Here is a 56038-nt window from a genome sequence, read left to right on the forward strand (position 1 = left end):
GGCTGTCGTTCTCGCCCAGCGTGGCGGTCATGGTGATGCTCGGCCGCTCGGGCGCGGCGGCGAGATGGGTGATCAGCGACGTCGCGGCGAAATGGCGGCCATTGCCAGCGCCTTGGGCCAGCGGGCGAATACCTTGCGCGGCAAATTCCTGTGCCATGCCATCGTCCAGCGCCTGCAGCGGTGCGGCCTGCAGCGGGGCAAAGCTGGGCCATAGTGCCAGGGCGGCGGCGGCCAGCGTTGCGCAGGTGGCGGCGCCATGCAGCCAGCGGCGGCTGCCGATATCCTGCGCCAGGTCGTGCACATGCAGCCAGCGTGCCGCGGCGCGTTCCATACGCAGGCAGGCCGCCAGCCAGCGCCGTGCCACGGGATGGTGGGATTGGCGCCAGTCGGGCAGGGGTGCGGCCGGCGGCGCGGGGGGCGTTGGGGCGATGATCGGCGTGCGCCGCGTGCCAAAGCCGCCAGCGCGCGCGAATCCGCCGCCACCCATGCCGGTGCCAAAGCTGCCGAATGTCTCGCGTGGGCCGTGCACGCCCGGATGATCCCTTCGTAAAACCCCTTTGTCCTCCCTGCCGCATGACGGTTAACGCCCCGTAAAGTGGGACGCCGGGTCTTGCGGATGGCGCGCGAAGGCCGCAATCTGCGGTAACGAACGGGGAAATCGATCGATGCCGGACACTGCCCTTGCGGTTGGCGCCTTTCCGATTGGGGAAGATGGCCATACGCACGAAACTGCCTGCCTCAATTGCGCCACGCCGCTGGTCGGCAGCCACTGCCACGCCTGTGGCCAGGCGGCGCACGTGCACCGCACGCTGGGCGCTTTTTTCCACGATCTTCTCCACGGCGTTTTCCACTTCGAAGGGCGCATCTGGCACACGCTGCCGCTGCTGGCGTGGCAGCCGGGCGAACTCACCCGCCGCTATGCCGACGGGCAGCGCGTGCGCTTTGTTTCGCCTCTGGCGCTGTTCCTGTTCAGCGTGTTCCTGATGTTTGCCGTGTTCCACCAGGTCAGCGGGGAATGGCACTGGAATCCCGCTGTGGGCACCGATGGCAAGAGCCTGGCGCAGGGCAAGGCAGAGGCACAGCGCACCCTTTCCCGGCTGGAGGCGCAGCGGGCCGATCTGGTGCGCCAGCACCGCAGCACCGAAAGCATCGACGAACAGATCGATTCGCAAAAGACCGCGCTGGACTTGATCGCCAGCGTCAGCGGGCCGGACAGCACGGGCGCCGGCCCGCGCGTGACCAGCGATATCCCGCAGCTCGCCCACGTGATCGCTGCGTTCCGCGCCAATCCCGGCCTCGCGTTCTACAAGCTGCAATCCTATGCCTACAAATACAGCTGGGTGCTGATCCCGATCTCGGTGCCCATGCTGTGGCTGCTGTTTCCGTTCAGCCGGCGGTTCCAGCTGTACGACCACACCGTTTTCGTCACGTATTCGCTTTCGTTCATGACTCTGCTGCTGGTGGTGCTGATGCTGGCCGATTGGCTGGGGCTGCCGGGCGTTGCCGTGGTAGCGACCGTCGTGCCGCCGTTGCACATCTATCGCCAAGTGCGCGGCGCCTATGGGTGTGGCCGGTGGGGAGCGTTGTGGCGCACGGCGGCGCTGCTGGTCTTTGCGTTGCTCGCGCTGCTGCTGTTCGCGGCGGTGATTCTGGCGCAGACCGGCGCGGAATGATCCGCTTGTTCCACGTGGAACGCGCCATGCCGCTGCCGAGGTGATGATTGGTGTCGATCCTGTTTCTTGCCGATCTCGATACGGAAGAGCTGGGCCGCTGGGCCGATGCGCTGCGCGCCAGCCTGCCTGGCGAGGCGATACTCACCTGGACGGGCGACGCCGCCTCTGCCCCGGCAACGGAGGTCCTGGCCGGCGTGACGGTGGCCATCGTCGCCAATCCACCGCCCGGCCGCCTCGCGCGCCTGCCCGCGCTGCGCCTGGTGCAAAGCGCCTGGGCCGGGGTGGATGGGTTGCTCGCCGATCCTGCGCTGCCGCCCGTGCCCCTGGCGCGGCTGGTCGATCCGCAACTGGCGGCCGACATGGCCGAGGCGGTGCTTGGCCATGTCATGGCTTTGCACCGCCAGATGCCGGCCTATCGCGCGCAGCAGGCCCGTGGCGCCTGGCAGCCGCTGGCCCAGCCGCGCATGGCAGAGCGTCGCGTGGGCGTGCTGGGCATGGGTGAAATGGGCCGGGCAAGCGCTGCCTTGCTCGCCCGAACCGGGTTTGACGTCATCGGCTGGAGCCGCCGCCCGCGCGCCCCGTTGCCGGGCGTCGCCATGGCCAGCGGCGCGCAAGGGCTGGCGAACGTGCTGGGCGCGGCTCAGATTCTCGTCAACCTGCTGCCGCTGACGGCGCAAACGCATGGGCTGCTGGGGGCCGGGGCCTTTGCCCGCATGCCGCGCGGCGCCGGCCTGGTGAACGCGGGGCGGGGCGGCCACGTGGTGGTGCCCGATCTGCTCGCCGCGCTCGATGCCGGGCAGATCGGCCATGCCGTGCTCGATGTCTTCACCACCGAACCGCTGCCGGCCAGCGATCCGCTGTGGCGGCGGGATGACGTCACGATCACGCCGCATGTTGCGGCACCCACCGATCCGCATTCGGCGGCACGCGCCATTGCCGCCAATATCGCGCGATGGCGCGCCGGAGAGCCGCTGGTCGGGCTGGTGGATCGCAGCACGGGATACTGAACGGGTGGTTCAACAGCCCATCTCGTCATCCCGGAACAAGTCCGGATGACGGAAGAGCAGGCACAAAAAAGGCGGGAGAGGCATCCCTCTCCCGCCCCTTTCGTTTGTCACGCCATCAGGCTTCGTCGGCGTTGGGCTCGCTGGCTGCGTCGCTCGCCTTGCGCTTGCCGGCCTTCTTCTTGACCAGCTTGGGCGCGGCCGGGGTCAATTCAAAGCTCAGCGCATCGTCCTTCAGGCTGACATGCACTTCCCCGCCATTGGCCAGCTTGCCGAACAGCAGCTCCTCGGCCAGCGGCTTCTTGACCTTTTCCTGGATCAGGCGCGCCATCGGCCGCGCGCCATAGAGCCGGTCATAGCCGCGCGTGGCCAGCCAGGCGCGGGCATCGCCGTCGAACTGGATGTGCACGTTCTGCTCGGCCAGCTGGAGTTCCAGCTGCAGCACGAACTTGTCCACCACGCGGCTGACAACTTCGGGCGGCAGGTAGCCGAACGGCACGATGGCATCCAGGCGGTTGCGGAATTCCGGCGTGAACAGGTTCTTTACCGCTTCGTCGCCCGCGTCCTGCTTGGACACGTCGCCGAACCCTATGCCCTGCTTGGCCATGTCCGATGCGCCGGCATTGGTGGTCATGATCAGGACCACATTGCGGAAATCCACCGTCTTGCCGTGGTGATCGGTCAGGCGCCCGTTGTCCATCACCTGCAGCAGGATGTTGAACAGATCGGGGTGAGCCTTCTCGATTTCATCCAGCAGCAGCACGCAATGCGGTTGCTGGTCGATGGCATCGGTCAGCAGACCGCCCTGGTCGAACCCGACATAGCCCGGAGGGGCACCGATCAGGCGGCTGACCGAATGGCGCTCCATATATTCCGACATGTCGAAGCGCTGCAGCGGAATGCCCATGATCTGGGCGAGGCTGCGCGCCACTTCGGTCTTGCCCACGCCGGTCGGGCCGGAGAACAGGAACGAACCGATCGGCTTGTCCGGGTCGCGCAGGCCGGCGCGGCTCAGCTTCATGGCGCTCGACAGCACTTCGATCGCCTTGTCCTGGCCAAACACCAGGCGCTTCAAGTCACGCTCCAGATGCTCCAGCACCTTCTTGTCGTCGCTGCTCACCGACTTGGGCGGGATGCGCGCCATCGTCGCGATCACGGCCTCGATCTCGCGCGCGGTGATGGTCTTCTTGCGCTTGGACGGCGGCACCAGCATCTGCATCGCACCCACTTCGTCGATCACGTCGATCGCCTTGTCGGGCAGCTTGCGGTCGTTGATATAGCGCGCGGAAAGCTCCACCGCGGTCTTGATCGCCTCGGGCGTGTACTTGACCTTGTGATGCTCCTCGAACGCCGTGCGCAGGCCCTTGAGGATCTTGATCGTGTCTTCCACGGTGGGTTCGTTCACGTCGATCTTCTGGAACCGGCGCAGCAGGGCGCGGTCCTTTTCGAAGTGGTTGCGGAACTCCTTGTAGGTGGTCGAACCGATGCAGCGGATCGTCCCGCCCGAAAGCGCGGGCTTCAGGAGGTTCGATGCGTCCATCGCCCCGCCGCTGGTGGCGCCGGCGCCGATCACGGTGTGGATCTCGTCGATGAACAGGATCGCGTGCGGCATCTTTTCCAGTTCGGACACGACCTGCTTGAGGCGTTCCTCGAAATCGCCGCGATAGCGCGTGCCCGCGAGCAGGCTGCCCATGTCGAGCGAATAGATCACCGCCTTGGCCAGCACCTCGGGCACTTCGCCTTCCACGATCTTGCGCGCCAGGCCTTCGGCGATGGCGGTCTTGCCCACGCCCGGATCACCCACATAAAGCGGGTTGTTCTTGGAGCGGCGGCACAGAATCTGGATCGTGCGGTCCACTTCGGGGCCGCGGCCGATCAGCGGATCGACCTTGCCCGAAAGCGCCTTGTCGTTGAGGTTGACGCAGAACTGGTCGAGCGCGGAATCCTTCTTGTTGCCGCCCTTGGCCTCGGCCTTTTCTTCCTGCTTGGGGGTCTCTTCCTCGCTCGGCTTGGCCGTGCTGGAATTGACCTGGCGGCCGCCCTTGCCGATGCCGTGGCTGATATAGCTCACGGCATCCAAGCGGCTCATGTCCTGCTGCTGCAGGAAATAGACGGCATAGGAATCGCGCTCGGAAAACAGCGCAACCAGCACGTTGGCGCCGGTCACGGTGTCCTTGCCGGAAGACTGGACATGCAGGATCGCGCGCTGGATCACGCGCTGGAACCCGGCGGTGGGCTGGGGATCGGCCTTTTCCGCGGTCTTGAGGGATTGGTATTCCTGGTCGAGGTACTGGCGTACCACGTCGCCCAGATCGCCAAGATCCACGCCGCAGGCCTGCATCACCTGCGCCGCGTCTGCATCGTCGATCAGGGCAAGCAGGAGATGTTCGAGCGTCGCGTATTCATGACTGCGCTCCGAGGCATTGGCCAGGGCGCTGTGCAACGTCTTTTCGAGGCTCTGGGCGAAACTGGGCATAGGCTCGCTTTCTGGGGCTCACTCTTGGCCATGACGGAAGTATTCCGCCACGGGATGGTTCCCTTGCGGGAGAAAAGCACGGGGTTGGTTAACCGCCGCCGAACCAGGTTGGGCGGTCGCCACGGATGCTTCAATCGATGATTTGCGCAACCGCTTGCCAAAACCGGCAAACGGACGCGTTCCTGGGGGCTGAACAGCTATATGGGGATGCCGCCCCGCAAGGTGAAGGGCGGCGGCGCTCATCGTCCAGTTTCGCCGGAAGGGGGCGGGCCGGAAGGAGGCGGGCCAGAAGGAGCAAGGGCGGGACGGGAAGTACCGAACAGCGCCTCTGCCGCTGCGCGAGTGCGCCCCGCGGTTTCACGATGGCGCGCCGTCCGGGCGATCTCGGCTTCAAGCAGGGCGATGCGCGCGCTCAACTCGTCCACCGAAAGCGAATCGAGTGGTTCGGCGGCCAGTTGCCCGGCCAGGTCGCCCTTGCGGCGCGGAAGGTCATCTGCGTCCATCGCACTGCACAATGTTGGACGGCAAACGCTTGCTGTCAACCTGTCCCATGGCTAGAGCGACGCTCTTATAGGCAAATGACGTCAAAACATGGGGCAGCAGATGCTGGAACTTCCGGTGACGATGACGGCAGTGGGGTTTGACGGGCATGGCGGGCCGGAGGTGCTCCGCCCCGAAACGCTGCCCGTGCCGCGCCCGGGCCCGGGGCAGGTGCTGGTCAAGGTGGCCTATGCCGGCGTCAACCGCCCCGATGTGATCCAGCGCCAGGGTTCCTATCCGCCGCCCCCCGGCGCCTCGCCGATCCCCGGCCTCGAAATCGCCGGCCAGGTGGTGGCGCTCGGTGAAGGCGTGACCATCCCCTTGCTCGGCCAGAATGTCTGCGCGCTGGTTTCGGGCGGTGGCTATGCGCAATATTGCCTGGCAGAGGCCGGGCATTGCCTGCCCGTGCCCGAATCCCTGCCGCTTGATCAGGCTGCGGCCCTGCCCGAAACGCTGTTCACCGTGTGGCACAACGTGTTCGAACGCGGCTGGGCCTGCGAGGGCGAGACGATCCTGGTCCACGGTGGCACCAGCGGGATCGGCAGCATGGCGATCATGCTGGGCAAGCTGTTCGGGCTCACCGTGATCGTCACCTGCGGGGGCGCGGAAAAGTGCCAGGCCGCGCTGGCGATCGGCGCCACCCACGCGATCGACTACAAGGCCAGCGATTTTGTCGAAGAAGTCAAGGCAATCACCGGCGGCCAAGGCGTCAACCTGGTGCTCGACATGGTCGCTGGCGACTATGTGGCGCGCAACCTGCAATGCCTGGCGCCCGATGGCCGCCACGTGACCATCGCGGTGCAGGGCGGGGCCAAGGCGCAGATCAACATGGCGCAAGTCATGACCCGGCGCCTCACGCTCACCGGGTCCACCCTGCGGGCACAGTCCGTCACGTTCAAGGCGCTGCTTGCCGGAGAGATCCTGGAAACGGTCTGGCCGTTGGTGGGCGAGGGCAAGCTGCGCCCGATCATGGACCAGGCCTTTCCGCTCGATCAGGCCGCTGCTGCCCACGCGCGGATGGAAGCGGGCCACCACATCGGCAAGATCGTGCTGAAAATGCCCTGATTCGGGCGCAAATACGGTGCCTGCGCGGATTGCTCTTGCCGTTTGGGCCATGCTCGCTTACATCTTCCCAGGCAAGTGGCCGCTCCGTGAAGGGGCGGCCCTTATTGTTTCCGCGCCACTCACACAGCCAATCGCGCACGAAAAAAAGAGGACCATGCCGTGAGCAACCAGCCCACGTATCCGCTGATGCCGCATGCCACTGCTTCGTGGCTTGTCGACAATACGGCACTGACGTTCGAACAGATTGCCGAGTTCTGCGGGCTGCATATCCTTGAAGTGCAGGCCATGGCCGACGATCTGGCCGGCGCCAAGTATACGGGCCGCAACCCGCTGCATTCGGGCGAACTGAGCCAGAGCGAAATCGATCGCGGGCAAGAGCATCCCGAATACCGCCTCAAGATGCAGCGCGCACCGCTGGCCGTCAGCCGCACCAAGGGCCCGCGCTATACGCCGGTGTCCAAGCGCCAGGACAAGCCCGACGGCATCGCCTGGATCCTGCGCCACCACCCGGAAATTTCCGACGCGCAGATCGGCAAGCTGATCGGCACCACGCGCACCACCATCGCCGCGATTCGCGATCGCAGCCACTGGAACATCGCCAACATCAATCCCAAGGACCCGGTGACCCTGGGCCTGTGCTCGCAGCGCGAGCTGGACATGCTGGTAAGCAAGGCGTCCAAGCGCGCCGGCGTGCCGGCCGAGGACGAAGGCGCGGTGACCGATCGCCTGGGTTCGGATCGCGACGCCCTGATCGAGGAACTGCGCGCCCAGCGCGAGGCCCAGTCCAAGGCCGCTTCGGAAGCCGCCCAGCACGCCGAAGCCATGGCCTGGCTCGAAGCGCGCCGCGCCGAAGGCATCTCCGACAGCTAAGTCCCAAGCCCTTCTTCCCCCCCTCTCGCCTGCGGGAGGGGCCGGGGAAGGGCGCGTCGGGAAAAAGGGCCGGGCCAATACGCCCTCCCCAAGCCCCTCCCGCAAGCGGGAGGGGTTTTTCATGCCCAAAGCCCGCTCAGGCGGACTGGATATAGACCCGCATCGCGTCGGCTTCGGCCTCGATCCGGTCGATCCGGTATTTCACCAGGTCGCCGATCGAGATGAAGCCCACCATGCGCCCGTCTTCCAGCACGGGCAGGTGGCGGAACCGGCGCCGGGTCATCAAGGCCAGGGCCTCCATCACCGATGTCTCTGGCGTGACGGTCACCACCGGGGCCGTCATCACCGCGCTCACCGGCAGGCGCAGCGCATCTTCGCCATGCGCCGTCAGCGCGCGAATCACGTCGCGTTCGGAAAAGATCCCGGCGACGGCACTGTCGCCGTCGTGGACCGGCAGGGCACCGATTCTGTGCCGGCTGAGAATCTCGACGGCATCGGCCACCGTGTCTTGCGAATGGACAGACCAGACTTCGCCGGAACGTCCGGCCATCAACCGTGCAATGGTCATCGGTTGTCTCCTCTTCCCCTTGGGGCAGTTGGTCCCGCCTCCACCTGCGATCATGCCACGTTCCGGTTGCGCGGCAAGGGCCTTCCTGTAGGCATGGCTGCTTGGGAGAAATGACGATGGCCAACCGGTCTCCTCTGGATGACCCATACACCGCGGCGCATGCCTGGGCGCGCTATCGCTGGTTGATGCGCTGGATGGGCCTGGCCACGCTGGTGGTCATCGTGGCGGTCGATGCCTGGCTCTATGCGGGCCTGGGCCTTGTCTCGATCCACCTTTATATCGCCACTTCGCTGGGGGTGGGGATCACGATGATGCTGATGGCCGCGCTGATGGGCCTGGTGTTCCTGTCCAGCGGCACGGGCCACGATGAAAGCATCGAGGACCGGCTCGACAGCTCGCACTGGGACGACACCTGAAAATCACCTTGCCGCGCGGCGGCCCACGCGGCAACTGGACGCATTCTGTCCAGCCCGGAGTGCCCCGATGAACCGCCGCCAAGTGCTTGCTTCCACGGGAATCGCCGCGCCGCTGGCGCTCGGCGGCGCAAGGGCGGTGGCCGCCGGCCCCCGGTCCAGCCAGCCTGTGCCCAGCGGCCAGGGCGGCCGCACCGGCCCGCGCAACCTGATCACCGATGTGGCCGGTATCACCGTGGGCTGCGCGCACGATGCCGCCGTGCGCACCGGCACCACGGTGATCCTGGCCAACAAGCTCAGCACCGCCGCGATCGACGTGCGCGGCGGCGGCCCCGGCACGCGGGAAAGCGATGCCCTGGAAAGCCACAACCTGGTCCATGCCTGCAACGCCGTGGTGCTTTCGGGCGGATCGTCGTGGGGCCTGGCGGCGGCCGATGGCGTGGCGGCGCACCTGGGCGCGCGGGGCATCGGCTATGGCGGGCTGGCCAGCCAGGGCGTGCCGGTCTCGCCGATCGTGCCGGCCGCGATTCTCTATGACCTGGGCAATGGCGGCAACAAGCGCTGGGGCACCGAGCCGCCCTATCGCGACCTGGGCATTGCCGCGCTGGCGGCCGCCGGCTCTGATTTCGCGCTGGGCACCAGCGGCGCGGGCTATGGCGCCATGGCCGGGGCGCTCAAGGGCGGGCTGGGGTCTGCCTCCACGCGCACCCACGATGGCGTCACCGTGGGCGCGATCGTCGCGGTCAATGCGCTGGGGTCCACGCTGGTGCCCGGCACGCACCATTTCTGGGCGGGTGCCTTTGAAATGGGCGATGAATTCGGCGGCCTGGGCCCGATTGCGGCGCGCGTGGGGCCCGAACAATGGGGCGGCACCAAGCTGCCCGCCCCGCGCGAAAACACCACGATCGCCTGCGTCGCCACCGACCTCGATCTGACGGCAGACGAGATGAAGCGCGTGGCGATCATGGCCCAGGACGGCCTGGCGCGGGCGACTCGCCCTGTGCACACGCCGTTCGATGGCGATGTCGTGTTCGCGCTGTGCACCGGGCGGATCGCCGTGTCGGGCCCGCGCGACCTGGCCGTGCTGACTGTGGGGGCCGTGGCCGCCGATACCCTGGCCCGCGCCATTGCGCGCGGGGTGCATGCGGCCAGCGCGCCGGCCGGCTGGGCCGTGCCCACCTGGTCTGCCCTTGCGTCCACCCAGCCGCAAAAGTGAAGGCGATGGCGCGCGCGCTGCTCACCTTGGCGGTGCCGGTGGCGCTGGTCCTGCTGGCGGTGCTGGCCGTGCCGCATGGGCCGGGCGTATTCCTGGGCATCGGCGCGCGAATCTGGGCGCTGTTTGCCTGCGCGCCGCTGACCAGCGCCTGGCTGTGGTGGCGCCAACGGGGCGTGCTGCCATGATCGCGGCGTTCCTGGCCGTGATGGCCCTGTCGCTGGCCGTTGCGCTGTGGGCGCGGCGGGGGGCGGCCCATGCCGCCGGCCCGCGCGCGTTCTTCGTGGCCGGCGGGCAACTGGGTGCGATCCTGTTCTTTTTCCTCAGCGTGGGGGAAACCTATTCGATCGCCACGATGCTGGGGTTTCCCGGCGGGGTCTATGCCGGGGGCGAAGGCTTCGTGGTGTGGTTCTTCGGCTATATCCTGCTCGCCGCGCCGGTGCTGGCGGTGCTAGGCCCGTGGATCTGGCGGGCGGGCAACCTTTATGGCGCCGTCACCATTCCCGATTTCTTCGCCGCCCACTTCGGCAGCCGCCTGCTCGAACGCGTGATTGCGGTGGGGGCGATGGCGCTGCTGCTGCCGATCGGCACGATGCAGTTTGCCGGCATCCGCCTGGTGCTGGGCGCGCTGGCGCCGGCGGCACCCATGCCGCTGTTGCTGGCCGGCGCGGGCCTTGTCACTTTTGCCTATGTCGCGCTGGCCGGCTTGCGGGCGGCGGCGTTCGTGGCAGTGCTCAAAGATGCGCTGATGCTCGGCACGATCCTGCTGGTCGGCGCTTTGGCGCTGGTGCACTGGCCGGCGCTTCAGGGGCCGGCAGGGCCGGCGCCGCAAGTGGTCGTGGCCCCGCAAGTGCCGGTGGGCTTGCCCTTTGCGCTTAGCACCATTGCGGTTCAGGCGCTGGGCTTTGCTATGATCCCGCAGAACTGGGCGTTCCTGTTCGCCGCGCGTGGCCCCCAAGCCATCGTCCGCGCCCAAGCCGCCGCGCCGCTCTACATGGTGATGTTTCCGCTGCTCATGGCCGTGGCCGTGTTCGTGCGACAGATCGGGTTGCCGCTCGACAAGCCCGATTTCGTGTTCCTGGCCGCCGCGCAGCATCTCCTGCCCGGCTGGGCCATGGGCGTGGTCATGGCGGCGGTGGTGCTGGCCGGCCTCGTCATTCTTTCCAGCGTGTGCCTGGCCATCGCCCCGCTGATCACGCGCAATCTGGTGCCCGGCCTGGATGGCGCGGCGCAGCAGGGCTGGGCCAAGGCCATCACCGCACTGTTCATCGCGCTGTCTGCCGCCGGCGCGCTGGCCCAGGTGCCGCTGCTCGCCACGCTCAACACCGTGTTCTATTTCGGCATCGTCCAGACCCTGCCCGGCTTCCTGGCGGCGCTGTGGACCGGCCGCGCCGGCGCGCGCGGCGTCATCGCCGGCATCGCCGTTGCAGCGGTGTTCATCCTTGCTGCGCGCTTTACCGGCTGGAGCCTGGGCGGGATCAATCCCGGCCTGATCGGCCTTGTCCTCAACGCCCTGGTCCTCGCGCTCTGCACTTGGGCTTGGCCGCGCCGTGATGGGCAGAGCGTGCTCGCCTTGCTGCGATAGAACGCGCGGGGGCTTCGACAGGCGCAGCCCGAACGGATTTCAGAACAAGGGGCTGAGCCATTCCCCGTTCGCCCCGTGCTTGTCGAAGGGCGCCCGCGCAACGCCCTCGATCAGGAACCGGGTGGGTTGAGGCGGTATTCCGCCACCGGCACGCCGCCGATCACGTGTTCCTGGATAATCCGTTCCAGCACCGGCGGGGTGCAGGAATGATACCAGACCCCTTCGGGATAGACCACGGCCACCGGCCCTGCCGCACACACGCGCAGGCAGCCCACCTTGCTGCGCAGCACGCCTTGCCCGCCGCCCAGCTTGAGTTCGCCCAACCGCTTCTTGAGGAAAGACCAGGCTGCGTCGCTTTCCTTGTGCGAACAGCATTTGTCCTTGTCGGAATCGGCGCAGATGAAGATGTGCCGCTGCGTGGCAAAGCCGCCCAGCTTGGCCAGCGTGCCTTCTGCCTCGGCAATGTCTTTCGCGCGCGTCTTTTCGCCCATCAGCCGCGCTTGCCGGCAATGCGGGCGATTTCGGCGGCGACCATCTTTTCCACCATCACCGGCAGGTTGCGTTCCAGCCATTGCGCCAGCATCGGGCGCAGCATGTCGCGCACCATGCCTTCCAGCGAGGTTTCGCCCGACCGCACGATCTGCGGCTGGGCGCCGGGCTGGGCCAGCATGGCCAGCGCCGCCAGCGAATCGCGCATCGATGCGGCCGCTTCCTGCGGCACCAGCGCTTCCTCGTCGTCCTCGCCGGCCGGCGCTTCGGCTTCGGCCGCCGGCTTGCGATACTCGCCCATGATCTGCGCGGCCACGTCGGTCAGGTCCAGCACGTCGGCCGGGCTGGCGGCGCGATTCATCGCGATCGCGGGATTGGCGGCAGCGCGCGGGGCTGCGGTGCCTTCGCGCCCGGCCTGGGCCTGAAGCGCGGGGGCAATGGCGGCAGCCGCCGCCGCGGCAGACATCGGCGCACGCGGGGCCTGCGCGGCTGGTGCCTCGCCCCGCGTGTCACGGGCGATCACCTTCTTGATCGATTCGAGAATTTCCTCGACCGAAGGTTCACCGGCCTGGCGCATTCTAATCCCCCAAGTTCTGCAATACGTTGCCGCAAACCGCCCGGTCAGGGCAGCGGCTGATCCGGGATTGTCGCATCCTGGGCAGGGGTGTCAACCGTGGCGGTTGCGTGCGCCGTGGGCTGCGGATCGCTGTCCCAGTCCCAGATGCGGTTGTGCACGCGTTCATAGTTCGCCTGCGGATCATAGAGCGTGCCGCCGTCCAGCCCGAGATCCTTGGCCTGGGCCTTGCCCATCGCCGAAAGCAGGGCAAAGCCGGCCACGTATTCGTTGCGCTTTGCCGTCACCAGTTGCACCTGGGCGTTGAGCAATTCCTGCTCGGCGTCGAGGATGTTGAGGATCGTGCGGTTGCCCACGGTGTTTTCCGCGCGCACGCCTTCAAGGCTCAGCGCCGCGGCATCCACTGCCGTCTGGTTGAGCGCGATCACTTCCTTGGCCGCCAGCCAGGCTGACCAGGCCGATCGCACCGTGGCGATCACCGCGCGCTCGGTGCCGATTTCCTGCTCCATCGTCGCGCCTTGCGAGGCTTGGGCCTGGCGCACGCGGGCTGCCGGGGCGCCGCCCTGGAACAGCGGGATCGAGGCGGTCAGGCCCGCCACCATGTTGCGATAGGAATTGGGCACGCCGGGCAGATAACTGCTCAGGTAATTGGTGCTGTTGGTCGATGCACTGGCCGAAACGGTGGGCAGGCGGCTGGCGCCGGCCACTTTCACGTCATAGCCGGCTGCCTTGCTGGCCTCGCGCGCGGCGATCAGGTCGGGGTTGTTGTCCAGCGCATAGTCCACCGCGTCTTCCACGCTGGCGGGCATGCCCACCAGCGGCGGCGGCGCTTCCAGCGTGCCGGGCACATGGCCGATGACCCGCACATAGGTTTCGCGGCTGGCCACCAGGTTGGCTTCGGCCGAACGCAGGCTGGCCCGCGCCAGCGCCAGGCGCGAGCGCGACTGCGCCACGTCGGTGCGGGTCACGTCGCCGATTTCGAACCGGTCGCTGGTGGCCTGAAGGTTGACTTCCAGAACCTGCACGTTGTTCTTCTGCAGACCCACGATCGCGGCGTCGCGGATCACGTCCATGTACGACGTGACCGTGCTCGTGAACACGCTCGATTCGGTGCCGCGCAGGCTGGCGCGGCCCGCATCCACCCGTGTTTCGGCGGCGCGAATGCCGTATTTTACCGCCCCGCCGCGATAGAGCGGCAGGCCGGCAGTGGCGCCCAGGCCCACCACCCGGTCGGGATAGCTCGTGGAAAAGTAAGAGCCGCCCTTGTCGACATATTCGTTGTAGCTGACGCTGCCCGAAAGCGAGGGCAGGGCCGAGGCGCGGGCGATCGGCACGTTTTCGTCGGTGGCGCGCAAGTTGTCGCGCGCCGCCTGCAGATCCGGGTTGGTCTGATAGGCCGCCGTAAGCGCGCTGCGCAGATCATCCGCCAGGGCCGGGGCACCGTGCGTGGCGAGCATTGCCGCCAGGCAGGTTCCGGCCGCTGCCGCGCGCCACCGGCTCCGCTCGGTCATGGGTTTCAGAAGCTCCAGCCCTTGGGGGCGGCAAATTCGGGCAGCACGGCAAAGTCGGCATCGCCCAGCGCGGCCAGGACCACCTGGCCGGCGGTCTTGCGGCCCAGTGCCAGCCGCGTCACGCGGCGTTCGACCAGGCCGGTCACCAGGCGGCCATCGTCGGCCACGGCGGCTTCCAGTGCCGGCGTCGTCTGCTCGATCGCACCGTCGACCAGGACCAGCGCGAACTGGCCCAGCGCGGCCAGGTCGTCGGCCGGGCTTGCCACGGTGACCACCAGGCCCAGTTCGCGCAGCAGCGCGGCCAGATAGGTGCCGGGCTTGCCCACCACCAGCGCGCGTTCACCGGCAACGGGAACCGCGGCGATCAGCATCTGCCCGTGGGTGAGCGCGGGGGCCAGCACGGTGCCATCGCCGAGCGGCACGGCGCGGTCCATATAGGCCACGGGGCGGCGATCCGCCGGCACGAAATCCTCGCGCGGCACGGCGGCAAAGGCGGCCAGCACGGCCGGATCGTTCACGCCGCTCACGCGCAGCTGGCTTTCGATCATGGCCTTGCGCTCGCGCACCATTCCCGTCTCTGCTGCCTCAGCTACTGCCACGCTCATCGGTGTTCCTCATCAAGTTCCGGGTGCGTGGGCCAGCCTTCGCAAGCGCACACGCCATGGGTCGCCAGCGTCTCTAGAATATTGCCCGCCTTGCGCCAAGCGTCTTGCATGCTGTTGATCGGCGCGTAAGGGACATTGGCAGAATGCTGTAGCAGGAGCGAAATTGCGATGGCGGAAATGGTGACGATCCGGGAAGCGGATCTGGTCGAAAGCGTGGCCGATGCGCTGCAATACATCAGCTACTTCCACCCGATGGATTACATCCGCGCTTTGGGCGACGCTTACGAGGCCGAACAAGGCCCCGCCGCCAAGGACGCCATCGCCCAGATCCTGACCAACAGCCGCATGTGCGCCGAAGGCCACCGGCCGATCTGCCAGGACACCGGCATCGTCAACGTGTTCATCGAATGGGGCCAGGATTGCCGCCTGGAATCCGACAAGTCCCTGCAGGACGTGGTCGATGAAGGCGTGCGCCGCGCCTATCTCAATGCCGACAACAAGCTGCGCGCCTCGGTCCTGGCCGATCCGGCGTTCACCCGCCGCAACACGCGCGACAACACGCCCTGCGTGCTCCACGTCGAGATGGTCAAGGGCAACACGATCACGGTCGATGTCGCGGCCAAGGGCGGTGGCAGCGAGAACAAGTCCAAGTTCAAGATGATGAATCCCAGCGATTCGATCGTGGACTGGGTGCTGGAAATGCTGCCGCAGATGGGCGCCGGCTGGTGCCCGCCGGGCATGCTGGGCATCGGCATCGGCGGCACGGCCGAACACTGCGTGCTGCTGGCCAAGAAAGCGCTGATGGAGCCGATCGACATGGCCCAGCTCAAGCTGCGCGGGCCCCAGACCGATATCGAGCGCCTGCGCATCGAAATCTTCGACAAGGTCAACGCGCTGGGCATCGGCGCGCAGGGCCTGGGCGGGCTTTCCACCATCCTCGACGTCAAGATCATGGATGCGCCGTGCCACGCCGCGGGCAAGCCGGTGGCGATGATCCCCAACTGCGCCGCCACCCGCCACGCGCATTTCACCCTCGATGGCAGCGGTCCCAGCTATCTCGAACGGCCCAAGCTCGACGAATGGCCGCAGGTGCACTGGGCGCCCGACGCAGCGGCCAAGCGCGTCAACCTCGACACGCTGACGGCGCAAGACGTCCAAAGCTGGAAGCAGGGCGATCGCCTGTTGCTCAACGGCAAGATGCTCACCGGCCGCGACGCCGCGCACAAGCGCATCCAGGACATGCTGGCCAAAGGCGAGGAACTGCCGGTCGAATTCAAGGGCCGCGTGATCTATTACGTCGGCCCGGTCGATCCGGTGCGCGACGAAGTGGTCGGCCCGGCCGGCCCGACCACCGCCACGCGCATGGACAAGTTCATGGACATGATGCTGGACCAGGGCCTGCTTGCCTGCGTAGGCAAGGCCGAACGCGGCCCGGCGGCCACGCAGTCGATCGCCAACCACAAGTCGGCCTATCTCATGGCCGTGGGTGGCGCAGCCTACCTTGTCGCCCGCGCGATCAAGGAAGCCAAGGTCGTCGGTTTCGAAGATCTGGGCATGGAAGCGATCTATGAATTCACCGTGGAAGACATGCCGGTGACGGTCGCCGTCGATAGCGAAGGGCAGAACGTGCACCAGCTCGCCCCGCTGGTGTGGAAGAAGAAGATCGCCGACGAAGGCCTGCTGCCGGCTTGAGGTTAGCAGTCTTGTGCTAGGCTTCGCACCACCCCCAAACCCCCTCCTCTAAAGAGGATGGGGCTTTGAAATCAGTACCTTGACTCCCCCTCCTCTTCAGAGGAGGGGGCCGGGGGGTGGTGGAACCCTTCAGCAACGCCAGGTTCGACCAACCGCCCACCCATCTCGACCGCCGCACTGGCTTCCGGCCCGGGCCTCGCCTACCAAACGCCATGGCCTCTCACGCGCGGACCGATCCGACTTCGACATTGCAAGACACTCCGCCCGGCATCGGTCACGTCGGGGCGCGCCAGGTCGTGCTCTCGGCCACCGCGCTGTGGCTGTGCTATTTCGTGCTGGTGTCGATCCGCTGGGCGCTGGTTGGCCCGCCGGAAACCGACCTTTCGGTGTGGATCGAATTGCTCTGGCGCCGCGCGCTGGTGACCATTGCCGGGATTGCCGTCACCGTGCTGGTCTGGCCGGTGCTGCGCCGCTGGGATCATTGCCGGCTGGGCGCGCGCGTGGCCCTGGCGCTGGTGATCATGCTGCCGGCCGCCCTGCTGCTGGCGGTGATCAACCAGCAGGCTTTCGCCCCGCTCGAAGCGCGCTGGGACAAGGAAGCGCAGGCGCAAGCGGGGCAGGCGGACCAGACCGCCGTGCGCAACGACGTGGCCCAGCGCAACACCGGCGGCAACATGCTGATCGACGTGGCGCCGCCCATGCCTTCCACGCCCGCCATGCCGCCCGCGCCGCCAGAGCCGCCCGCCACCGGCCAGGTCCCCGCCGCGCCCGCAGAGCCGCGCGCCACCGGCCAGGTCCCCGCCGCGCCCGCAGAGCCGGCCGCACCGGCACCGCCGCATGCCAACGCCGATGGCGACAGGGTCAGCGTGCGCCATCATGCCGACGGCACGACCGAGATCACGGCGCCCGGCGTCCACATCGTCACCCGCGAAGCCGCCAATGCGGCCAACACCGCCAAGGAGATCAACCAGGACGAAGGTTGGCAGGAACTGACCGACATCGCGCTCGGCCGCTATTTCCTGTTGATCGCCTGGGCGGCGCTTTACCTGGCGCTGGGCAATGCCGAGCAGCGCCGCGCGGCCGAATGGCGCGAAGGCGAATATCGCCGCGCGGCCAAGGCGGCAGAGCTGCGCAGCTTGCGCTACCAGGTCAACCCGCACTTCCTGTTCAACACGCTCAATTCGCTCTCGGCGCTGGTCATGGTGGGCCGCGCCGAAGAGGCCGAGCGGATGATCCAGACCATTTCCAGCTTCTATCGCCACAGCCTGGCCGCCGATCCCACGGCCGATGTCACCCTGGCCGACGAGATCGCGCTGCAACGCCATTACCTGGCGATCGAGGGCGTGCGCTTTCCCGAACGGCTGCGCGTGGAATTCGATGTGCCCGATGATGTGGCACAGGCCTGCGTGCCGGGCATGATTCTCCAGCCACTGGTGGAAAACTCGATCAAATATGCCGTTTCGGCCACCACCCGCCCGGTCACCATCAGCATCCGCGCGCGCATGTCGGGCGGCCTGTTGGTGCTGACCGTGGCGGATGATGGCCCTGGTCTCGATGGGCATGGAGCCGAGCCGGCCGGTATTCCCGCCGGTGGCACCGGCATCGGCCTGGCCAACGTGCGCAGCCGCCTGGCCGCCCGCTTTGGCGCGCAGGCGCGGGTGGAAAGCGCGCCCCTGCCGGCCGGCGGCTATGCTACGGTGTTGACCTTGCCAATCATTTCCAATCTCTAGAGGCCTTGATGCGCACCCTGATCGTGGACGACGAACCCCTGGCCATCGAACGCATGCAGATCCTGTGCGCGCGCATCCCCGCGTTGCAGATCGTGGGCACGGCGGCCGATGGCGCGGCGGCGCTGCGGCTGGTGGAGGCGCTCAGCCCGCAGCTCGTGCTGCTCGACATGACGATGCCCGAACTGGATGGCCTGGGCGTGGCCCGCGCGCTGGGCCGGCAAAACCCCAAGCCGATGGTGATCTTCGTCACCGCGCATGATCATTTCGCGGTCGAGGCGTTCGATTGCGATGCGGTGGACTATGTGCTCAAGCCGGTGGCGCAGGATCGCCTCGAACGGGCGGTGGAGCGTGCCGTGGCCCGCCATGCCGCCGCTTCGTCCGATCTGGCGCCGGTTCCCGCGTCCGCGCCCGCGCTGGCCCCCTCGGCCAGCCCGTCGCAGTGGATCGAGGAATTCTGGGTGCCGCACCGCAGCGAACTGGTGCGCGTGGCCGCCGGCGATATCGACCGCATCGATGCCGAGCGCGACTATGTGCGCCTGCACGTGGGCCAGCGCAGCTACCTGATGCTGCACACCATCCAGCGGCTGGAAGACCGGCTGGACCCGGCGCGCTTCATCCGCCTGCACCGCTCCACCATCGTCCGCCGTGATCGCATCCAGGGCTTGCGCCACGATGGCCTGGGCGTGTGGTCGGCCGAACTGGCCGATGGCACGTTGCAGCGCATCGGCCGCACTTATCTGGCCAAGGCCAAGGCGATGGCGGGGCGCTGATACGCAGCGCCCCGCATTGCTCAGGCCAGGCCGGTCAGCGCCTTGAGATCGGCTTCGGGCCGCGCACCATAGTGCGAGATCACCTCGGCCGCGCAGATCGCGCCCAGGGTCAGGCTTTCGCTGAGCGACAGGCCGCGCACGTGGCCGTGAAGGAAACCGGCAGCAAACAAGTCGCCCGCACCGGTCGTGTCTACCACCTTGGCGATCGGCTGGGCCGGGACATGGGCTTCATCGGTGCCATGGCGGGCATGGGCGCCCAGTTCGCCACGCGTGACCACCAGGGTGGGGACGTTGGAAAGCGCGGCCATGCCATCATGGAAATCGGCCTTGCCGGTCAGGGCGGCGAGTTCGTGTTCGTTGGCGAACAGGATGTCGATCATCCCGTCGGCGATCAGCGCGCGGAAATCGTCACCGTGACGCGAAATCACGAATGCGTCCGACAGGGTGAAGGCCACTTGCGTGCCGGCGGCGCGGGCGGCGGCAATCGCCTTGCGCATCGCGGCGCGCGGCTCTTCCGGGTCCCACAGATAGCCTTCGAGATAGAGCACGCGGGCGGCCGCGATCAGCGTTTCGTCGAGCGCTGCGGCGGGCAGGAACTGCGAGGCACCCAAGAACGTGTTCATCGTGCGCTGGCCATCGGGCGTCACGAAGATCAGGCACTGCGCCGTCGGCGGATCGCCGGCCCGCGCGACGGTGTCGAAGGCGATCTTGCCGGCGCGAATGTCGTGGGCAAAGACGCGGCCGAACTGGTCGTCGGCCACCTGGCCGATGAACGCGCACGATGCGCCAAGCGCGGCCAGGCCGGCCAGCGTGTTGGCGGCCGATCCGCCCGAGATTTCGCGGGCAGGGCCCATCGCGGCATAGAGCGCGGCGGCGCGGTCTGCATCCACCAGCGTCATGCCCCCCTTGGCCAGGCCCAGCCGGGCGATCTCGTCGTCGGTGGCGGGGGCCATAACGTCGACAATGGCATTGCCGATGGCGATGACGTCAAAACGGTGGTCGGCAGCAGTTTCGGCCATGGTCTCTTTCGCAACGAAATGGGGAAGCAGTCACCCTGCCGCCTACCCGCAGCATCGGCCGGCCGCAAGGCCGCTTGCGGCCGCTTGCATCGCCACGCCGGGCACGCCATCAACGCAGCCATGCTGCGCTCTGCCCCGATGCTCGCCCCTGCCCGATCCGGTTTCGGCGTTTCCCGCCCGTCCCGATGCGAAGGAGGCTGGCGTGGCCTGGCTCTTGCCGCCTTTGGTGCAGCGCTGGTGGCGGGCTGCAGTGGCGCCGTGCCCAGCGGCCCCAAGGCGCCTTCGCGGCTGCCACCACCCAAGCGGCCACCGGCCCATCTGCCCGCACCCCAGCCGCGCCCGGCGCCTACGATCCAGGTCGCGCCTGGCCTGCAAGGCGTGATTGGCACTGACGGCGATGCGCTCGTGCGGCAGTTCGGCCCGCCGCGGCTGGACATCAAGGAAGAAGATGCACGCAAGCTGCAATGGAGCGGCGCGACCTGCATTCTCGATGTCTACCTCTATCCGCCGCAAGGCGGGGGTCGCCCCACCGCGACGTATGTCGATGCGCGGCGCGGCGACGGGCGAGAGGTGGACCGGGCCGCCTGCATCGCTGCGCTCAAGCGGCCCTAGCTTGGCGGGCCGGTGCCGCCGGGGAGGACGGCACCGGTCAACGGCTTAGATCTGCCACCAGCGACGGCGGGCGACGGCCACGGTGCCGGTGGGATTGCCATCGACATCGGTAACCGTTTCCACGCGGGTCACGGGCGTTCCTGCCACCGTGGTTTCCGAAAGCGCTTCGGCCCGGCCTTCCGCGCGCGCGGCGCGCATTTCGGCGTCGCGTGCCACGCTTTCGCGATCGCGGCGGGCGCGCAGGCCGTCATAGCTCCACGCCACCTGGCGATGGGCAAACAGCGCCAGCAGGCCCCCGGCAATCGCCAGGTTCTTCAGCGCTTCGACCACCTGGGTGTGATCGAGCAGGTTGTGGTGGAAGAACAGGATGGTGAGCAGCGTGAAGCCGGCGAGCAGCACTGCAAAAAGCCGCGTGGCCACGCCAAACGCGAGCGCCAGGCCACCGACCAGTTCGAACAGGCCGGCCGGCAGCGCCAGATCGGGCGACAGGCCAACGCCGGCCAGGGCAACCTGGGCGCTGCTCAGGTCAAACAGCTTTCCCAAGCCAGAGATGATGAAAAGAAGCGATAGCAGGATGCGCCCTGCCAGGGCCGCGATCGTGTTCATGGGCGTACCTTTCCAAACCGTTGTCCGCCCCCGTCCTCAGACGAGGAATATGCGGCAACAATGGTGGCAAGGCCGGTTAGGTTCCGTGTTGCCCGGAATGGCCGCCTCAAAGACGCGGCAGGGTCACCCCCCGCTGGCCCATGTATTTGCCGGCGCGATCGGCATAGCTGACCTCGCACGGTTCGTTCCCTTGCAGGAACAGGAACTGGCACGCGCCCTCGTTGGCATAGATGCGCGCGGGCAGCGGCGTGGTGTTGGAAAATTCCAGCGTGACGTGGCCTTCCCAGCCCGGTTCGAGCGGCGTGACGTTCACGATGATGCCGCAGCGGGCATAGGTGGATTTGCCCAGGCAGATCACCAGCACGTCGCGCGGCACGCGGAAATATTCCACCGTGCGGGCCAGGGCGAACGAGTTGGGCGGGATCACGCACACGTCGGTCTGCCGATCGACGAACGAATTGCTCGCGAAATCCTTGGGATCGACGATCGCCGAATCCACGTTGGTGAAAATCTTGAACTCGTCGGCCACGCGCGCGTCATAGCCATAGGACGAGAGGCCATAGCTGATGCAGCCATCGCGGCGCTGGTTTTCCACGAAGGGCTCGATCATGCCTTCGGTGAGTGCCTTGTTGCGAATCCACTTGTCGGAAAGAATGGACAAGGCCGGTCCTTTGCGTGTGCAGCTGGGAAAGATCAGCCCAGGTATGCTGGGCCGAACGCGCGCGGTAGCAGGAATGACAGCCGTTCTTCAACCACCACGCCATCACCCCCGGCGCTCAGCACCAGCGGATCGGTGCCACCCAGTGCTGCCTGTTCGTGCAGCACCTGGCGGCAGCGGCCGCACGGCGTGATCGGATCGCCGTCCACCCCTTCGGGCCCGCCGGCCACCGCCACGGCAATCAGCCCGCCGCGCTGGCCGGCATGGGCCGCGTTGGCACAAGCCACGGTTTCGGCGCATAGCGAAAGGCCATAGCTGGCGTTTTCCACGTTGCACCCGGTCACCACGCTACCATCGCCGAACAGCAGCGCCGCGCCCACGGTGAACCGCGAATAGGGGGCGTAGGCGGTGTCGCGCGCGGCGCGCGCCTTGGCGATCAGCGCGGCGCGGGTGGCTTCATCAGGCATCGTCTTCACATCCATCAAGGTTGCACCACCACCCAGCGCAGCGGGCCGGGCGCGGCCTTGCCGTGGTAGCGATCGGTGGCGGTCCACATCACGAAGGGGCGGCCGGCATAGCCGGGCTCGATATAGTCCTGCCGCACCCAGATGTTGCGGTCGATCACCGCCGCCAGGTGATAGCGGCTTTCGATCCCGCGCGAGAGCATCAGGATGGCCGGCTTGCCGCTGTGCATTTCCACCTGGTTGAGGAAAGTGGTCAGCTCGCTTTGCAGTGCCGCCTCGGTTGGCGGGGTGGGGCAAGAGCGCGAATCGATATCGAGCGCCACCGCCGGCGGCAACAGGGCATCGTCGCGCGGCACCATCGTCACGAAATTGGCGGCCTGGGCATCGCCTGGCGCGCACAGGTCATAGACATGCACCGCGCCCACCTGCAGCCCGGCGGCGCGTGCCTGGTCCAGGCTGTCGGTAAAGGCTTCGTCGCGGCGCTGCGGGCCCTCGCTGGCCGTCAAATAGGCAAAATCGGCGCCATCGCCCTTGAGCAGGCGCCAGTCGAGCGGGGCATCGTGGACATCGGCCCAGGCGCCCTGGACCGCAAAGCGCTGGCGATCGGGCCGCCACACCCGCGATTGCCACCACAGCAGGCCCGCGCCGATCAGCGCCGCCAGCAGCAATGCCGCCAGCGCGCGCCGCCACGCCGTATTCCTGCGCTTTGCCATGAAAGAGATTCGCCCCAAGCCTTGCTGTGCAAGCGCGGCCCATAGGGCATGGGGGACATGACGTCAAAATGCGCGCAAACCCCAGATCCGCCCTCCGCTTGCGGGGGGGAGGTGGCGGCCGAAGGCCGTCGGCGGGGGCTTTTGCTCCCGCCCCTATCCCCGGATGTGCAGCACGCAGATCAGCGTGAACAGGCGGCGCGCGGTGGCGAAATCGGTTTCCACCTTGCCGTCCAGGCGCTCCAGCAGCAGCTCTGCCGCTTCGTTGTGCACGCCGCGCCGGGCCATGTCGATCGTCTCGATCTCTTGCGCGGTGGCGCGGCGAATCGCCTGGTAATAGCTGTCGCAGATGGCGAAATATTCGCGGATCGGGCGGCGGAACCGCCCCAGGCCCAGCACCACGCTTTCCAGCAGCGCGCCGCCTTCATCGGCGATGTCGAGGGTCAGGCGCCCATCGTGCACCGACAGGCGCAGGCGATAGGGTCCTTCATGGCCGGCGGCGCAGGCGCGCAGCGGACGAAACGTGTTTTCCTCGATCAGGTCGAAGATCGCGACGCGGCGTTCCTGCTCCACATCGGCGTTGCGCCAGACGATCGTCGCTTCGTCCAGCTCGATATGCGAGATGCGCGGGTCCGCCATAAGGAGGCGATAGTTGCAACATGCGAAGGCGCGCAGCAAGCGCCTTGCCGCCTTGTGGCCTCCTACCTTTGGGTCAGGACGGGGCAATCCGTCCACAGGCTGTGGAAAACGGCTGGACGGGCGAGCCGCATCGGCGCCTTGCCACACCCCGGGGCTTGGTTCATTTTGATGTCATGTCCGCCAGCGAAGCCATTCTCGCGCGTCCGGCCAGCGAGGTCCGTGCGCTTCCCGCCAATGTCGAGGCAGAGGCTGCCTTTCTCGGCGCCGTTCTGATCGACAACCGCATCCTGGAGGAAATGACCGTGCCCTTGCGGCCCGATCATTTCTTTGCCCCCGTGCATGGCCGCGTGTTCGAACGCATCCTGGCGCTGATCGACCGCAAGGCGATCGTCACGCCCGTCACGCTCAAGCCCTATTTCGAAAGCGACGAGGAGCTGAAAGAGCTGGGCGGCACCGCCTATCTCGCGCGGTTGACCGGCGATGGACAGGGCCTGTTGGCGCCGCGCGAACTGGCCCAGCAGATCTATGACCTGGCCCTGCTGCGCGAGTTGATCAGCGTGGGGCGCAACCTGGTCGAAGGCGCGATGGACACCAGCGAGACGGTGGAGCCGCTCAAACAGGTGGAACAGGCCGAAGCCGCGCTGTTTTCCGTGGCCGAAGGCGCGCAGACCGGCAACGAGGCACAGACGTTCGGCCAGGCCACCCGCGCCAGCCTGGAAATGATCGAGAAGGCGCTGCTATCGGGCGGCCATATCTCGGGCAAGACCACCGGCCTTACCTCGGTCAACGAAAAGATCGGCGGCCTACACGATTCCGACTTGATCATCCTGGCCGGGCGTCCGGGCATGGGCAAGACCTCGCTCGTCACCAACATCGCGTTCAACGCCGCCGACCGGCTGCGCGACGACATGGCGCGCGGCATCCCGGTCAAGGATTCGGTGGGCGCCGCCGTGGCGTTCTTCAGCCTGGAAATGAGCGCGGACCAGCTGGCCACGCGTATCCTGGCCGAACAATCGGGCATCAGTTCCGAATCGCTGCGCATGGGCCGCATCAGCCGCGAGGATTTCCAGCAGCTGTCGTTCGCCAGCCAGCGCCTGGCCGAACTGCCGCTGTACATCGATGATACGCCCGGCCTGTCGATCGGCGCGCTGCGCACCCGCGCCCGCCGGTTGAAGCGGCGGCACGATATCGGCCTGATCGTGGTCGACTATCTCCAGCTGCTCTCGGGCTCGGGCCGGTCCGACAACCGCGTCAACGAAATCTCGGAAATCTCGCGCGGCCTCAAGACCCTGGCCAAGGAACTCTCGGTTCCGGTGATCGCGCTGTCGCAGCTGTCGCGCGCGGTGGAACAGCGCGACGACAAGCGGCCGATGCTCTCGGACTTGCGCGAATCGGGCTCGATCGAGCAGGACGCCGACATGGTCTGGTTCGTGTTCCGCGAAGACTATTACGTCGCCTCGCGCGAGCCCAAGCGCCCGGTGGAAAGCGACGACGCCAAGACCCACGAAGCCCACGCCGCCTGGGCCGCGGAAATGGAGCGCGTGTTCGGCCTGGCCGAACTGATCGTGGCCAAGCAGCGCCACGGCTCCACCGGGAAAGTGCGCCTGCGCTTCGAAGCGCGGATCACGCGATTCAGCGATCTGGCGCCCGATCAGATGATGCACGACATGGACGATTGACCCAGGCGCAAGCCGGCACACTCGGTTAGAAACGCCGCCGCATTTTACACTTGCGACGAATTGCAGCGTCTGTGCGCCGGGTGGCAGCGAATCGGGGAACCACCTGCCTTTGCGCCGGAGTCACAATGGCTTATCCTGGCGCAACGAAATAATAAGATGGGTCGGGGTAATCCCTCATAATGGTCGGGTTTCAATCCAAGCGTAAACTGCGCATCCTGGCTGCCGTTCTGGCGGCCTTTCCGGCCTTGGCCGCCACCAGCCCGGCCGTGCAGAGCCGGCCGCCGGCCGCCGTGCAAAGCGCACGCGATCTGGCCATCCAGCAACGGGTTGCCGCCATTGCCGCTGCTGCGCGGGGCCGCGTGGGTGTTGCCGCGATGGACCTGGATGGTGGCGGGCAAGTGCTGATCAATGGCGACATGCCCTTCCCCATGGCCAGCACCGCCAAGGTGGCCGTCGCCGCCACGTTTCTGCAGATGGTGGAGCAAGGCCGCTTCCGGCTGGACCAGCAATTGCCGATGATGATGCCGGTGCCCGAGCCGGCCGGCCGCCGCAATCTGGTGGCGATGGTGCGCCCCGGCCCGGTCTATACCGCGCAGACTCTGCTGGAACGGATGATCACGCGCAGCGACAACCACGCCACTGACGGGCTGATTGCTGCGGTTGGCGGGATCGGTGCGGTCAACCGCTTCCTGGTGCAGACCGGCATTTCGGGCCAGCACCTGGACCATACCATGGCCACGCTGGTGCGCGACGACGGGCGAATCAACCCGGCCCGCGCGATCGACACCGGCACGTCGAGCACGCCGCGCGCCATGATCGCGCTGCTTTCCGCGATCGACCGGGGCGGCGCGCTCAGCCCCCAGGCCCGCGCCGTGCTGCTCGACACCATGACTCGCACCAGCACCGGCAAGAACCGCATTCGGGCCGGCTTGCCCGAAGGCGTGCTGCTGGCCCACAAGACCGGTACGCTGGCCGGCGTGACCGACGACGTGGGCATCGTGCGCATGCCCGATGGCCGGCACTTGGCCATGGCGATCTTCGTGGCCGGGCCGGAAAACCACACCGCCCAGGCCGGCATGATCTCCCGCATCGCCGCCACGCTCTATGAAGGCTTCCTCACTCCGTCCGACGGGCCGAACCTGACCGGCGAAGTTTCGCGGCGGCGGTAACGCGCGGGCCCTTCGACAGGCTCAGGGCGAACGGAGCCGTTGATAATCCAGAACAAGAGCCGTTCGGGCCGCGCTTGTCGCGGCCCCCTGGCGCAAGGCCCGTCACCATCCCCAACCCCCTCCTCTGAAGAAGAGGGGGCCATTTGCGTTGTGCTGCAACATCGCTGCGCCGCACACTGGCCGGGACCGGCGATTCGCGCTGCACATGCGAAAAAGGGCGCAGCCGTGAAGGCTACGCCCTTTTCTATCTGTAACCTGCCCTTGCGGGCTGGGATTACATCTTCGCGGCAGCGCTCGCGTCAGCGGCGGCTTCCGAAGCCGAAGCGCTGGCGTCAGCAGCAGCAGCCGAAGCGTCGGCCGAAGCGTCAGCAGCTTCGCTGGCAGCTTCAGTGGCAGTGTCAGCCGGCTTTTCCGAGCAGCCGGCGAGGGCGAAGGCGGTGCCGGCGACGGCGGCGAGGATGAGCTTGCGCATGCGTTACAATCCCTGGATTGAAGTGAACCGCGCCGGGCAAAGCCCGCCGCAAAGCCTACTCCCACGGTAGACTTCGACGTCCCAATTAATCGGCAATTCATCGGCTTGCAAGCACAAGACGACAGCATTGCGACGGGCCGTCGCTATCGCCCTTAGCGGCAAGGGTTTTTTGCGCGAGCGCTGCTGCGCCCAAATGCCCTTTTGCAGCGACAAAGCGTTAAATGCCCATCAGGGCTATTGCGCATATGCACACAAAATCGCGCACTTGCGCTTGTCCGTGGGCAGCGCGGCGAAAATCCCCTGCGGCCCATTTTCCAAACGGCCATTTTCCAAATGCCGGACGAAGCGCTAGGACGCTTTCCATGGATTCCCGCAATCACCTCTATCTCGTCGATGGCTCGGCCTATATCTTCCGCGCCTATCACCGCCTGCCGCCGCTCACGAACCCGCAGGGTACCCCGGTGGGCGCGGTCTATGGCTATACCACGATGCTGTGGCGCCTTGCCGAAGACCTGCACAAGGCCGATGGCCCCACGCATCTGGCGGTGATTCTCGACAAGGGCTCGATCACGTTCCGCAATGCCCTCTATGATCAGTACAAGGCCAATCGCCCGCCGCCGCCCGAAGACCTCAAGCCGCAGTTCCCGCTGATCCGCGATGCCACGCGCGCGTTCAGCCTGGCCTGCATCGAGGAAGACGGCCTCGAGGCCGACGATCTGATCGCCAGCTATGCCCGCGCCGCCACGGCACAGGGCTGGGACGTTACGATCGTGTCTTCCGACAAGGACTTGATGCAGCTGGTGGGCAAATGCGCCCAGGGCGGCACCGGCTGCGTCGACATGCTCGACACGATGAAGAACCAGCGCATCGGCATTCCCGAGGTTGTGGAAAAGTTTGGCGTGCCGCCCGAACTGGTGGGCGATGTGCTCGCGCTGATGGGCGATGCGGTAGACAATGTGCCGGGCATTCGCGGCATCGGCCCCAAGACCGCGACCAAGCTCATCGTGGAACACGGCGGGTTGGAGGGCGCGCTGGCTGCCGCGCCGGCGATGAAGGCGGGTAAGCTGCGCGACAGCCTGATCGAGCAGGCCGAGATGGCGCGGCTTTCGCGCCAGTTGGTGGCGCTGAAAGAAGATTGCGCGCTGCCCGTGCCGCTGGAAGACTTTGCCCTGGGGCCGATTCCGCCCGAACCTTTGGCTGCGTTCCTGTCCACCCATGGCTTCACCAGCCTGCTGCGCAAGCTGGGCAGCCCCGCGCTCGCGGCGGCGACCCCGCTGGTCGAAGGTGATTCGGGCAGCCCGGCGCCGGTCACGGCCGAATCGACGCGCCAGCCGCTGCCCGCCTGGCCGGCGATCGACCGCGATGCCTATCCTTGCATCCAGTCCCTCTCCGAACTGCAGGACTGGATCACCCGCGCCTTTGCCGCGCGGACCGTGGCGATCGACACCGAAACCTCGGCGCTCGATTCGATGCGCGCCGATCTGGTCGGCGTAAGCCTGGCGGTGGGCCCCAACCAGGCCTGCTATATCCCGCTGGGCCATCGCGGCACCGACATGTTCAGCGAAGTGCCGGTGCAGATCCCCCGCGCCGAGGCGCTGGCTGCGCTCAAGCCGCTGCTGGAAAGCGATGCGGTGCTCAAGGTGGGGCAGAACATCAAGTACGACCTGACCGTGCTGGCCCGCCACGGCATCGCCGTGGCGCCGATCGACGATACCATGGTGATGAGCTTCTGCCTCGACGCGGGGCGCAGCGAAACCGGCCTGGCCGGCCACGGGATGGACGAACTCGCCAGCCGCCACCTGCAGCACACCACGATGCTGTTCAAGGACGTGTGCGGCAGCGGCAAGAAGCAGATTTCCTTTGCCGAAGTGCCGCTGGCCGATGCCACGCGCTATGCCGCCGAGGATGCCGACGTGACCTGGCGCCTGCACCAGCTGTTTGCCCCGCGCCTGGCGGACGAGGGCGGCACGCGGATCTACCAGCGCGTCGATCGCCCGCTGGTGCCGGTGGTGGCCCAGATGGAGCGCCACGGCATCCGCGTGGACCGCGAGCAGCTGGCCAACCTCTCCACCCGCTTTGCCGCCGAAATTGCGCGGCTCGAAGGCGTGATCCACGAAAAGGCCGGCGTTTCCTTCACCATCGGCAGTCCCAAGCAACTGGGCGAGGTGCTGTTCGACAAGCTGGGCTACAAGGGCGGCAAGAAGGGCAAGAGCGGGCAATATTCCACCGATCAGTCGGTGCTCGAAACGCTCGCCGGGCAGGGCGCCGAAGTGGCCACGCTGGTGCTGGAATGGCGCCAGCTGTCCAAGCTCAAGAGCACTTATACCGATGCCCTGCAGGCCGCGATCAACCCCGAAACCGGCCGCGTGCACACCAGCTACAGCCTGGTGGGGGCGCAGACCGGGCGGCTATCGTCCAACGATCCCAACTTGCAGAACATCCCGATCCGCACCGAGATCGGCCGCGAGATTCGCGAGGCTTTCGTGGCCGCGCCGGGGCATGTGCTGCTCAGTGCCGACTATTCGCAGATCGAACTGCGCCTGGCCGCCCACATTGCCGACGTGGCGCCCTTGCGCGACGCGTTCGAGCAGGGCGAGGACATCCACGCCCGCACCGCGCGCGAGCTGTTCGGCGAGGTCAACCGCGACACGCGCGGCCGCGCCAAGACGATCAACTTCGCCATCCTCTATGGCATCAGCCGCTGGGGCCTGGCCACGCGCCTTGCCACCAGCGCGGATGAAGCCCAGGCGATGATCGACCGCTATTTCGAGCGGTTCCCCGGCATCCAGCGCTACATCCACGAAACGCTCGAGAGCGTGCGGGCCAAGGGCTATTCGCAAACGCTGTTCGGCCGCAAGACCTGGTTCCCGCGCATCAATTCGGGCACCCAGGCCGAACGCCAGGGCAGCGAGCGCGCCGCGATCAACGCCCCGATCCAGGGCACCAGCGCCGACATCATCAAGCGCGCCATGGCCCGCATGCTACCCGCATTGGAAGCCGCCGGCCTGCCCCGCGTGAAGATGCTGCTGCAGGTGCACGACGAACTGGTGTTCGAACTGCCCGAGGAAGACGTGGCGGCGGCGAGCGACGTGATCCGCGCCGTGATGGCCAATGCCGCCGCGCCCTCGGTTCAGCTCACCGTGCCGCTGGGCGTGGAGATCGGCACCGGCCACAGTTGGGGCGCGGCGCACTAAGGCAGGTAACATTCCCTCCCCCCAACCCCTCCCGCAGGCGGGAGGGGAGCGAGCCGATCTCCCCCTCCCGCTTGCGGGAGGGGGTTGGGGGGAGGGCATATACCCACCCCAACAATCTCCACCGATATGGCAGCACCCCCTGCCGCCCCCTTGTGACGCAGCGCCCTGGGCGGCAACCCTCGCGCCATGGTTTCGCTGGTATCGACGGTGGCTTACTTGGGGCTGGAAGCCCGCGCGGTGGAAGTGCAGTGCCAGGTGGCGCCCGGCCTGCCTTCGTTCCGCGTGGTCGGCCTGCCCGACAAGGCCGTGGGCGAAAGCCGCGAACGCGTGCATTCCGCCCTGGCTGCCCTGGGGCTGAGCCTGCCGCCCAAGCGCATCACCATCAATCTTTCCCCGGCCGACCTGCCCAAGGAAGGCTCGCACTACGATCTGCCGATTGCGCTGGCCCTGCTGGCGGCGATGGGCGTGGTCGATCGCGAAACGATTGCCGATTACGTGGCCGTGGGCGAGCTGGCGCTGGATGGGCGGATCATTCCCAGCCCCGGCGTGCTGCTGGCTGCGCTGCACGCCAGCGGGGCGGAAAAGGGCCTGGTGTGCCCGGCCGCGCAAGGCAGCGAGGCGCGCTGGGCCAGCGGCATCGACGTGATCGCTGCGCCAGATCTGATCTCGCTGCTCAACCACCTCAAAGGCACGCAGCGCCTGGCCCCGCCCGAAGTGGGCCAGGCCATCCCGCCGGTGCGGCTGGCAGACCTGAAGCAGGTGAAAGGCCAGGAAACCGCCAAGCGCGCGCTGGAGATTGCCGCGGCCGGCGGGCACAATCTCTTGCTGGTGGGGCCGCCCGGCGCGGGCAAGTCGCTGATGGCCTCGTGCCTGCCCGGCATCCTGCCCGAACTGACGCCGGGCGAGGCGCTGGAAACCTCACTCGTCGCCTCGGTGGCGGGCACGCTGGAGGAAGGGCGGATCAGCCGCGCGCGGCCGTTTCGCAGCCCCCACCATTCCGCCTCGATGGCGGCGCTGACCGGCGGTGGCCTGCGCGTGCGGCCGGGCGAAGTGAGCCTGGCGCACCTGGGCGTGTTGTTCCTCGACGAACTGCCCGAATTCCAGCGCGTCGTGCTCGATTCGCTGCGTCAGCCGCTGGAAACCGGCGAAGTGACCGTGGCCCGCGCCAATGCCCATGTCACTTTCCCGGCGCGGGTGCAGCTGGTTGCGGCGATGAACCCATGCCGCTGCGGCCACCTGGGCGATCCCGCGCTCGGCTGCAGCCGCGCGCCCAAGTGCGCCGCCGATTACCAGTCCAAGGTTTCGGGCCCGCTGCTCGACCGCATCGATCTCCATGTCGAAGTCGATCCGGTCTCGGCTGCCGATCTGGCCCTGCCCCCGCCGGCCGAAGGATCGGACCAAGTGGCCGCGCGCGTGGCGGCCGCCCGGGCGCGGCAGACGGCGCGGCTGGAAGGCAGCAACCGGCGCAACAATGCCGAGCTGGACGGCGACCTGCTCGAACGCTTTGCCACGCCCGACGAGCCGGGGCGGCAATTGCTGTTCAAGGCAGCCGAAGCCATGCGCCTTTCGGCACGCGGCTATACCCGCATCCTGCGCGTGGCACGCACCATCGCCGATCTATCCGGCGCAGACAGCGTGGGCCGCGTGCACGTCGCCGAGGCGTTGAGCTACAGGCGTCAGGCCCCCCGCGCCTGAGCGGCCGGCGAACTCAGAGCAGTTCCTTGAGCGGCACACTGGCATCGGCCAGCCGTTCGGGCGCGATCGGGGCGCGCGCTTCCACCAGTTTCTTGCCCTGGACATAGTCCTTGACCATGTTCACGCAATCGAGCGCGATCACCTTGCCCTGCTTCAGATAGACCACCGAAAAGCTGCGCGTGCCCGGATCGCCGCGCAGCACGGCCAGGTCGTGCCCGGTCGAAAGGCCCACGGTCTGCAGGCGCAGGTCATACTGGTTGGACCAGAACCAGGGCGTCGCCTTGTAAGGCACGGGCGCGCCGCAGATCGCCTTGGCCGCGGCGGTCGCCTGGTCGTTGGCGTTCTGCACCGATTCCAGGCGGATCACCGCGCCATCGGCAAAATCGTTGGCATGGGCGGCGCAATCGCCGATCGCATAGACATGCGGCAAGGACGTGCGGCAGAATTCGTCCACGTCCACCCCGTTGCCGCCGCCCGCGCCCGCGGCCAGCAGCGGCCCTACCTGGGGGATGATGCCGATGCCCACGATCACCAGGTCGGCCGGCAACACGCTGCCATCGGCCAGGCGCACGCCGGTTACCTTGGTGCCATCGCCTTCCAGGCAATCGACCGTCACTTGCGTGCGCAAGTCCACGCCATGGGCGCGGTGCTCGTCCTGATAGAAGGTGGACAGCGCTTCGCCAGCCACGCGCGCCAGCACGCGCGGCAGGGCTTCGAGCAGCGTGACATGGCAGCCCAGCTTGGTCAGCACGGCGGCTGCTTCCAATCCGATATAGCCGCCGCCGATCACCACGGCGCGCTTGGCCCCGGCGTCCAACTCGGCCATCAGGCGGTCGGCGTCGGCGCGCGTGCGCACGCCGTGCACGCCGATCAGGTCGTGCCCGGCGCAAGACAGGCGCCGCGCGTCGCCGCCGGTCGCCCAGATCAGGTCGCCATAGCTGACCGTGGCACCATCGGCCGTGCGCAGGCTGCGCGCATCGGGATCGACTGCCACCACTTCATGGCCCAGGGCCATTTCCACCTGCTTGTCGGCCCAGAAGGCCGCGGGGCGAATGGTGATGCGGTCGAATGTCTTGTCGCGGGCGAGGTATTCCTTGGACAGCGGCGGGCGTTCATAGGGCAATTCCGGCTCGCGACCGATCACCAGGATCGATCCGGCAAAGCCGTTCTGCCGCAAGGCAATGGCGGCCTGTGCGCCACCGTGGCCTGCGCCAACGATCACCACATCCGCAAAGCCCGCTTCGAATGCACCCATGAAGTCCTCCTCTCACGCGGGGAGGAGGCTTGTGGGCAAACGGCGCGGCGCGTCAAGCGCGCACGCGCCATAATTTTTGCTCAAGCCGGCATTTGCAAAGCGCCCATCGGGTGCGTTGCCAATGCCGGCACAAGGGCCGCTCAGCGCAGCAGCAGGCTGCGCGCCTGGCTGGCGATCTGCGCCAGCATGGCCGGGGTCACGGCCGCGGTGGCCTGGGCGCGGGCGATCAGGCTGCGCAACTGGCGCACCGGATCGGCCTTGGCGTTGAGCCAGGCATAGGCCGTGGCATCGGGATTGCTGCCGCCCATGCGCCGCAGGAATTCCATGCGCATCTGCTGGAAATCGCGGGCCAGGCCCGCCACCAGCAGCCGCTCCCATGGGTCCGACGGATTCATCCGCGCTGCGGTCTGCTGCGCCCAGTCGATGCCCAGCTGGGCGCCCAGGTCGGCAAAGGCGCCGGTCAGCACCACCGCATCCACGTCCAGCTCGTCGGCCAGGTGCGCCAGGCCGATCGCGCCATCCAGGTCGAACAGGTGCACCACCCGTTCCACCACATCGGCCGGAGTGCCTGCGTCGGCCAGTTCCTGCGCCAGGCGCCGGGCCTGGGCCTGGGCTTCGCCGCGCAGCAATTCGGCCGTGGTGTGGGAAAGCCGGCCCACCCCGCCGCACAGATCTTCGATCAGGGCATCGGGCTTGAGCGTGCCATGGCACGAACGCAGCACGTCGGCGATATGGCCGCGCAGGCCGCGCGCGGTGCGTTCGAACAGCGAAAGCCGCAAGGCCTCGGCCATCGGCGCGGTGTCGAGCAGCGCCCAGGTTTCCGCCAGGCCCAGCAGGCGTTCGGCCGCGACAAAGGCCGCCGCCACTTGCGCCAGGCTCATGCCCTCTTCCTCGGCCAGTTCGAAGGGATGAACCGGGCCCAGGCGGTTGACGATGCGGTTGGCCAGCTTGGTCGCGATGATCTCGCGGCGCAGGCGATGGTGCACGATGTCGGTCTCGAACGTCTCGCGCATCGCTTCGGGGAACGCGGCCAGCAGTTCCTCTTCCAGCACCGGATCGTCCACCACCGGGCTGTCTTCCAGCGCGCGTTGCAACACCAGCTTGGTGGAGGATACCAGCACGGCTAGTTCGGGCCGGGTCAGCCCGGCGCCGGCGGCAGCGCGGCGGGCATAGTCGTCGGACGGGGCCAGCCCTTCGGTCTTGCGATCGAGGTCGCCGCTTTCCTCCAGCACGTCGATCAGCCGGGTCAGCGCCGGCACGGCCTGCACCCCGCCGCGTTCGGCGATCGACAGGCCCAGCGCCTGCAGCCGGTTGTCCTCCAGCACCAGGTGCGCCACCGCGTCGGTCATGCTGGACAGCAACGCCACGCGGCCATCTTCGTCCAACCGCCCGGCGCGCTTGGCATTGGCCAGCGCGATCTTGATGTTCACTTCGTTGTCCGAACAATCGACGCCGGCCGAATTGTCGATGAAGTCGGTGTTCACCCGCCCACCGTGCAGGGCATATTCGATGCGGGCGGCCTGGGTCATGCCCAGGTTCGCGCCTTCGCCGATCACGCGGGCACGCACTTCGTTGGCCGAAACGCGGAACGCGTCGTTGGCCGGATCGCCCACGTTGACGTTGGCCTCGCTCGACGCCTTCACATACGTGCCGATGCCGCCGAACCACAACAGGTCCACCGGCGCCTGCAGGATGAGGGCGATGAGCGTGTCGGGATCGAGTTCGTCCATGGCCACGCCCAGCACCGCCTGCACTTGCGGGCTCAAGGGAATGGCTTTCAGGCTGCGGGGGAAAACCCCGCCCCCTTCGGAAATCAGGCTCTTGTCGTAATCGTCCCAGCTCGATCGCGGCAGCGCGAACAGGCGCGCGCGCTCTTCCCAGCTCTTCGCCGGATCGGGCTCGGGATCAAGGAACACGTGGCGATGGTCGAACGCCGCCACGATCTTGAGCGCCTTGGACAGCAGCATGCCATTGCCGAACACGTCGCCCGACATGTCGCCCACGCCCACCACGCGCACCGGATCGGCCTGCACGTCCACGCCCAGTTCCAGGAAGTGGCGTTGTACCGAAAGCCATGCGCCCTTGGCGGTGATGCCCATGGCCTTGTGGTCATAGCCCTTTGAACCGCCGCTGGCGAAAGCGTCGTCCAGCCAGAAATCGCGCTCCGCCGCAATGGCATTGGCCACGTCGGAGAAGGTGGCCGTGCCCTTGTCGGCGGCGACCACGAAATAGGGATCCTCGCCGTCGCGGATCACCACGTCCTGCGGATGCACCACCGCGCCATCGACGATGTTGTCGGTGATCGACAGCAGCGTGCGGATGAACGCCTGGTAGCTGCCCTTGCCTTCCGCCAGCCAGGCCTCGCGCTCCCGCACCGGGTCGGGCAATTGCTTGGGATAGAACCCGCCCTTGGCTCCGGTCGGCACGATCACCGCGTTCTTCACGCGCTGCGCCTTCATCAGGCCCAGGATCTCGGTGCGGAAATCGTCGCGCCGGTCAGACCAGCGCAGGCCGCCGCGCGCCACCGGCCCGGCGCGCAAGTGGATGCCTTCCACACGCGGCGAATAGACGAAGATCTCGCGCCACGGAACCGGCTTGGGTAGGCCGGGCACCAGCGAAGAATCGATCTTGAAAGCCAGGGCCTCGGCCGCAGCCGGGGCAAAGGCATTGGTGCGCAGGATCGCTTCGACCAGGGCGCGGAAACCGCGCAGCAGGCGGTCGTCGTTGATCGCTGCCACTTGCGCCAGGCCGGCGCGGATCTGTTCGGCGGCCGCTTCGGCGGCACGCCCGCGCTCTCCCACGAAGGCGGGATCGTGGCGCGCACGGAACAGGCCGATCAGGCCGCGCGTCACGTCCGCCGCGTTCTTCAGCGCATCGACCACGGTGCCAATGCCAAACGTCATGCCCGCCTGGCGCAGATAGCGATACCAGGCGCGCAGCCAGTTGGCCTCGGTCGCGGTCAGCCCCACGGCCACGATCAGGCGATTGAACGCATCATCCTCTGCCGCGCCGTTGAGCACGGCGGCCAGCGAGCTCTCGATCGCCGTCGATCGCGCCAGCAGTGCCTCGGGCGTGGTATCGGCCGGATGCGCCACCAGGAAATCGTGGATGAAGCCCAGCTTGCCATGGTCGAGTGCGGTGGGCACTTCTTCCAGCGCGCGGAAGCCGAAGTTTTCCAGCACCGGCACCGCGTCGGACAGCACGATCGCGCCTTCGCGCTGGTACAGCTTGAGGCGCAGCGCCGATTCGCCGCTCAGCCGGTGCAGCCGCACCGCGCGGCGTGGGGCATCATCGGCGGTCAGCGCGCGCAGCACGCGAATGTCGCCGGCCGCTTCGGCTGCGCCATAGTTGGCGCGATAGCCCACCGGAAAGGCGGGGGCATAGCGGGTGGCGATGGCCGCGGCGCGGCTCTGTTCCTCGGTCTTGGCCAGCTCGGCTTCCACCGCCGCATCCCAGCCGCGCACCAGGGTCTGGAACGCTTCGTCCAGTGCCGCTTCGTCCACGCCTTCGCCGCCATCGGCTAGGGTGTCTTCCTCGCCGCGCATGTCGATGGCAAAGCGGGTCAGCGCCAGGGTGCTGCCTTCCACCTGCAAGGCCCAGTCGATGACCTGGCCGCCGGTGGCCTGTTCCAGCATGCGCGCAACCTGTTCGCGCACTTCGGTCGATTGGCTGTCGCGCGGCTGCCAGACAAAGGCATAGAGGTGCCGTTCCAACGCGGCGCGCACCAGTGCCAGGCGGGGGCGCGGCCGGTCGACCAGGCCCATCATCGTCGTGGCGATGCGTTCCAGGTCGGCATCGGAAAAGCCGATCAGCAAGTCGTGCGGCAGCGCGGTCAAGGCATGGACCAGCGCCTTGCCGGCGTGGCCTGCCGGGTCGAAGCCCAGCTTGTTCATCAGGGTATCGAGCTGGCTGCGCATGCGCGGCACGCGATCGGGCGTCGCCGCCAGGGCCGAACTCGTCCACACCCCGGCATGGACCGACAGCGCGGTGATCCGTCCGCCTTCCACCACCGGCACCAGGAACAGGTCCAGCGGCACGCGGCGGTGCACGTTGGCAATGCGGTTGGCCTTGACGATCAGCGGAATGCGCACCGCTTCCTCGCCGCGCGTGCCGGCCTTGTCGAACCAGGCAAAGGCGCGCTCGAACGAGGCATCCGAGAGCAGCGGCACGTCGGTGGCGCGGCAGATGCCCAGCGCCTCGGTCACCGTGCCATCGCGGTGGCGGGTGACGTGGCCCAGCTGCGTCAGCATGCCATCGGCCAGCCAGCGCAGCAGCGCGGCGCCTTCCAGGTCGGGCAGGGCGCGCGCATCATGCTGCATCAGGCCCTGCATCTGCGGCCAATCGGCCACGGCGGCGTGCACATCGGCCAGCGTGGCGGCCAGCGCAGCGGCCAGTTCCCGGCGCGCCTTGGCATCGGCGCGTTCGGTTTCAAGGTAGATCATCGATTCGCGCAGTTCGCCGATCGCCTCGCCGGCCGGCAGATCGACCAGCGCGCCCAGCGGATCGCGCCGCACCGCCAGCACCGGGTGCAGCAGCTTTTCGATGGTCAGCCCTTGCGCAGTGATGGTGGAGGCGATCGAATCCACCAGGAACGGCATGTCGTCGTTGATCACCGCAATGCGCAGCGCGCGCTGGCCGCCCATCGATTCGATGGCCACGGCGGCATCGGGCCCCTTGCGCAACGCCGCGGTCGCCAAAGTGAAACGCGCCGCTTCGGTCAGCCGCTCGGCGGTGAAATCCACCTCATCGCCGGGCAGCAGGGCGCCGGCCAGGCGCGCGGCAAGCGCGGCAACCAGATTCTCGGCATTGGGCAGATGCTCGGCATCGGCGCCCCCGCCTGGGGCTCCGGCCGCATCAGGCGCAACTGGGGCGTTGGGATCAATCGTGGTCGCCATGGCGTTCGCTTCCTGCATTCCCGGGCGGGTCGGGTTATCATGCCCGCCGTGTCGTTATCGTTGGTGCCGTTGTCGCCGATGTCTTCAGCGTTGGGTATGGTGGTAACGAATGAAACCTGAATTGCAAACCGCCGCGCGGGGGTGGACACGTGGTGATGGCACGAAACCATCACCATCGGCCTCATCAGCCGCTTACGTGTTTGCGCCTAAGGGCACCAACGAATCCATGGTGAGCGCGAGCGAGCGCCGGCGCAAGGCCGGATCGAAAGTCGCGCCGGCCACGATCAGTTCGTCCGCGCCGGTGCGATGCTGGAACGCTTCGAGCCCCGCGCGCACGGTGGCCGGGCTGCCGATCGCGCTGACCTGGCGGAAATGATCGAGCGTGGCCCGCTGCGGCGCGGCCAGCGTTTCGCGATAGCCTTCGATCGGCGGTGGCAGGCGCCCCGGATCGCCGCTGCGCAGGCGCACGAACGATTGGTCCTGGCTGCTCGCCAGGAACTGCGCTTCCTCGTCGCTGGGGGCGCACAGCACATTGATCGCGGCCATCACATAGGGCTGGTCGAGCGTGGCCGAAGGCTGGAACCGCTCGCGATAGAGTTTCAGCGCGCCATCGAGGTGATCGGGCGCGAAATGGCTGGCGAAGGCATAGGGCAGGCCCAGCATCGCGGCCAGTTGCGCGCCGAACAGGCTGGAGCCCAGGATCCACAGGTCCACGTTGGCGCCGTGGCCGGGCGTGGCGGCCAGCGGCAGGCGCGGGTCGCCGGCAAATTGCGCCTGCAATTCCACCACGTCGGCCGGGAAATCCTCGGCCGCGCGGTTCACGTCCTTGCGCAGGGCGCGCACGATGCGCTGGTCCGCGCCCGGCGCACGGCCCAGGCCCAGGTCGATCCGGCCGGGATAGAGCGCGTCGAGTGCGCCGAACTGTTCGGCAATCACCAGCGGGTTGTGGTTGGGCAGCATGATCCCGCCCGCGCCAAGGCGAATGGTCCGGGTGTGGTGCCCCACATGGGCAAGCACGACCGAAACCGCCGCGCCGGCGATGCCGGGCATGCCATGGTGCTCTGCCACCCAATAACGGTTGTAGCCGGCCTCTTCGGCAGCCTTGGCCAGCAGTGCGGCATCGGCCATGGCCTGGGGCAGGGTGCCGCCCTCGATCACCGGCACCAGATCGAGAACGGACAGTTTCATCGCGTGATTTCCTTATCCTGGCCCGGATCGGGGGGAGCAGGAATGGATGTGGGGGCCGCGCCGATCTGTTCAAGGTATCCGCGCGCCACGCGCGCTTCGTCGCTCGCCGGGGCCATGGCCACCACCGATTGCCAAGATTGCCGTGCCGCATCCTCGCGATTGCCCAGCATGGCGATCACCCCGGCTTCCACGCCCACGGCAGGATCGCGTGGGGCCAGGCGGGCGGCTTCCTCGATATCGTGTTGGGCGGCCACCAGGTCCTTGTCCCGGCGGTGCAGGGTGGCGGACAGCAACCAGCCTTCGGCGTTCTGCGGCGCCAGCTCGTGCGATCTGGCAAGGGCGGTGGCGGCATCGGCATTGCGGTTCAGCGCCACCAGCGCGCGGGCGCGGTCGTTCTGGATCGCCGAAAGCGCCAGGTTGTCGGCAAAGCCGCGCACCACCAGCGCGCGATTCAGCCAGGTCAATGCGTCCTGCGGCTTGCCGGCGGCCAGCGCGGCATTGCCGGCCATGGCCATCAGCGGCACCGCGCCCACCGCCTGCGCTTCGGGGATGAGGCCCACCGCCTCGCCAAAGGCCGCCTGCGCGCCTTCGAAATCGCCTTGCTGGCTCAGCATCATGCCCAGGCACTGGTTGGCGCGCACCCGCTCTGACGCCAGCTTCACTTCATCGAGCCAATGCCGCGCCAGGCTGATCGCCAGGTCGGGGTTGCTGCGCCCCACGGTCAGGCAATCGGCCAGCCGATCGTGCTTTTCGGGCGGCGGGCCATCGTCTGCCTGTGCCGCCTTGCGCCGGCCGGGGGTGGGCAGCGCGCCGAATTCCATCGGCCGGGGATTGGGCCCGATCTGGTGCCAGACGGGAGAAAGCGACGAAGCGAGAAGGGCAGCGGCCAGCAGCATGGGGGCTCTATTCGGTCAAAAGGCTGTTCAGCGTGGCCAGCAGCACGGCAATGTCCTGCGGGCGCGACAGGCGATGGTCGCCGTCCTTGATCAGGTGCACCTGCACATCGGCTGAACACAGCGCGGCGGCCAGCCTGATCGAGATGTCCCACGGCACATCGGGATCGGCCTGCCCGTGGATCAGCCGCACGGGGCCATCGAATGGAACGGTATCGTTCAATTGCAATTGTGCCTGCCCATCGGCCCAGAACGCCGCGTGGGTGGGCGTCGGTTCGGGGCCATAGGGATTGTCTTCGAATATCGTTTCGCCCGCTGCCAGCGCCGCCTGCTGCGCGGCCGAGTAGCCCCAGCTGGTGAAATCGGGCGCAGCGGCCAGGCCCACCAGCGCCTGCGCCTTGTCGCCCAGTGCGCGGGCCACCAGCAGCATCAGCCAGCCGCCCATGCTCGACCCGATCAGCACCACGCGATCCAGGCCATGCGCGGCGACCAGCGCCACCACCTCGTCGCGCCAGCGGCCCAGCGTGCCTTGGGCAAAGTCCCCTTCCGAAAGGCCGCAGCCGGAATAATCGAGCAGCAGGCACGGGCGCCCCTGCGCCACGGCCCAATCGAGCACCGCCTGCGCCTTGCCGCCGGCCATGTCCGACATATAGCCTGGCAGGAACACCAGAGCTGGCCCGGTCCCGGGCACGAAGCGGGTGGCCAGGCGCAATCCGTGCGGGCCGGGGTGAAAGCTGGGAGGCATCGGCGTGGTCATGGCCGCCGTGCTACCGGCTTCGGGCGGGCAGTGTCCACGCCTGATCTTTTCGCTGGCCCTTGAGCGGCAGGGGCGGCGCGCCTATCTGCCATGACATGAGCCAGCCCCCGATCATCCCGTCACCCATCACCCTGGCCCCCTCGGCCGCCGCGCGCGTGGCCACGATCGCTGCCAAGCAGGCAAGGCCTGCGATCCTGCGGCTGGCGGTGGAGGGGGGCGGCTGTTCCGGCTTCCAGTATCGCTTCGGCCTGGCCGAGGGCGTGGAGGAAGACGACGTGGTGGTCGAAACCGACGGCGTGCAACTGGTGGTCGATACCGTCAGCCTCGACCTGGTCGGTGGCGCGACGGTCGATTACGTCGAATCGCTGGGCGGCGCGGCGTTCCGCGTGACCAATCCCAACGCGGCATCGGGCTGTGGCTGCGGCGCGAGTTTCTCGGTGTGAGCGGTGCACCGCTGAAGCTGGCCAGCTTCAATATCAACGGCATCAAGGCGCGCCTGCCGCGCCTGCTGGAATGGCTGGCCGAAACCCGGCCCAGCGTGGCCTGCCTGCAGGAAATCAAGACGCAGGACGAAGGCTTCCCCGCCGAAGAGTTCGAGAAGATCGGCTATCACGCCATCTGGCACGGGCAGAAGGGGTTCAACGGCGTGGCCATCCTCGCCGATGGTGAAAAGCCGGTCGAAGTGCAACGCGGCCTGGCCGGAGAGCCCGAGGACGAGCATTCCCGCTATCTCGAAGCCGATGTCTTCGGCCTGCGCGTGGTGTGCATCTACCTGCCCAACGGCAATCCGCAGCCTGGGCCCAAGTTCGATTACAAGCTGCGCTGGATGGACCGGCTGCACGCCCGCATGGACCAGATCTGGGCCGAGGAAGTGCCCGCGGCGATCCTGGGGGATTACAACGTGATCCCGCGCGACAACGATATCTGGGACACGCGCGCGATGGCCAGCGATGCCCTGATGCAGCCCGAATCGCGCGATGCCTATAACCGCCTGCTCGCCGCCGGCTGGACCGACGCCATCGGCCTGCACCATCCGCAGGGCGGGCTGTGGACGTTCTGGGATTACCAGGCCGGCGCCTGGCAGCGTGACCACGGCTTTCGCATCGATCACGCGCTGCTGTCCCCCGAACTGGCGGACCGACTGGCCGGCGCGGGCGTGGACAAGGCCCATCGTGGGCGGGAAAAGGCCAGCGACCATGCGCCGGTCTGGGTGACGCTGCGCGCCTGAATTTGTCGTTCGTCGAACAATATGCACAGCTCGCCGATGGAAGCGGGTGTGAGAGAGGGTCTGGGACTAGGGCGCGCTACGCTTTCGTGCTAAGTAGCGTTTTGCAACTGATTATAACCGGATTATCTAAATGGGCTTGTTTCGTAAGGATTTTTTCCGTTCGCTCCTGGTCGGCTTCGCGATCGGCGCCGTGGCCATGGGCGTGACGGTGTTCAACGAGGCCCATGTCTTTGCGCCCGTGGCTGCCGCCTCGGCTGCGCCCACCGTGGGGTCTGACCAGTGAAGGCGCGCCGCTCCCTGCGCCTGTTGGGGGCGGCATTGACCACCGCCCTGGCAGCCTGCCTTCAGCCCGCGCATGCCGATGCGCCGGTCAAGGCGCCCGCCGCGATCATCCCCGCGCATGAAGCGCCCGGTACCAAGACCGCGGTGTTCGCCGGCGGCTGCTATTGGGGCATGGAGGCTGTGTTCAGCCATCTTACCGGCGTGACCAGCGTGGTTTCCGGCTTTGAAGGCGGCCGCGCTGCCGATGCCGATTACGAGACCGTCAGCACCGGCACCACCGGCCACGCCGAATCGATCCGCGTGACTTATGATCCGGCGCGCATCCGCTATGACCAACTGCTCCAGGTCTTCTTCGGCGTGGCGAGCGATCCCACCCAGCTGGATCGCCAGGAGCCTGACGTGGGCCCGCAATACCGCAACGCGCTGGTGCCGATCGGGCCCGAACAGGCCCGCGTCGCGCGCGCCTATGTCGCCCAGCTCAAGGCGCTCAAGCTGTGGAAACGGCCGATCGTGACGCGGATCGAGCCGTGGCGCGGTTTCTATCCCGGCCCCGAGGAACACCAGGACTTTGCGCTGCGCAACCCGCGCCATCCCTATATCCTGCGCTGGGACGTGGCCCGCGTCGATGCGCTGCATCGCACGTTCCCCCAGTGGTGGAAGCCCGATTTCACGCAGCACTGATTTGCAACAGCCGCCGGCAATGCTTATCTGGTGTCCATGGGTGGCCACCATCATCACGATTATGCCGGCGAAGGGCTGGTATCCGCCGCGCGCGAAGCGCTGACCGTTTCGGGCGAACAGTGGACCGACATGCGCGCCGATGTGTTCAGCGCGCTGGCCGCGCAGGAACGCCCGGCGTCTGCCTATGACATCGCCGAAAGCGTGGGGCAGCGCCGGGGCAAGCGCGTGGCCGCCAACAGCGTCTATCGCATTCTCGACCTGTTCGTGCGCACCAACCTGGCGCGCCGGGTGGAAAGCGCCAATGCCTATGTCGCCAACACCCATCCCGGCTGCCGGCACGACTGCATCTTCCTGATCTGCGACGTGTGCGGCCAGGTGACCCATATCGACAACGACAGCCTGACGGGCCACTTGCGCGAGGCTGCGCGCCATGCCGGCTTTGCCGACGTGCGCCCGGTGGTGGAAATCCGCGGCCGCTGCCAGGCCTGCGCAGGCTGAACCTGCGCGGGATTGTGCTGGGGTTTAGGCAGGCTCGGCCGAGGCTCCGTCGCCCGGCGCTCTATTGCAGCGTCACTGCCCCGTCATCGGTATCGCGCCGGCCAAAGAACTGCATCAGCTGGATCAGCAATTCGCAGCGCGTGGCAAGGTTCGGCGCTTCGAGCAGGGCCTGCTTGGCGGCCACGTCGAACGGGGCGATCTGCGATACGCCGTTGATCAGCGATTGGTCGTCCAGCCGCGCCACCGAATCCCAGTCCACGGCATAGCCCTGGGCCTCGGCAAAGGTGCGCGCCTCGCGTTCGAACCCGGCGCGTTCCACCGCGCTCAGGGCTTCGTCCAGATCGTCGGGCAGCAGTTCGGCTTCCACCTGGCGGAACGGCGTCTTGGCTTCCAGTTCGCGCAGCACGCGAAAGCGGGCGATGCCCGAAAGCACGATGTTGTAGCGCCCGTCCTCCAGCGCCTCGACGTCCTCGATCTTGCCCACGCAGCCCACCTGGAACAGGGCGGCGCCCTCTTCGGGGGCCTGGGGCTGGATCATGGCGATGCGCCGGTCACGCGCCAGCGCGTCGGACACCATGGCGCGATAGCGCGGCTCGAAAATGTGCAGCGGCAGTTGCAGGCCGGGAAAGAGCAGCGCGCCCGAAAGTGGAAAGATCGAAAGCCTGACCGTGCCGATCGCGCCGCCCATCGCCATCACCCGAACAGCACGGTGGAAAGCTTGCGCCGCGTGCGCGCCACCCACGGATCTTCCAGGCCGATCGCCTCGAAGATCTGCAGCAGTCGCGCGCGGGCCGCGCCTTCGTTCCAGGCGCGATCGGTGGCCACCATGGCCAGCAGGGTATCGGCGGCGCCATCGCGGTCGCCGGCGGCGAACAGGCCGTTGGCCAGCGCCAGCTGGGCGTCCATGTCTTCGGGCGCGGCGGCCACGGCCGCGCGCAGCGCCGCCAGCTCGCCTTCCTCGGGCGCGTCTTCGGCCAGGGCCAGCGCGGCGCGCGCCTGGTCCAGCGCGTGGTCGGCCGCCAGCTTGGGATCGAGCGCGGCAAGCACCTGTTCGGCCTCGTCCTTGTGCCCGGCCAGCAGCAGGGCACGGATCAGGCCGGCATGGGCAGCGGCATTGTCGGGGGCGATTTCCACGATCTGGGCAAAGATCGCCGCAGCACGTTCGCCATCGCCTTCGCCCAGGATTTCCTCGCCCATGGCCAGCAGCGGCGCCACGTCCTGCGGCCCTTCCTCGCCCAGGGCACCGGGCTGGATCGGCAATTGCGACAGGATCTGATCAAGATACTGCTTCAATTGCGATTCGCTGCGCGCCGGGGTCAGGTCGGCCACGGGCTGGCCCTGGAACATGGCATAGACCGTGGGGATGGAGCGCACCTGGAACTGCGCGGCGATGAACTGTTCCTCGTCCACGTTGACTTTGGCCAGCACCACGCCCATGTCGGCGTATTCGGCCACCACCTTTTCCAGCACCGGCGTCAGCGCCTTGCACGGGCCGCACCATTCCGCCCAGAAATCGAGGATGACGAGCTTGGTCATCGAGGGTTCGACAACAGCCTTGCGGAAGCGGTCCACCGCCTTTTGTTCGTCAAGGTTGAGGCCCAGGCTTGCCACTACACGTCTCCACTTCAAATCGGTCCGGGTACGGGCCGCGCCGGCCCGTCTTGCCCTCACCATGTGGGAAAGCCACCCGGTTCGGCAAGGGGCAGCAAGGCGGGCAGGGCGAATCCGCCCAAGGTTTTGTCTGCCAGGGCCGGCCATCCACAGCTGCATCCACAGGCGCTTAGGCACAGCGCCCGGTTTTGCGGGAAAAATGCAACTTTGCTGTTGCACCGCCCCCGATCCCCCGTTATTGGCCCGCCTCACCCCAGCGGGACGGCCCTTGTGGCCCCCCACTGAAAACGCCAGAGCGGGCGTAGCTCAGGGGTAGAGCACAACCTTGCCAAGGTTGGGGTCGAGGGTTCGAATCCCTTCGCCCGCTCCAGTTTTCAGAACCTTGCACGGCCGTTACCCGGCCCGCGCAAACGCCGAGCGGGCGTAGCTCAGGGGTAGAGCACAACCTTGCCAAGGTTGGGGTCGAGGGTTCGAATCCCTTCGCCCGCTCCAGTTTGCCTTTCCTGCAGATTTGTCCATCCGCCACCGCGCCTTGCGCTGTCGGGCAGCAATCCCCGTGTGCATGGCACAGGCATTGTCACCCTGGGCGTGATCCGGGTTCCGCTGGCGGTCCCGCGCAAACGCTTGCCCACATGCGTGACGGCGCCCATAGCTTGGCGCTATGGACAAGCGCCCCAGCATCGATCCGCGTGCCTTGCTCACGTTTCGCACCGTCTGCCGCGAGGGTTCGATCTCGGCCGCGGCACGCGCGCTCAATATCGCCCAGCCTTCGGTTTCGGCGGCGATCGCGCAGCTGGAGGCGCGGCTGGGCGTGCAATTGTTCGAGCGCCACCAGACCGGTGTGCGGCCCACCGCGCAGGGCACGGTCCTGGCCGAGCGGGCCGAGGCGATGCACCATGTCCTGCTGGGCGCGCAGGAGGAACTGGACAACCTGGCGCGGGGCCTTGCCGGGCCCTTGCGGATCGGTGGCACGCCCGGCGCGCTGGTCAGCCTGCTGCCCTTCGTGATGGGCCGGTTGGAAGCGCGGATCGGGCCTTGCGCGCTCAGCGTGGTGGAGCGGCCGGATAGCGTGCTGGTGGACCTGCTGCGCCAGCGCCAGATCGACCTGGCCTTTGTCACCACCGAAATGGAAGTGCCGCCGCCCGACATTGCCGAGCGCACCTTTGCCCGCGATCCGTTTGCGTTGATCGTGGGCCGGCGCCACGACAGCCTGCCTTCGGCGGTTTCGCTGCGCGACGTGGCCGGCCTGCCCTGGGTCTTGCCCGAGGCGCAGGGCGCGTTCCGCCGCCAGGTCGATGCCCTGTTCATTGCCGCGCAGACCCCGGTGCCGGCCAATGCCGTGCGCTGCGATTCGCTGCTCACCACCAAGGCGATCGTGCGGATGAGCGACCGGATCACCATCCTGCCGCGCCAGGTGGCGGCATCGGAACTGTCCATCGGCGTGCTGCGCGGCATCGAACTGCGCGAGGCGGCGTTCCAGCGCAGCATCGGCGTGCGCCTGCGCAGCGACGAGCCGCCATCGATGGCGGCGCAGGCCCTGCTCGATGTCCTGGCGATACGCTATAGTCCCAGCCTATAGCATGATAGAGAGATAATATTTTGGTTCGATAGGCATCTTGCGCGAAAAGGCACCGGCAACACAGCCCCATATCCAAGGGCCGTGGTAGCGCGGGAGAGCGAAAGATGCGGACCCTTATCCGCGATGTCAGGATTTTCGACGGAAGCGGCAGCGCTTCCTTTGCCGGCAGCGTGCTGGTGGATGGCGAGCGCATCGTGCGCGTGGCCGCCCAGGCCGACGGCCTCGACGGCGAAAGCCATGATCACCGCATCGAGGGTGCCGGTCGCACGCTGATGCCCGGCATGGTCGATGCGCACACCCACCTGACCTGGGCTTCGTCGATCGAAAAGATCTACCACCAGTTCATCCTGCCGCCCGAAGAATTGAAAGTGGCCGCCTGGCGCAATGCGCGGGTGCTGCTCGACCAGGGCTTCACCAGCCTCTATTCGGCCGGCGCGCTGGTCGACGGAATCGAACCGGACCTGGCCGCTGCAATTGCCGCGGGCGAAACCCCCGGCCCGCGCTATGTCCCTTCCACCATCGAGCGCAGCCCCGAAGGCGACGAAGGCGTGGACACCGGCAACGTGTTCAACGGCCGCGGCCCCGAGGCGATGCGCGCCTTCGTGGCTTATTGCGCGCAGCAGGGCGTCAAGTCGATCAAGCTGGTGGTCTCGGGCGAGGATGCGCTCAAGCCCGGTACCGCGCAGCATGTGCTGTACACGCACGAGGAAATGGCCGCCGCGGGCGAAGCCTGCCGCGAAGCGGGCCTGTGGATCGCGGCCCATGCCTATTATCCCGAAGCCATCGGCCTGGCGCTCGATGCCGGGGCGCGCGTGATCTATCACGCCTCTTATGCCGATGAAGCCGCCATCGCGCGAATGATCGCGGCCAAGGACGCCACGTTCTATGCGCCCGGTCCCGGTGTCTCGGTGGGCGCGCTCGAAGCCAGTCCGCCGCCGCACGTGGACATGAGCGCGATGAAAGCGAGCGCGGCCGAGCGGCTGGAGCGTGAAAAGGTGCTGGTGCCCGCGCTCAAGGCGGCCGGTGTCAAGGTGCTGATCGGCGGGGACTATGGCTTCCCGTTCAATCCCAATGGCCGCAATGCCCGCGATCTGGCGCATTTCGTCGAACACTATGGCTATACCCCGGCCGAGGCGCTGGTGGCGGCCACGCGCCTGGGTGGCGAGCTGATGGGGCTCGACGTGGGGCAGGTGCGTGAGGGCTTCCTCGCCGATCTGTTGCTGGTGGATGGCGATCCCACCCAGGACGTGGCGATCCTGCAGGACGCCGCGCGGCTGGCGATGATCATGAAGGGCGGCGCGCTGTACAAGGCGCCTGCCGATGCCGAGGCAGCATAAATGAGCGAGCGTTTCGATGTGGCGGTGATCGGCTGTGGGCCGGTGGGGGCACTCGCTGCAAATCTGCTGGGCCGCGCCGGGCTGTCGGTGGTGGTGCTGGAAAAGGAGCTGGAGCACTATCCCTTGCCGCGCGCGGTGCATCTCGATCACGAGATGATGCGCCTGTTCCAGACCGCCGGCGTGCTCGATCGCGTGGCGCCCGATATGGTGGCCACCGATGGGCACCTGCACGTGGGCGCCGATCACGGCGTGATCCGCTACATGGGCACGGTGGGCAAGCCCAAGCCGTTCGGCTGGTCCAACGACTACTTCTTCTACCAGCCCGAGCTGGAAGCACACTTGCGCGCCGCCTTTGCCGACAATGGTGCGATTTTCCTGCGGCGGGGCGCGACGTTTACCGCGCTGGAGCAGCAGGACGACGGCGTGACCGTGCACTTTGCCGAAAACGGCGCGGAGCAGACCGTCGCCGCCCGCTGGGTGATCGCCACCGATGGCGCGCGCAGCCCGGTGCGCAAGGCGCTGGGCATTGCGCTCGACGATCTCGATTTCGAGGAACCCTGGCTGGTCGTGGATGCGCAAGTGGAAGGGCCGGTCACGTTCCCGGCCATTTCCGGGGTTCCCGCCGATGCCGATCTGCAGCGCCTGTCGGTGATGATGTGCGATCCGGCGCGTCCGGCCACGGTGGTGCCGGGGCGCGGCAACCATCGCCGCTGGGAATTCATGCTGCTGCCTGGCGAAGACGACCAGGCGATGATGCAGCCCGAAAAGGTGCGCGAACTGGTCGGCGCCTGGATGAAGGACGTGCCGCACCAGATCGTGCGCGCCGCCACCTATCGCTTCCACGGCCTGGTGGCCGAGCGCTGGCAGGACGGCAACGTGTTCCTGGCCGGTGATGCCGCACACCAGACGCCGCCGTTCTTTGGCCAGGGCATGTGCCATGGCCTGCGCGACGTGGCCAACCTGGCGTGGAAGATGGACGCGATCGTCAACCAGGGTGCCGATCCGGCGATCCTGGCAACCTACCAGCCCGAACGCGATCCGCATGTGCGCGGCGTGATCGGCGCGGCGGTGGCTGCCGGCCGCTATATCTGCGAGCTGGACCAGGCCAAGGCGGCCGCGCGCGATGCCGCGATCCGCGAAGCCGCGGCGCAAAAGGCCGGCGAGACCGCGCACGACCTGATCCCCGCGATCGATGCCGGCATCATCCTGGCCGGCAGCCCCGCGGCGGGCGAGCGTTTCATTCAGCCGATCCTGGCCGACGGGCGCAAGCTCGACGATCTGGCCGGGCAGGGCTGGCGCCTGTTGGTGCGCGATGACAGCGTGGTGGGTTCCTCTCCCGCCATCACGCGCGTGGTGGCCGCGTCGTTGGAAGACGGCGGCGCGGTCACGGCGTGGCTGGACCGGCACGAAATCGATGCCGTGCTGCTGCGCCCCGATCACTGCGTGTTCGGCACGGCAAGCGGCACCGCGATCGACCTGATCGAAGCCCGCGCCCGCGCGCTGGGCCTGGCGATGGAGACGGTATGAGCGCCATGAAGCTCGATCTTGCTGCGGCCCAGGCCGTTGTTGCCGCCACGCTCGCCAGCGCCCGCGCCCGCGCGGCCAGGCCGCTGGCGGTGATCGTGGTGGATACCGGCGGCCACCCCATTGCCTTTGCACGCGAGGATGGCGCCAGCTTTGCCCGCCTCGACATTGCCCGCGCCAAGGCGGCGGGCGCCGTCGCGATGGAGGCCGATACCCGCGTGCTGGCGCAGCGCGCGGCCGGCAATCCGGTGTTCTTCCAAAGCGTGACCGTCGCGCTCGATGGAAAAATCGCCTTTTCGCCCGGCGGCGTGCTGGTGCGCGGCGCCGATGGTGGCGTGCTGGGCGCGGTTGGCGCCAGTGGCGATACCGGGGATTGCGACGAGGAATGTGTCCTGGCGGGCCTGCGGGCCGCCGGCTTCAATCTGGAGACCCAGCCATGAAACTGCGCAGCATCGAACTGGCCCTGCCCGATCCGGCCGGCGCCGCCCGCTTCATGCTCGATATCTGGGGCATGGCGCCGGGCGAGGTGCGGGGCGATACGCATTACCTGCGCGGCTCGGGCACGTATCCCTACCTCGTCTCGTTCGAGAAGGCCGATGAGGAATTCGTTCGCCACACGACGTTCGTGTGCACCGCGCCGGAACTGGCCGGCATTCGCGCCAAGGCGGCCCAGTACGGCTGGCCGCTGACCGAAACGGTTTCGGCCGATCCCGGTGCCGGCGCTGGCGTGATCGTGGAACTGCCCGAGGGTGAATTGCTGCGTTTCCTGGTGGATGCCACAGAAGTGGAACCGATCGTGGGCCGCGACCTGCCGGTGAAGCTCACCCACGTGGTGTTCAATTCCGCCGATGCGGAAGCCTCGGGCCTGGCCGCCGAAGCGGTGCTTGGCTTTCGCGTGTCTGACCGCACCAAGGGCATGGTCTTCGTGCGCTGCAACGACAGCCACCATTCCACCGCCTTTGCCCGCGCCGGTTTTTCCAGCCTCAACCACATCGCGTTCGAGATGGAAGACCTTGATGCCGTGATGCGCGGCATCGGGCGGATGCGCGACCATGGCTTTGCCCCCGCCTGGGGGCCGGGCCGCCATGGGCCGGGCGCCAATGTCTATGCCTATTACATCGCGCCGTTCGGGCCGGTGATCGAATATTCCACGGCAGTGGAAAAGGTGCCGGAAGACTACAAGGCGGGCGAACCCGACGATTGGACCTGGCCACCCAACCGCATCGACCAGTGGGGCATTTCCGATAAGGACTTCGCTGGCCTGCGCCAGGCCGAAGAGCGCTTCCGCTTTCGCCGCACGTGGGAGCCAAATGGGCAGCGGGGCGTCCCTGCCCCGGCCGTCCCTGCCAAGGCCTGAACCGAATTTTTCCGGAGTGATCCCAATATCATGACCCGTCTCATCAGCTTCCGCCGCCCCGATGGCCAGCCCAGCTTCGGCCGTCTCGATGGCGATACCGTGCACGATCTGGGCGCCGCGGGCGCGCCGGCCTACCTCAAGGACGTGGCCGACCAGGACCTGGCCGACCTGCCTGCCACCGGCACCTTTGCCCTGGCCGATGTGCGCCTGCTGCCGGTGGTGCCCAATCCCGGCAAGATCCTGTGCGTGGGCCTCAACTATGCCACCCACGTGGCCGAGACGGGCCGCGAGCAAAAGGAATTCCCGGCAATCTTCACCCGCTGGGCCGATACCCTGATCGCCGATGGCGAGCCGCTGGTGCGCCCGCGCGAGACCGAGCGGTTTGATTACGAAGGCGAACTGGCCGTGGTGATCGGCAAGGGCGGCCGCCGCATCGCGCGCGCCGATGCCATGGCCCACGTGGCCGGCTTTTCGGTGTTCAACGATGGTTCGGCGCGCGATTGGCAGCGCCACAACATCCAGTTCACGCCGGGCAAGAACTATCCCGCCACAGGCGCGTTCGGCCCGGCGCTGGTCCTGGCCGACGAGATCGACGACCTCGCCAGCCAGCGCGTGCAGACCCGCCTCAACGGCGAACTGGTCCAGGACCAGCCGATCAGCGACATGATCTGGGATATCCCGTTCGTGATCGAATATTGCAGCACTTTCACCCCGCTCGAACCCGGCGACGTGATCGTTACCGGCACGCCGGGCGGCGTGGGGGATAAGCGCAAGCCGCCGCTCTACATGAAGGCCGGCGATGTTTGCGAGATTTCCGTGGGCGTGATCGGCACCCTGACCAACCCGGTCATCGACGAGATCTGATCCGCCACCCTTTGTCCAACCCAGCCACCGCGCCCGCATAACGGCGGGCGCGGACCGATAAATGCATGCCTTTTGGGGAGAGAACCAACCATGAATTCGCGCCATAAAACCGCCCTGCTGACCGGGCTTTCCCTGGCCGTGATGGCGACGCCGGCCTTCGCGCAGAGCGCCGCAACCGCTCCGCAGGCCGCCGACGGCAGCCCCGATGCCGCTATCGTGGTGACCGCGCAGCGCCGCGTCGAAAAAGTCACCGAAGTGCCGATCTCGATCACCGTGGCCGATGCCGGCCAGCTGGAACGCCAGCAGGTCAACACCGTCAACGACTTGAACCGCATTGCGCCGAGCCTGGAAATCCAGTCTGCCCCGGGGCAGAATACCGGCGGCGGCGGCGCCATTCGCGGCATCGGTACGCAGACCTTCTCGGCCGGTGCGGTGGCTTCGGTGGGCGTGGTGGTCGACCAGGTCAGCCAGGGCAATGCCAACATCTCCGACCTGTTCGACGTGGCCCGCATCGAAGTGCTGAAAGGTCCGCAGGGCACGCTGTTCGGCCTGACGACATCGGCCGGGGTGATCAACATCACCACCAACAAGCCCGAATTCGGCAAGGTCTCGGTGCGCGTGCGCAGCGAACTGTCGGCCGCCGGCTTTGCCGGTTCCAAGTCGGGCAACCAGGTGGTGCAGGGCGTGGCCAACGTGCCAATCGCCGATAACGCCGCAATCCGCGTGGCCGGCTATGCCAACTTGCGCCAGGGCCCGGACTACAACCTGTCCACCGGCAAGTACGACAAGAACGAAACCATGGGCGGCCGCGCCCGCCTGCTGTGGGAACCGACCGACAAGCTGACGGTCAACGTGATCGGCGACTATGCCGATACCCGCACCACCAACGGCGGCAACTTCTTCACTTTCGTGAAGTCCCTCTCGCTCGGTTCGGCCCTGGCAGCCTGCGGCATCACGGCGGAAAACGGCAACCGCAACTATTGCACCAGCGAGCAGTATACCGACCGGATCAAGACCGGCGGCGCCTCGCTGCAGCTTGATTACCAGTTCGCGCCGTTCACGCTGACCTCAATCACCGCCTATCGCGGCACGCACGAGCAGGGCTATGGCGCGGCCACCAACGTGTTCCGCGTCGATACCCTGCCGGTCACCGTGCACAACTCCTATGTCAACCGGCCGACCGACCTGATCACCCAGGAACTGCGCATTTCCTCGCCGGCCAACCAGACCGTGGAATATACCCTGGGCGGGTTCTATTCGCGCCAGATCCAGCATCGCGACCAGGAAGGTGCCACCGTCCTGCTGTTCGGCAACGCCATTCCGTCGAGCCCGGTCAACGCCTATCGCGTCAGCGATGAATCGATCGCCGCCTTTGGCCAGATGACGATCCATGCCAGTGACAAGCTGCGCCTGATCGCCGGCGGCCGCTATACCGACGACGTGCTGTCGCTGCAGATGCAGAACGACACCGCCACCGCGATCGCATCGACCACGCGCCTGCATGTCGGCAAGGTTTCGTGGAAGGGCGGCATCCAGTATGACATCGATCCGCGCACGATGGCCTATGCCACCGTGGCGCGCGGCTTCAAAGGCGGGCAGATCGCCACGCCTTCGGATGCCAATCCCTATGTCGTGCTGCCGGAAATCCCGACGTCGTACGAACTGGGCTTCAAGACCACGCTGCTGCGCAGCTGGGTGCTCGATGCCAATCTGTTCTACCAGAAGATCCAGAACTTCCAGGCGCAGCAGTGCACGGTGAATGCCACCACCACGGTGATCTCGTGCGTCCAGACCAACATCAGCGGGGTCAAGTCGCGCGGGGCGGAAATCAACCTGTTCGGCAAGGTCACGCATGACCTGTCGCTCAACACCGGGTTCATCTGGGCCAAGGCGACTTATCCCAACGGCTATGTCGGCACCGATGGCACCAACATCGGCGGCACCCAGCTGGCCTATGCGCCCGAATACAAGTTCACGGTTTCGGGCGAATATGCGCGTGACCTGGGCGAAAACCTCAAGGGCTTCCTGGCCGCCGATGCGGTGTGGAAATCGCTCCTGCGCTATGAAGCCAATTCGGTGGCCGATACCACGTTCGCCCCGCACTGGACGGTGGGTGGCCGCATCGGCCTGCGCACGGCAGACGATCGCTTCACCATCGCGGTCTTTGCGCGCAATCTGTTCGACGTGCACGAACCCTCGCTCTACCAGTCGGACTTCCCGTTTGGCGGCGCGGCCAACATCGGCGCCATCTATGGCCCGCAATCGTTCCGGTCGGTGGGCCTGTCGCTCGACGGCAAGTTCTGATCCGGCACGGCCGCCCTTCGTGCAAGGCATGAAGGGCGGCCGTGTGTTTCTGCTATCCTGTGCCCCCAAGGAGAGCCCGATGCCCCTCGAAACGATCCGCGCCGCCATTGCCGCCATGGGCACCACGCTCACCCCCGATCTGTTGGGCCGGGTGCGGGCGCTGTTCGATGCCGAGCAGCAGGCGCTGGCGGCCGCGGTATCGGCCGCGGCGGTGGACCTGGCCTATGGCCCGCACGAACGGCATCGGCTCGATCTCTATGGCACGGCAGACGGCGCCCCCAAGCCGGTGCTGGTCTTCGTCCATGGCGGCGGGTTCCTGCGCGGCGACAAGGGTGGCGACGCGCCCGAAACCTGGCCCAATGCCGCGGTGGGCCGCATGGCGGCGCAGGCCGGGCTGATCGGCGCGGTGATCAACTATCGCCTGGCGCCCGACCACACCTGGCCGGCCGGATCGGAAGACGTGCTGGCCGCGCTCGATTGGCTGGTGGCCCATGCGGCCGACCATGGCGGTGACCCGCAGCGCATCGTGCTGATGGGCACCTCGGCCGGGGCGGTGCACGTGGCCGGCGCGATCCGGCTGCGGCCCGATCTGACGATACGTGGCGCGGTGCTGCTTTCGGGCCTCTATGGCCACACCCCGCTCGATGAGCGCGACATGCTCTATTATGGCGCGGCGGCGGACTATGCCGAGCGCGCCCCGCGCGAAGCGATGGTCGCCACCACGCTGCCCCTGCTGGTTGCCGCGGCCGAATTCGATCCGCCCCGCTTCCAGGCCGAATTCCTGGGGTTGATGGCCGATCGCCTGGCCCGCCACGGCACCATGCCGCGCGGGCACATCGCCTCGGGGCACAACCACTATTCGATGGCGATGCACCTGGGCACGGCCGATCGCCGCCTGGCCGACGAGATCGTGGCTTTCGTGCGCGAAACCTGCGCCTGAATTCGTTTTCCTGAAAGGCTCTTCCATGCTTGATCGTCGTACTGTGCTGGCCAGCGCGGCTGCGCTGGCTGCCACCTCCGCGCCTGCGCTGGGCCGGGTGAGTGCCAAGGCCGCCAAGGGCGCTGCCGCTTCACCCCAGTTCCCGCAGGGCTTCCTGTGGGGCGCCTCCACCGCGCCGCACCAGATCGAGGGCAACAACACCGCCAGCGACCTGTGGTTCATCGAAAACCAGCAGCCCACGGTCTTTGCCGCGCCTTCGGGCGATGCGGCCAACAGCTTGCTGCTGTGGGAGCAGGATCTCGACCTGGCCAAGGCAATCGGGCTCAACACTTATCGCTTCGGCATCGAATGGGCGCGGATCGAGCCGGAAAAGGGCCTGTTCTCGCAGGCCATGCTCGATCACTATGCGCGCGTCATCGATGGCTGCCGCGCGCGCGGGCTGGCGCCGGTGGTCACCTTCAGCCACTTCACCGCGCCGCGCTGGTTTTCCGCGCAAGGCGGCTGGGCGAATCCCGAAAGCGCCGACCTGTTCGCCCGCTTTACCGATAAGGCCGCGCGCCATTTTGGGAACCGCATCCACGCCGCGATCACGTTCAACGAGCCCAACATCCTGCTGCTGTTGCAGAACGCCAATGTCCCGCCCCAGTTGTGGGACATCCAGAAGCTGACGCTGGAAACCGCCGCCAAGCGACTGGGCGTGCCGCGCTTCCTTTGCGCCAACGTGGCCGGCAAGGATGACCTGCCCGATCTGCAGCGCGGGCTGCTGGCTGCGCACAAGGCCGGCAAGGCGGCGATCAAGGCTGCGGCGCCCAAGCTGCCGGTGGGTTTTTCGCTGGCGATGATGGACGATCAGGCGGTGGGCAAGGGCTCGCAGCGCGATATGCGCCGCCAGCAGATGTACGGCACCTGGCTGGACGTGGCCAAGGGCGACGACTTCATCGGCGTGCAGAACTATGAACGCGCGCTGTGGGGCGCCGAGGGCCGCCTGCCGGCGCCGCAGGACGCGGTGCGCAACTGGTCGGGCAGCGAAGTATGGGCGCCCTCGCTGGCCGGCGCGGTGCGCTATGCCCATGCGGCCACGGGCGTGCCGATCCTGGTCTCGGAACATGGCGTGGGCACCGATGACGACAGCATCCGCGCCGCGTTCATC

At 67.4% G+C, this 56038-nt stretch carries 52 protein-coding genes and 2 tRNA genes (2 of these 54 only partly in view); 32 read left to right on the forward strand and 22 right to left on the reverse strand.

What is annotated here, in order from left to right; all coding sequences use genetic code 11:
- On the reverse strand, positions 1–529 hold the beginning of the coding sequence (locus R9J51_RS03700; protein WP_432787817.1) for a M23 family metallopeptidase. 1055 nt of this gene lie to the left of the window's left edge; 529 of the gene's 1584 nt are visible here — the first part of the coding sequence; the start codon lies at positions 527–529; its stop codon lies beyond the left edge, outside the window.
- A 136-nt stretch (positions 530–665) separates the two neighbouring features.
- Here R9J51_RS03700 and R9J51_RS03705 point away from each other — a divergent pair, with 136 nt between their 5' ends.
- The gene (locus R9J51_RS03705; RefSeq protein WP_179505902.1) at positions 666–1673 is read left to right on the forward strand and encodes a DUF3667 domain-containing protein; all 1008 of its coding nucleotides are present in this window, start codon (positions 666–668) and stop codon (positions 1671–1673) included.
- A 50-nt stretch (positions 1674–1723) separates the two neighbouring features.
- Positions 1724–2680, forward strand: a complete 957-nt coding sequence (locus R9J51_RS03710; RefSeq protein WP_179505903.1) for a 2-hydroxyacid dehydrogenase — start codon at positions 1724–1726, stop codon at positions 2678–2680.
- 115 nt (positions 2681–2795) lie between these two features.
- On the opposite strand, the gene clpA is transcribed toward R9J51_RS03710, so the two are convergent.
- The gene (gene clpA / locus R9J51_RS03715) at positions 2796–5153 is read right to left on the reverse strand and encodes an ATP-dependent Clp protease ATP-binding subunit ClpA (protein ID WP_168555766.1); all 2358 of its coding nucleotides are present in this window, start codon (positions 5151–5153) and stop codon (positions 2796–2798) included.
- Positions 5154–5392: 239 nt separating this feature from the next.
- Positions 5393–5656: a DUF1192 family protein gene (locus tag R9J51_RS03720; RefSeq protein ID WP_168555767.1), complete on the reverse strand. Its 264-nt coding sequence runs from the start codon at positions 5654–5656 to the stop codon at positions 5393–5395.
- A 100-nt stretch (positions 5657–5756) separates the two neighbouring features.
- Between R9J51_RS03720 and R9J51_RS03725 the strand changes: the two genes are divergently transcribed.
- Both R9J51_RS03725 and R9J51_RS03730 read left to right on the forward strand, forming a co-directional pair.
- Complete coding sequence (locus tag R9J51_RS03725) at positions 5757–6758, forward strand: NAD(P)H-quinone oxidoreductase (RefSeq protein WP_179505904.1); 1002 nt, start codon at positions 5757–5759, stop codon at positions 6756–6758.
- 159 nt (positions 6759–6917) lie between these two features.
- Complete coding sequence (locus tag R9J51_RS03730; protein ID WP_168555769.1) at positions 6918–7628, forward strand: cell cycle transcriptional regulator TrcR; 711 nt, start codon at positions 6918–6920, stop codon at positions 7626–7628.
- 136 nt (positions 7629–7764) lie between these two features.
- Here R9J51_RS03730 and R9J51_RS03735 read toward each other — a convergent pair whose 3' ends face one another.
- Positions 7765–8196 (reverse strand): CBS domain-containing protein, encoded by a 432-nt coding sequence (locus R9J51_RS03735; protein ID WP_168555770.1) that lies wholly within the window; start codon positions 8194–8196, stop codon positions 7765–7767.
- Positions 8197–8312: 116 nt separating this feature from the next.
- Between R9J51_RS03735 and R9J51_RS03740 the strand changes: the two genes are divergently transcribed.
- The 4 genes from R9J51_RS03740 (at position 8313) to R9J51_RS03755 (ending at position 11407) form a co-directional block, all read left to right on the forward strand.
- Positions 8313–8612, forward strand: a complete 300-nt coding sequence (locus tag R9J51_RS03740; protein WP_168555771.1) for a hypothetical protein — start codon at positions 8313–8315, stop codon at positions 8610–8612.
- Positions 8613–8679: 67 nt separating this feature from the next.
- On the forward strand, positions 8680–9825 hold the full coding sequence (locus tag R9J51_RS03745) for a P1 family peptidase (protein ID WP_179505905.1): 1146 nt from the start codon (positions 8680–8682) through the stop codon (positions 9823–9825).
- 5 nt (positions 9826–9830) lie between these two features.
- Positions 9831–10010, forward strand: a complete 180-nt coding sequence (locus R9J51_RS03750; protein ID WP_168555773.1) for a hypothetical protein — start codon at positions 9831–9833, stop codon at positions 10008–10010.
- Positions 10007–11407: a sodium:solute symporter family transporter gene (locus R9J51_RS03755; RefSeq protein ID WP_179505906.1), complete on the forward strand. Its 1401-nt coding sequence runs from the start codon at positions 10007–10009 to the stop codon at positions 11405–11407. Before R9J51_RS03750 ends, R9J51_RS03755 begins: the two co-directional genes overlap by 4 nt.
- Positions 11408–11517: 110 nt before the next feature.
- Here the strand turns inward: R9J51_RS03755 and R9J51_RS03760 are convergent, their stop codons facing one another.
- From R9J51_RS03760 to R9J51_RS03775, 4 genes are read right to left on the reverse strand one after another with little or no spacing between them, the layout of a single operon-like run.
- Positions 11518–11898 carry a (2Fe-2S) ferredoxin domain-containing protein gene (locus tag R9J51_RS03760; RefSeq protein ID WP_168555775.1) on the reverse strand — a complete coding sequence of 127 codons (381 nt, stop codon included), beginning with the start codon at positions 11896–11898 and terminating at the stop codon, positions 11518–11520.
- A complete protein-coding gene (locus R9J51_RS03765; protein ID WP_179505907.1) occupies positions 11898–12473 on the reverse strand; it encodes a DUF2497 domain-containing protein in 576 nt (191 codons plus the stop codon). The genes R9J51_RS03760 and R9J51_RS03765 overlap by 1 nt, the downstream gene beginning before the upstream one ends.
- Positions 12474–12517: 44 nt before the next feature.
- Positions 12518–13981 carry a TolC family outer membrane protein gene (locus tag R9J51_RS03770; protein ID WP_168555777.1) on the reverse strand — a complete coding sequence of 488 codons (1464 nt, stop codon included), beginning with the start codon at positions 13979–13981 and terminating at the stop codon, positions 12518–12520.
- Between the two features lie 5 nt (positions 13982–13986).
- Positions 13987–14586 (reverse strand): protein-L-isoaspartate O-methyltransferase family protein, encoded by a 600-nt coding sequence (locus R9J51_RS03775; protein WP_246866060.1) that lies wholly within the window; start codon positions 14584–14586, stop codon positions 13987–13989.
- 168 nt (positions 14587–14754) lie between these two features.
- On the opposite strand from R9J51_RS03775, the gene R9J51_RS03780 reads away from it, so the two are divergent.
- The 3 genes from R9J51_RS03780 (at position 14755) to R9J51_RS03790 (ending at position 18778) form a co-directional block, all read left to right on the forward strand.
- A complete protein-coding gene (locus R9J51_RS03780; RefSeq protein WP_179505908.1) occupies positions 14755–16278 on the forward strand; it encodes a fumarate hydratase in 1524 nt (507 codons plus the stop codon).
- Positions 16279–16526: 248 nt separating this feature from the next.
- Complete coding sequence (locus R9J51_RS03785) at positions 16527–18008, forward strand: sensor histidine kinase (protein ID WP_432787819.1); 1482 nt, start codon at positions 16527–16529, stop codon at positions 18006–18008.
- 8 nt (positions 18009–18016) lie between these two features.
- A complete protein-coding gene (locus tag R9J51_RS03790) occupies positions 18017–18778 on the forward strand; it encodes a LytR/AlgR family response regulator transcription factor (protein ID WP_179505910.1) in 762 nt (253 codons plus the stop codon).
- Positions 18779–18798: 20 nt separating this feature from the next.
- On the opposite strand, the gene R9J51_RS03795 is transcribed toward R9J51_RS03790, so the two are convergent.
- Positions 18799–19797 carry an adenosine kinase gene (locus tag R9J51_RS03795; protein ID WP_179505911.1) on the reverse strand — a complete coding sequence of 333 codons (999 nt, stop codon included), beginning with the start codon at positions 19795–19797 and terminating at the stop codon, positions 18799–18801.
- A gap of 120 nt (positions 19798–19917) precedes the next feature.
- Between R9J51_RS03795 and R9J51_RS03800 the strand changes: the two genes are divergently transcribed.
- Complete coding sequence (locus tag R9J51_RS03800; RefSeq protein ID WP_432787821.1) at positions 19918–20409, forward strand: hypothetical protein; 492 nt, start codon at positions 19918–19920, stop codon at positions 20407–20409.
- Between the two features lie 45 nt (positions 20410–20454).
- On the opposite strand, the gene R9J51_RS03805 is transcribed toward R9J51_RS03800, so the two are convergent.
- From R9J51_RS03805 to R9J51_RS03825, 5 genes are all read right to left on the reverse strand, one after another.
- Entirely contained in the window at positions 20455–21015 is a 561-nt protein-coding gene (locus R9J51_RS03805) for a DoxX family protein (protein WP_169475663.1), read from the reverse strand.
- Between the two features lie 106 nt (positions 21016–21121).
- On the reverse strand, positions 21122–21676 hold the full coding sequence (dcd, locus tag R9J51_RS03810) for a dCTP deaminase (protein ID WP_168555783.1): 555 nt from the start codon (positions 21674–21676) through the stop codon (positions 21122–21124).
- Between the two features lie 32 nt (positions 21677–21708).
- Positions 21709–22140 carry a cytidine deaminase gene (locus R9J51_RS03815; protein WP_179505912.1) on the reverse strand — a complete coding sequence of 144 codons (432 nt, stop codon included), beginning with the start codon at positions 22138–22140 and terminating at the stop codon, positions 21709–21711.
- Between the two features lie 14 nt (positions 22141–22154).
- Positions 22155–22850 carry a glycoside hydrolase family 25 protein gene (locus R9J51_RS03820; RefSeq protein WP_168555785.1) on the reverse strand — a complete coding sequence of 232 codons (696 nt, stop codon included), beginning with the start codon at positions 22848–22850 and terminating at the stop codon, positions 22155–22157.
- Positions 22851–23003: 153 nt separating this feature from the next.
- Entirely contained in the window at positions 23004–23486 is a 483-nt protein-coding gene (locus R9J51_RS03825) for a UPF0262 family protein (RefSeq protein ID WP_179505913.1), read from the reverse strand.
- A 173-nt stretch (positions 23487–23659) separates the two neighbouring features.
- Between R9J51_RS03825 and R9J51_RS03830 the strand changes: the two genes are divergently transcribed.
- Positions 23660–25165, forward strand: a complete 1506-nt coding sequence (locus tag R9J51_RS03830; protein WP_168555787.1) for a replicative DNA helicase — start codon at positions 23660–23662, stop codon at positions 25163–25165.
- A 179-nt stretch (positions 25166–25344) separates the two neighbouring features.
- Positions 25345–26334: a serine hydrolase gene (locus R9J51_RS03835; protein ID WP_168555788.1), complete on the forward strand. Its 990-nt coding sequence runs from the start codon at positions 25345–25347 to the stop codon at positions 26332–26334.
- Positions 26335–26608: 274 nt separating this feature from the next.
- Here R9J51_RS03835 and R9J51_RS03840 read toward each other — a convergent pair whose 3' ends face one another.
- Positions 26609–26806, reverse strand: coding sequence for a hypothetical protein (locus R9J51_RS03840; RefSeq protein WP_022677666.1), 198 nt, complete (start codon positions 26804–26806; stop codon positions 26609–26611).
- A 362-nt stretch (positions 26807–27168) separates the two neighbouring features.
- Here R9J51_RS03840 and polA point away from each other — a divergent pair, with 362 nt between their 5' ends.
- Both polA and R9J51_RS03850 read left to right on the forward strand, forming a co-directional pair.
- Positions 27169–30000: a DNA polymerase I gene (polA, locus tag R9J51_RS03845; RefSeq protein WP_179505914.1), complete on the forward strand. Its 2832-nt coding sequence runs from the start codon at positions 27169–27171 to the stop codon at positions 29998–30000.
- 186 nt (positions 30001–30186) lie between these two features.
- Positions 30187–31695, forward strand: coding sequence for a YifB family Mg chelatase-like AAA ATPase (locus tag R9J51_RS03850; protein WP_168555790.1), 1509 nt, complete (start codon positions 30187–30189; stop codon positions 31693–31695).
- A gap of 13 nt (positions 31696–31708) precedes the next feature.
- On the opposite strand, the gene R9J51_RS03855 is transcribed toward R9J51_RS03850, so the two are convergent.
- The 5 genes from R9J51_RS03855 to R9J51_RS03875 form a co-directional block, all read right to left on the reverse strand.
- Positions 31709–32950: an FAD-dependent oxidoreductase gene (locus R9J51_RS03855; RefSeq protein ID WP_179505915.1), complete on the reverse strand. Its 1242-nt coding sequence runs from the start codon at positions 32948–32950 to the stop codon at positions 31709–31711.
- A 140-nt stretch (positions 32951–33090) separates the two neighbouring features.
- A complete protein-coding gene (locus R9J51_RS03860; protein WP_169475657.1) occupies positions 33091–37845 on the reverse strand; it encodes an NAD-glutamate dehydrogenase domain-containing protein in 4755 nt (1584 codons plus the stop codon).
- 192 nt (positions 37846–38037) lie between these two features.
- Complete coding sequence (locus tag R9J51_RS03865; protein ID WP_179505916.1) at positions 38038–39033, reverse strand: LLM class flavin-dependent oxidoreductase; 996 nt, start codon at positions 39031–39033, stop codon at positions 38038–38040.
- A complete protein-coding gene (locus R9J51_RS03870) occupies positions 39030–39929 on the reverse strand; it encodes a tetratricopeptide repeat protein (RefSeq protein WP_168555794.1) in 900 nt (299 codons plus the stop codon). The genes R9J51_RS03865 and R9J51_RS03870 overlap by 4 nt, the downstream gene beginning before the upstream one ends.
- Before the next feature lie 7 nt (positions 39930–39936).
- A complete protein-coding gene (locus R9J51_RS03875; protein ID WP_432787823.1) occupies positions 39937–40683 on the reverse strand; it encodes an alpha/beta fold hydrolase in 747 nt (248 codons plus the stop codon).
- A 95-nt stretch (positions 40684–40778) separates the two neighbouring features.
- Between R9J51_RS03875 and erpA the strand changes: the two genes are divergently transcribed.
- The 5 genes from erpA (at position 40779) to R9J51_RS03900 (ending at position 43372) form a co-directional block, all read left to right on the forward strand.
- Positions 40779–41126 carry an iron-sulfur cluster insertion protein ErpA gene (gene erpA, locus R9J51_RS03880; protein WP_168555796.1) on the forward strand — a complete coding sequence of 116 codons (348 nt, stop codon included), beginning with the start codon at positions 40779–40781 and terminating at the stop codon, positions 41124–41126.
- Between the two features lie 11 nt (positions 41127–41137).
- Positions 41138–41911 (forward strand): exodeoxyribonuclease III, encoded by a 774-nt coding sequence (gene xth / locus R9J51_RS03885; RefSeq protein ID WP_179506650.1) that lies wholly within the window; start codon positions 41138–41140, stop codon positions 41909–41911.
- A gap of 130 nt (positions 41912–42041) precedes the next feature.
- Positions 42042–42194, forward strand: a complete 153-nt coding sequence (locus R9J51_RS03890) for a hypothetical protein (protein ID WP_168555797.1) — start codon at positions 42042–42044, stop codon at positions 42192–42194.
- Positions 42191–42874 carry a peptide-methionine (S)-S-oxide reductase MsrA gene (gene msrA / locus R9J51_RS03895; RefSeq protein WP_179505918.1) on the forward strand — a complete coding sequence of 228 codons (684 nt, stop codon included), beginning with the start codon at positions 42191–42193 and terminating at the stop codon, positions 42872–42874. Before R9J51_RS03890 ends, msrA begins: the two co-directional genes overlap by 4 nt.
- Positions 42875–42910: 36 nt before the next feature.
- Positions 42911–43372 carry a Fur family transcriptional regulator gene (locus tag R9J51_RS03900; protein WP_168556087.1) on the forward strand — a complete coding sequence of 154 codons (462 nt, stop codon included), beginning with the start codon at positions 42911–42913 and terminating at the stop codon, positions 43370–43372.
- A gap of 61 nt (positions 43373–43433) precedes the next feature.
- Here R9J51_RS03900 and R9J51_RS03905 read toward each other — a convergent pair whose 3' ends face one another.
- Together R9J51_RS03905 and R9J51_RS03910 are read right to left on the reverse strand one after the other, a co-directional pair.
- Positions 43434–44060 (reverse strand): LON peptidase substrate-binding domain-containing protein, encoded by a 627-nt coding sequence (locus R9J51_RS03905; RefSeq protein ID WP_168556088.1) that lies wholly within the window; start codon positions 44058–44060, stop codon positions 43434–43436.
- A gap of 5 nt (positions 44061–44065) precedes the next feature.
- Positions 44066–44974, reverse strand: coding sequence for a tetratricopeptide repeat protein (locus tag R9J51_RS03910; RefSeq protein WP_432787977.1), 909 nt, complete (start codon positions 44972–44974; stop codon positions 44066–44068).
- 304 nt (positions 44975–45278) lie between these two features.
- Between R9J51_RS03910 and R9J51_RS03915 the strand changes: the two genes are divergently transcribed.
- The 11 genes from R9J51_RS03915 to R9J51_RS03965 form a co-directional block, all read left to right on the forward strand.
- Positions 45279–45353 (forward strand) — tRNA-Gly (locus tag R9J51_RS03915).
- 47 nt (positions 45354–45400) lie between these two features.
- A tRNA-Gly gene (locus R9J51_RS03920) sits at positions 45401–45475 on the forward strand.
- A 169-nt stretch (positions 45476–45644) separates the two neighbouring features.
- Positions 45645–46562 carry a LysR family transcriptional regulator gene (locus tag R9J51_RS03925; protein WP_168555800.1) on the forward strand — a complete coding sequence of 306 codons (918 nt, stop codon included), beginning with the start codon at positions 45645–45647 and terminating at the stop codon, positions 46560–46562.
- A gap of 104 nt (positions 46563–46666) precedes the next feature.
- Complete coding sequence (locus tag R9J51_RS03930) at positions 46667–47899, forward strand: amidohydrolase family protein (RefSeq protein ID WP_179505920.1); 1233 nt, start codon at positions 46667–46669, stop codon at positions 47897–47899.
- Positions 47900–49426, forward strand: coding sequence for a bifunctional 3-(3-hydroxy-phenyl)propionate/3-hydroxycinnamic acid hydroxylase (locus R9J51_RS03935; protein ID WP_179505921.1), 1527 nt, complete (start codon positions 47900–47902; stop codon positions 49424–49426). It begins immediately after the preceding gene.
- Positions 49427–49431: 5 nt separating this feature from the next.
- Complete coding sequence (locus R9J51_RS03940) at positions 49432–49863, forward strand: GlcG/HbpS family heme-binding protein (RefSeq protein ID WP_168556089.1); 432 nt, start codon at positions 49432–49434, stop codon at positions 49861–49863.
- Positions 49860–50780, forward strand: a complete 921-nt coding sequence (locus tag R9J51_RS03945; protein ID WP_179505922.1) for a VOC family protein — start codon at positions 49860–49862, stop codon at positions 50778–50780. The genes R9J51_RS03940 and R9J51_RS03945 overlap by 4 nt, the downstream gene beginning before the upstream one ends.
- 30 nt (positions 50781–50810) lie before the next feature.
- Positions 50811–51644, forward strand: coding sequence for a fumarylacetoacetate hydrolase family protein (locus R9J51_RS03950; RefSeq protein WP_179505923.1), 834 nt, complete (start codon positions 50811–50813; stop codon positions 51642–51644).
- Between the two features lie 90 nt (positions 51645–51734).
- Positions 51735–53948, forward strand: a complete 2214-nt coding sequence (locus tag R9J51_RS03955) for a TonB-dependent receptor domain-containing protein (RefSeq protein ID WP_179505924.1) — start codon at positions 51735–51737, stop codon at positions 53946–53948.
- A gap of 79 nt (positions 53949–54027) precedes the next feature.
- Complete coding sequence (locus tag R9J51_RS03960; protein WP_179505925.1) at positions 54028–54888, forward strand: alpha/beta hydrolase; 861 nt, start codon at positions 54028–54030, stop codon at positions 54886–54888.
- Positions 54889–54913: 25 nt separating this feature from the next.
- Positions 54914–56038, forward strand: partial view of a family 1 glycosylhydrolase gene (locus tag R9J51_RS03965; RefSeq protein ID WP_179505926.1) — the 5' portion only. 210 nt of this gene lie beyond the right edge of the window; only the first 1125 of its 1335 coding nucleotides appear in the window; the start codon lies at positions 54914–54916; its stop codon lies beyond the right edge, outside the window.

The organism is Novosphingobium rhizosphaerae, from assembly GCF_050920675.1.
Lineage (GTDB): Bacteria > Pseudomonadota > Alphaproteobacteria > Sphingomonadales > Sphingomonadaceae > Novosphingobium > Novosphingobium rhizosphaerae.

Bases quoted from the DNA above. Each gene is read 5' to 3' on its own strand.
- R9J51_RS03820 (WP_168555785.1), bottom strand. From the start codon at position 22,850: ATGGCAAAGCGCAGGAATACGGCGTGGCGGCGCGCGCTGGCGGCATTG.
- R9J51_RS03770 (WP_168555777.1), bottom strand. From the start codon at position 13,981: ATGACCGAGCGGAGCCGGTGGCGCGCGGCAGCGGCCGGAACCTGCCTG.
- R9J51_RS03760 (WP_168555775.1), bottom strand. From the start codon at position 11,898: ATGGGCGAAAAGACGCGCGCGAAAGACATTGCCGAGGCAGAAGGCACG.
- R9J51_RS03855 (WP_179505915.1), bottom strand. From the start codon at position 32,950: ATGGGTGCATTCGAAGCGGGCTTTGCGGATGTGGTGATCGTTGGCGCA.
- R9J51_RS03955 (WP_179505924.1), top strand. From the start codon at position 51,735: ATGAATTCGCGCCATAAAACCGCCCTGCTGACCGGGCTTTCCCTGGCC.
- R9J51_RS03950 (WP_179505923.1), top strand. From the start codon at position 50,811: ATGACCCGTCTCATCAGCTTCCGCCGCCCCGATGGCCAGCCCAGCTTC.
- R9J51_RS03875 (WP_432787823.1), bottom strand. From the start codon at position 40,683: ATGACCACGCCGATGCCTCCCAGCTTTCACCCCGGCCCGCACGGATTG.
- R9J51_RS03940 (WP_168556089.1), top strand. From the start codon at position 49,432: ATGAAGCTCGATCTTGCTGCGGCCCAGGCCGTTGTTGCCGCCACGCTC.
- R9J51_RS03780 (WP_179505908.1), top strand. From the start codon at position 14,755: ATGGCGGAAATGGTGACGATCCGGGAAGCGGATCTGGTCGAAAGCGTG.
- R9J51_RS03960 (WP_179505925.1), top strand. From the start codon at position 54,028: ATGCCCCTCGAAACGATCCGCGCCGCCATTGCCGCCATGGGCACCACG.
- R9J51_RS03725 (WP_179505904.1), top strand. From the start codon at position 5,757: ATGCTGGAACTTCCGGTGACGATGACGGCAGTGGGGTTTGACGGGCAT.
- R9J51_RS03720 (WP_168555767.1), bottom strand. From the start codon at position 5,656: ATGGACGCAGATGACCTTCCGCGCCGCAAGGGCGACCTGGCCGGGCAA.
- R9J51_RS03775 (WP_246866060.1), bottom strand. From the start codon at position 14,586: ATGAGCGTGGCAGTAGCTGAGGCAGCAGAGACGGGAATGGTGCGCGAG.
- R9J51_RS03815 (WP_179505912.1), bottom strand. From the start codon at position 22,140: ATGCCTGATGAAGCCACCCGCGCCGCGCTGATCGCCAAGGCGCGCGCC.
- R9J51_RS03860 (WP_169475657.1), bottom strand. From the start codon at position 37,845: ATGGCGACCACGATTGATCCCAACGCCCCAGTTGCGCCTGATGCGGCC.
- R9J51_RS03865 (WP_179505916.1), bottom strand. From the start codon at position 39,033: ATGAAACTGTCCGTTCTCGATCTGGTGCCGGTGATCGAGGGCGGCACC.
- R9J51_RS03830 (WP_168555787.1), top strand. From the start codon at position 23,660: ATGTCCGCCAGCGAAGCCATTCTCGCGCGTCCGGCCAGCGAGGTCCGT.
- R9J51_RS03705 (WP_179505902.1), top strand. From the start codon at position 666: ATGCCGGACACTGCCCTTGCGGTTGGCGCCTTTCCGATTGGGGAAGAT.
- R9J51_RS03735 (WP_168555770.1), bottom strand. From the start codon at position 8,196: ATGACCATTGCACGGTTGATGGCCGGACGTTCCGGCGAAGTCTGGTCT.
- R9J51_RS03740 (WP_168555771.1), top strand. From the start codon at position 8,313: ATGGCCAACCGGTCTCCTCTGGATGACCCATACACCGCGGCGCATGCC.
- R9J51_RS03795 (WP_179505911.1), bottom strand. From the start codon at position 19,797: ATGGCCGAAACTGCTGCCGACCACCGTTTTGACGTCATCGCCATCGGC.
- R9J51_RS03825 (WP_179505913.1), bottom strand. From the start codon at position 23,486: ATGGCGGACCCGCGCATCTCGCATATCGAGCTGGACGAAGCGACGATC.
- R9J51_RS03945 (WP_179505922.1), top strand. From the start codon at position 49,860: ATGAAACTGCGCAGCATCGAACTGGCCCTGCCCGATCCGGCCGGCGCC.
- R9J51_RS03905 (WP_168556088.1), bottom strand. From the start codon at position 44,060: ATGGGCGGCGCGATCGGCACGGTCAGGCTTTCGATCTTTCCACTTTCG.
- R9J51_RS03850 (WP_168555790.1), top strand. From the start codon at position 30,187: ATGGTTTCGCTGGTATCGACGGTGGCTTACTTGGGGCTGGAAGCCCGC.
- R9J51_RS03840 (WP_022677666.1), bottom strand. From the start codon at position 26,806: ATGCGCAAGCTCATCCTCGCCGCCGTCGCCGGCACCGCCTTCGCCCTC.
- R9J51_RS03835 (WP_168555788.1), top strand. From the start codon at position 25,345: ATGGTCGGGTTTCAATCCAAGCGTAAACTGCGCATCCTGGCTGCCGTT.
- clpA (WP_168555766.1), bottom strand. From the start codon at position 5,153: ATGCCCAGTTTCGCCCAGAGCCTCGAAAAGACGTTGCACAGCGCCCTG.
- R9J51_RS03750 (WP_168555773.1), top strand. From the start codon at position 9,831: ATGGCGCGCGCGCTGCTCACCTTGGCGGTGCCGGTGGCGCTGGTCCTG.
- polA (WP_179505914.1), top strand. From the start codon at position 27,169: ATGGATTCCCGCAATCACCTCTATCTCGTCGATGGCTCGGCCTATATC.
- R9J51_RS03935 (WP_179505921.1), top strand. From the start codon at position 47,900: ATGAGCGAGCGTTTCGATGTGGCGGTGATCGGCTGTGGGCCGGTGGGG.
- R9J51_RS03745 (WP_179505905.1), top strand. From the start codon at position 8,680: ATGAACCGCCGCCAAGTGCTTGCTTCCACGGGAATCGCCGCGCCGCTG.
- R9J51_RS03790 (WP_179505910.1), top strand. From the start codon at position 18,017: ATGCGCACCCTGATCGTGGACGACGAACCCCTGGCCATCGAACGCATG.
- R9J51_RS03870 (WP_168555794.1), bottom strand. From the start codon at position 39,929: ATGCTGCTGGCCGCTGCCCTTCTCGCTTCGTCGCTTTCTCCCGTCTGG.
- R9J51_RS03805 (WP_169475663.1), bottom strand. From the start codon at position 21,015: ATGAACACGATCGCGGCCCTGGCAGGGCGCATCCTGCTATCGCTTCTT.
- R9J51_RS03800 (WP_432787821.1), top strand. From the start codon at position 19,918: ATGCTGCGCTCTGCCCCGATGCTCGCCCCTGCCCGATCCGGTTTCGGC.
- erpA (WP_168555796.1), top strand. From the start codon at position 40,779: ATGAGCCAGCCCCCGATCATCCCGTCACCCATCACCCTGGCCCCCTCG.
- R9J51_RS03890 (WP_168555797.1), top strand. From the start codon at position 42,042: ATGGGCTTGTTTCGTAAGGATTTTTTCCGTTCGCTCCTGGTCGGCTTC.
- R9J51_RS03765 (WP_179505907.1), bottom strand. From the start codon at position 12,473: ATGCGCCAGGCCGGTGAACCTTCGGTCGAGGAAATTCTCGAATCGATC.
- R9J51_RS03900 (WP_168556087.1), top strand. From the start codon at position 42,911: ATGGGTGGCCACCATCATCACGATTATGCCGGCGAAGGGCTGGTATCC.
- R9J51_RS03930 (WP_179505920.1), top strand. From the start codon at position 46,667: ATGCGGACCCTTATCCGCGATGTCAGGATTTTCGACGGAAGCGGCAGC.
- R9J51_RS03755 (WP_179505906.1), top strand. From the start codon at position 10,007: ATGATCGCGGCGTTCCTGGCCGTGATGGCCCTGTCGCTGGCCGTTGCG.
- R9J51_RS03925 (WP_168555800.1), top strand. From the start codon at position 45,645: ATGGACAAGCGCCCCAGCATCGATCCGCGTGCCTTGCTCACGTTTCGC.